Origin of the sequence: Amycolatopsis sp. NPDC051071 (assembly GCF_040682875.1) — a bacterium.
GTDB lineage: Bacteria > Actinomycetota > Actinomycetes > Mycobacteriales > Pseudonocardiaceae > Amycolatopsis.
The window spans coordinates 1-56,665 of sequence record NZ_JBFBBY010000034.1; the positions used below are offsets into that span (position 1 = coordinate 1).

Consider the following 56,665-nt stretch of genomic DNA (forward strand, 5'->3'; position numbering starts at 1 on the left):
CCTTCGTCCTCGTACTGGACGTACTCGGTCGAAGGGCCCACGCCGCCAGGGGCCACCTGGGCGCGAAGACCGCGAACGAGATTTGCCAGACACGCCCTAGGAGTCTGCTCAAAGGGCGTGTCCGTGAAAGATCGAGTTCCGAGGGAACCGACCGCCGTCCGGACGCGTCTCAGGGTGAGACGCCCCGGTCCGGCCCGGCGGCGCGACGAAGGGTGGCAGATGGATTTCCAGGTCGTGCCCGCCGAGATCGGCACGCACGCGGACCACGTCGACGGGATCGCCGACAGGCTGGGTACCGCGTTGGCGGCGGCGAAGACCGCGGCCATGTCAGACGAGGCTTATGGCCTGATCTGCGCGTTCGTACCGCCGTTCATCAATCCGGCGGAGGAGAAGACGGTCGACTCGATCACGGCGGCGATCGACGGCGTCCGCGCCACCGCCGCGAACCTGCGCAGCGCCCAGCGGTCCTATACCGAACAGGACACCGCGGGCGTCGATGCGCTCAAGCCGTATCTCGACGCGATCCCGGCGACGACGACGGGAGCGATCCAGCGATGACCAACCCTCTCGTCGCCGCACCGAAGGATTCCACCACCGCGGTGTCCGGCGTTCCGTTGCTCGAGTCCGCCGCCGACCTCAAGAAGGCAATCGAAAGCGGTGATTGGGCGTCCGTCGCGATCGGCGCTGTCGGCACCGCCATGGACGCGGTGTCCGCCGCGCTCGACCCGTTCGGCACCATTCTCGCCGCCGGGGTCGGCTGGCTGATGGAGCACGTCGGGCCGCTGAAGGAGGCGCTCGACGCCCTCGCCGGAGACCCGGACGAGATCACGGCGCACGCCGAAACCTGGAAGAACGTGGCAGGTGAACTGGGGTCGATCAGCACCGACTTCGACGCGATGGTCGTCGCCGAGACGGCGAACTGGACAGGTACCGCCGCCGACGCCTACCGCGTGCGTGGCGCCGACATCGCGGCGCTGGTCGGCGCCTGCCGGCAGGCCGCGGACGGCGCGTCCTCCGGCACCCGGATCGGCGGCGAGGTGGTCACGGCGGTCCGCACCCTGGTCCGCGACACCATCGCCGAGCTGATCGGCAGGCTGATCAGCTGGGCACTGCAGGTACTGGCGACGCTGGGCCTCGGGCTGACCTGGGTCCTCCCCCAGGTCACCGCCGCCGTCGCGAAGACCGCGGCCAAGATCGCCAACGTCACCACCAGGCTGGTCAAGGCGATGAGTGCGCTCGCCCCGCTGATGAAGAAGGCGAAGACCATCTTCGCCGACGCCGAGAAGGCCCTGCGCAAGATCGACGCCGGCAAGACCGGCTCCGCCGGGAAACCCCGCGGCCCCAAACCAGGCGGCGAATACAGCGGTACGCGTGGCGGCGGTGGCGGCAAGGGGAAGCAGCCCAAGCCCAAGCCGACACCCAAGCCCCCGCTTCCGCCGTCGCAGATCGGGAAGTTCGACGATCTCACCCCGGCGCAGCGGGAGGCCGCGCTCAAGATGAAACAGTGGATCCGCGACCACCAGGACAGCGGCCAGTTCGGCGCCTGGCACGACAAGGTGGACGACAACAAGCTGTCCTCGCTGGGACTGGGCAACAATCCCCAGGGCGGCGCCGGGTCCACCTGGGGCGGCAGGATCTACGGGAACCACGGCGCCGAGGGCAGCGTGGTCGGCAACGAGGGCAGGCTCCCGCACGGCGACAACAAGATCCCGCAGCCGGACGGGCCGGACGGGCGACCGGGGAAACCGTACGACGGCAAGTACTACGAGTTCGACGTCCACCCGACTCCGCAGTACGACAACAAACCCATCCGGGACCCCGACCAATACACGGACTTCAACGGGAAACCGCTGCCGGATTCGCAGAGGCCGAAGCCGGATCGCATCATCAAGGACGACAACGGCAAGTTCTACTATTCGCCGAACCACTACGGCGGGTTCTTCGAGATTCCGTGACGCCTGCCGGACTATCATCGTGCGCGAGGGCCGACGAGGGGGGCGCATGACGACATTGCTGGTACGGGTGGCGGGCGACGAGGAACTCGACGCGGAGACGCGGAAGCTCCGGAAAGCCTTGCTGGAGCTGGATGTCGAGGATGTCCGCCTACCCGAGGTCGCCGCCCCGGACGGGGCGAAGGGCGCCGGGACCGACATCGGCGCGATGGTCGTCAGCCTGGGTGGTTCCGCGGTACTGACCGCGGTGGTCACCGGTGTCTGCCAAGTGCTGCGCACGTGGGTGGCCCGTGACAAGGACAGGCGTGTGGTGATCGAAGTCGGCGACAACAAGCTGGAACTGACCGGCGGGAACGCCGAGCAGCAGGCGCGTGCGATCGACGCGTTCCGGAAGACGCTGGCACCGGAAGCGGACTGAGCGTGGGCGTCCGTGACGCGCTCCTGATCGCCACCGGCGCGTACGGCAGCGCGCGGCTCGCCGAATTGCGCTCGCCGGTGGCGGACGTCGCCGAACTCGACGGCGTGCTGTCCGATCCCACGATCGGCTGGTTCCAGACGACGCAGGTCGTCGACGCGCCCGCGCACCAGGCAACCCGCGCGATCGAGAAGTTCTTCCGCAACCGGAGCACTGACGACCTCCTGGTGCTGCACATCTCGTGCCACGGTGTGAAAGACGACGACGGCCAGCTGTACTTCGCTTGCGCGGACACGGATCCGGACCTGCTGGCGTCCACGTCGATCCCGGCGGGATTCCTGCACGCCCAGATGGGCCGTTGCCGGGCGAAGTCGATCGTGCTGCTGCTGGACTGCTGTTTCAGCGGAGCGTTCGTACCCGGTATGAAAGCGGCCATCGGCGTGGACGCGAAAGAACAACTGGCCGGCTACGGACGAGCCGTGCTGATGGCCACCGGACGGACGGAATACGCGTGGGAAGGGAGCCGGTTCCGCGAGCTGGAACCGGAACCGTCGCGGTTCACCGAAGCGATCATTCACGGTTTGCGCACCGGCGAAGCGGATCGTGACGGCGACGGCAGGGTGGCCGTGGACGAGCTTTATGAACATGTTTACGAGCGTCTTCGGGATTCCGGCGTCAAGCAGACGCCGCAATGGTCGTCCGAACTGGTGCATCGCGTGTTTCTGGCGAACCGCGCCATCTCCCTGCAGCCGGAGCGGCCGCCGCCGGCCGGTGTCAGGCCACGGCCACAACGTCGCGCGCGTCGCGGCGAAGACGTGCTGATCACGCTCGACCTCACGCTGGAAGAAGCGTTCGCGAGCACGGAAAAGACGCTCCGGGTCGAAACCATGGTGAGCTGCGGGGACTGTCAGGGGCTCGGCACCTCCGAGGACTCCGTCGTCGAACGGTGCTCCCGATGCGGCGGGGACGGCCTCGAGAACGGGCAGGACTGCGAAACCTGCAACGGCTTCGGGACGCTGATCGACAAACCCTGCCGTCGTTGCGACGGCGACGGCAGGGTCCACCAGCTGCGGAACCTGACCGCGAAGATCCCGTCGGGCATCGTAAGCGGCATGCGCATGCGGCTCTCGGAACAAGGTGAAACCGGGCTCGGCGGCGGGCCCGCCGGTGACCTCTACGTCGAGATCAACGTGCTGCCCGACGAGTGTTTCGTCCGGGACGGCGCGCACCTGTCCTGCACGACCACGGTCTCTCCCGCGATCGCACGCGAGGGCGGGATCGTCGAGCTAAAGACCTTCGACGGCCTGAAGAAGCTCCGGATACCGGCGGGGGTGAAGTCCGGCGGCAAGATCCGGGTCGCCGGATTCGGGATGCCGCGGCTCCGCTCGTCCGGCCTGGTCGAGGGCCGAGGTGACCTGATGGTCACCGTGGACGTCCGCGAGCCTTGAGAAACAAACTGGACCTCCAGTGAACTAGAGGTCGTACGTTTTCGGCATGACTTACGAACTGGTGGGAGCGAAGGAGTCCGGCTCCTGGCGCGAACTGCTGAGCGGTCGCTACGCCGCCGTGTCGGCGGTACTGGCCGGGGGTGTGCTGGTCGAGGCGAGCAATGTGTACCTGACGACCAGCCTGCTGCCGACGATCGTCGCGGACATCGGCGGCGCGGAGTTCTACGCCTGGACGATGACCTCGTTCCTGGTGGCCTCGGTGATCACGTCGATGCTGGTGAGCCGCCTGCTCACGACCCGCGGCGGGGTCACGTCCTACGTGCTCGCCTTCGTGCTTTTCGCGGCGGGAACGGTGATCTGCGCGGTCAGCCCCGGGATGACGACCCTGCTGGTGGGACGCGCCGTCCAGGGGCTCGGCGGTGGGCTGCTGGCCGGTCTGGGGTACGCGCTGATCCAGCGAGCGCTGCCCGAACGGCTCTGGGTTCGCGCCGCGGCGCTGGTCTCGGCGATGTGGGGTGTCGGCAACATCCTCGGACCGGCGGTCGGCGGGCTGTTCGGCCAGTTCGGGGCGTGGCGGCTGGCTTTCGTCGTGCTGGCGGCGGTGGCCATCGCACTCGTCGTCCTCGCGGTGCGGGCGATCCCGCGTACGGAGACCGGCCCGTCGAAGAGCGCGTTCCCGCTCGGCTCGCTGGTGCTGCTGACGGCTTCGGTCGCGGCGGTGAGCGTGGCGAGTGTCGTGTCCGGGATCGCCACGGTACTGGCGATCGCCGTCGGTGTGGTGCTGGTGGTGTGGTTCGTCGTATACGAGCGGTCGGCGACCGCCAGCGTGCTGCCGAAGGTGGTGTTCGGCCGGGGGTTGCCGCTGCGCTGGGTGTACCTCACGGTCGTGGCGCTGGCGTTCGGGATCGGCACCGAGTCGTTCATCCCGCTGTTCGGCCAGGAGATCGGCGCGCTTTCGCCGCTGGTGGCCGGTTTCCTCGGCTCGGCGCTGTCACTCGGCTGGTCACTGGCCCAGATCCTCAGCGCGACAGCGAAGACACCGCGCTCGGTGCGGATGCTGGTGACGGCCGGTCCGCTCGCACTGGCGGCCGGGCTCGTCGGCTACGGAGCCTTGCAGCACACGATGCCCACCGGCGTCGTCGTGGCCGCCTGGTTCGCGGTGCTGCTGGTGGCGGGCAGCGGTATCGGGATGGCGTTCCCGCACCTCACGGTCGCCGCCCTCGGCGCGACCGACGACGAGGAGGAGGCCGCGAAGGCCGCCGCGGGTATCAACACCGTGCTGCTCATCGCGACCGCGTTCAGCGCCGCGACCGCAGGCGTGCTGGTCAACCTGGGTGCCCCGGACACGGTGGCCTCGGCGCACCTGCTCGTCTTCGGTTTCGCGGTGGCGGCCGTGCTCGGCGTGTTCCCCGCGATGGCGTCCGTGCGCACCGGCCCGGCACGCGACGGCGGCTCGTGATCGGCGAGGTGGCGGCCAGGCCGGTGGTTTCCTCCGTACCGGTGGTTCTAGTGGCGGCCAGAGCGAAGGCGTGACTCGCGTGCTTGAGCACGTCACTCGCGTGCTTGAGCACGTAACTTGCGTGCTTGAGCACGTCACTCGCGTGCTTGAGCACGTCACTCGCGTGCTTGAGCACGTAACTCGGGTGTGCGGGGTCTGAGCACGCGAGTTACGGCTCTGAGCACGCGAGTGCGGTGCCAATAGAACCCTCTTTGCCACTCACGACCCCCCGGAACCGCCCGCCCGGCCGCCCGCGCCACGCCACCACCGGGAGACGGCGCCCCCGCTACGAGAGCTGCTCGTTGTAGTCCGGGAGTTTGAAGCCCTTTTCGTAGTTGCCACCGGTGAAGTCCCCGGGGCGGTTTCCGACGTTGGCGATGATGGTGTATCCGGCCGCCGCGTATTCCTTGCGGCAGCGTTGTTTGGTCTCGGTCGCGTGCTTTTCCGAGCTTTTCCGGACGCAGACCTTGTCCACCGGGTATCCGGCGTCGACGAGTGCTTCCTTGGCGCCGCTCGCGCTGCTGCGATAGCTCGCCACCAGTACGGTGACCCCGTTTTTCTTGGCGTGCTTGATAAAGGCGAGTACGTCGGCGGTCGGTTCGCCGGGGTGGTAGTAGGTTTCGAGTGCCGTGTTGTCGATGTCGGTGACCACCGCCAGTTTCGTTCCACCCTTGGCGACCCGGTCGTCGAGATAGCCCGTACCGCCGTTCATCGCCGTATGCACATCGGACTGCCAGGTCCGGTAATCCGGCACCTGGCTAGCGGAAACCGACGGAGCGACAAGGCAGGTCAGCGCACCGGCGAACGCGGTCACGGCCAAAGCGCGTGCGGTCCTGTTCTTCACAGCGGCCCTTCTTTCTTTGCGGCGGGACAATTCCCGGGAGAATGCTGCGCCATGAACCTAACCAGCCGGGTTCATCCGGGAAAGCCCCGGCGGAAACTTCTGTAAACAGAGAAACGCTATTCCCAGCTCCAGTGCAGACCGTGGATTCCGGGAGCCGCGTTCCGTCGCGAAACGTGGACGGTGTGCCGTTCGTCGGGCCGGGTCTCCTGCCATCCGGTGGTCCGGCCTTCGGGCGTGCGGGTTCGCCAGGTCCGGCAGGCGACCGGTTCCGCGTCGCGGGTGAAGACGAACCGGCCGTGATAGACGTCGACGGGTTCGGCGATCCTGCGGTGGTGACGGCGCGTGACGAGCGGGCGCGGGAACTCCTGCTCGTAGCCGATGACCAGTCGCTCCCCTCGCCGCAACGTCCTGGCCAGCACCAATTCCGTCATGGAGAAACCTTCGTCGGCGAGGGTGAGCACCGCGCCGGGGTGGCAATGACTACTGGAAGTCACCTGGGGTGGCGGGACACCGGGTTCGCTTCGGGCCGCGATGAGCATCGTGCGTGTCCGGTCCCGCCGGGCTTCGATCAGTTCCCGCACCACGATCCGCCGGACACAGTGGTCCGGCCCCACAGAGAACGATTCGCGCAAACCGATCTTGCGGACCGGATTCCCCACCGAGTCCCGGAATTCGGCGAGCAACGGCGGCAGGAAGGCCGGATGACCCCAAGCCCGGTGAAGCCGGTCGCCCGGTTTCACCGAACGGACACCGCGCCCCCGCGGCCGCGGAGAACCGAGCAATCGAAGCAGGGACCCCGGATCCAGCGCGAGCACCTGTTCGAGGATTCCCACGGCCTGAAGGGATTCCTCCCGTTCCGGCTTGCTCCGTCCACTTTGCCAGTAGCTCAAGGTCATGGCACTCAGCGAAGTGCCCTTGGCGCGGAGGCGGTACTGCAACTGCCGGAGACTCAGTCCGCGATCGCGTGCGGTCACCGTCAGCGCGTGGCAGAACGGCCCGGTTCGCAGTGCCTCGGCGACCTCGCCGGTTTCGGTCATGGCTCACCTCGCCGCGACAGTGTGCGACGAACCTCGTGGCCAAACCACCTTCCTTCGCGGGTTGACAGCCGGGTGTCGAACCCTGTTTTGGTGCACATCAGCACCACATGTCACTTCCGCGTCACTTTCGGCAACCACGCCCGGGCCGGGTTGCGTTTGTGTGGCACATCACACTCTCACTGCACGCAGGCGCTCCGTGGCCGTCTCCCTTTGTGAGAACCCTTTCGGTGAAAAGATCACCGGAAGCGTTGGAGGGAGACAACATGAACCGCACAAGCATCATCCGCACCGCCGCCATCACCGGCATCAGCGCCGCGTTGGGTCTCGTCGCCGTCGTTCCGGCGTTGGCCGCCTCGTCGGCCGATCCGGTCACCACGGTGGCCGACCTGAACGGTGACGGGGAGATCGAGACCGTCACCGCGCAACTGCTCGCGGACAACGATCAGCTGATCTCGGCGACGGTGAACGGGACGTTCACCTCGATCCACCTCGGCGCCGACGGCTCCCGTGGGTTCGAAGCGCCGCGCGTCGCGGACCTTAACGGTGACGGGCGGGCGGAACTGCTCGTGGCTCAGTCGGTGGGGGCCAACACCACGTTCTTCACCTCGCTGCACTTCGACGGCCGCAACCTCAGCCAGGTCGTCGACGAGAACGACAAGCCGCTCTCGGTCGCGGAAGGCGGCGGCATCGCCGCTCACCTCGGCTACCAGTGCACTCCGTTCGAGGGCGGTCGCAGCTTCGAGACCGTCGCCGCCGAAGCCGACGACCTCAGCGCCGAACCACTCACCTACAGCGGCACCCGCACCGTCTACACCCTCCGCGACGGTGCCCTGACCACCCAGAACACCGTGTCGTTCTCGGCAAGGCCCGTGACCGACCCGGTCCTCGCGGCCGACGCCACGACCTGCGACCAGACCGGCAGTTGACCACCGAACCACCGCGCGGTATCGATCGACCGCGTCGCGCGTGACCTGGAGGTCATAGACCGGTCGTCTACAACGCGTTCGAACAGCAGGAGCAGCGTGTCGTCGAGCAGCTGCTGACCACGGTCTCGACCGAAGTCGACCCGCGTGATCCAGCCGCGTACCTGAACCGGACGATCACCGCGCTGGTCGAGCCGGCGCGCCGCTCGACCCCTGCGTAAGTGGTCTTGGCGGCCTGACCTGCGGACCTGCGGCCTCAGACGCGGGAAACCGCCCCGGCGAGTCCGCCGGGGCGGCCTTCGCGTCAGATGGCGTGGACGCCCTGGGCCTGCGGCCCCTTCTGGCCCTGGCCGATCTCGAACTCCACCCGCTGTCCTTCATCCAGGGACTTGTAGCCGTTGCCCTGGATCTCCGAGTAGTGCACGAACACGTCCGGCCCGCCACCGTCCTGTTCGATGAAGCCGAAGCCCTTCTCGCTGTTGAACCACTTCACGCTGCCCTGAGCCATACTTTTCTTCCCTGCTCTTCGTAGTGAGTCCGAGCGCATCAGATGCCCGGATCTCGCGCCTCATTATCGCAGGTAACGGAATGGTGGTGGAGGGCCTTCACCGAACAATTTCGATCTCTTGGGCACACGCGCTCGGCGACGTGCCGCTGACCAGGGGCCGCGGTGGATCCCGGCGTCAGTGCGGGCGCCGGGTTCACCCGGATCGGTGTCAGCCGAGGCAGGACCGGACGGCCGCGGCCAGGCTCGCCGCCCGCGGGTCGTCGAGCGGGATGTCCAGGCCCGGCGGCAGGCCGTACATCCGGGTCTTGTCGGTCTGGACTTCCGTCATCCTCCTGACGGTCGACGGTCGCGGCCGGGAGCGCCGCGGCAGCCGGGCCCGGGTGGACCATGAACGAAAGCCCACTGTCCCGTGGCTGGTCAGGGAGGGGACCGCCGTGTGGATTCTGGATCGTCCAACGCGCCGAAATCCACACGGTCACCGTGCGTGGTCCGGAATCGAGGCAAGACACCGCGAATCGGCAAGTCCCGGGACCACTGCCTCCCTCAGGCGATGGCCGCGAGTGCGGAGAGCATCGTGTCCTTGAGTTCCGGGCGGCAGATCAGGAGATCGGGTAGTTCAGGGGTGGTGTTGCCGTAGCGCAACGGGCTTCCGTCGATCCGTGACGTATGCGCGCCCGCGGCGGCGAGGACCGCGACGGGGGCGGCGCTGTCCCATTCGTATTGGCCCCCGTCGTGGACGTACGCGTCCGCGGCGCCGATGAGGACGGCGATCGCTTTCACGCCGGCGGAACCCATCGGGATCAGGTCGACCGCCATCTCCCCCGCCAGGGCGTCGACGACGGCGGGGCGGTGACTGCGGCTGACGGCCACGCGCGGCCGGGGGCGCGAAGTGGCCGCTGCCAACGGTTCCGGCCGGTCTGTGGCGAACGTCCTGCCGGTGGCGGGTACCGCGACGGCACCGGCGACGAGGGTGCCGTTCTCGGCCAACGCCACATGCACGGCCCAGTCATGTCTGGTCCGATCGCAGTACTCGCGTGTGCCGTCCAGTGGGTCGATGATCCACAGGCGCCCGCTTCCGGGCGCGGCCGCCGTGTCCTCGCTTTCCTCCGAACGGACCGCGTCGTCCGGCCGGTGCTCGGCAAGAGCCTTGAGCAGCACCATATTCGCCTGGCGGTCGCCTTCCGCGCCGAGTTCGGCGCCGGTCAAGTCCGGATGCTCCCGGCGAAGTCCGAGCAGGAGGTCACCGGCGGCCGTCGCGAGTTCGCGGGCCAGCGCGTGATCGTCCACGGGTCAGCTCCCCACGGTGAGCGCGACTTTGTCGCCCACGACCTCGAAGCGGACATGGGAAAGGTCCGGGACGACGATGTCGGCGTCGAGGCGGTCGGCGTCGCCGATGCCGAGGGTCACGCAGCCGGCGGCGGTCCCCGACGCCAGCCCGGACGCGGTGTCCTCGACGGCGAGACAGCGTTCCGGGGCCACTCCGAGGAGTTCCGCCCCGAGCAGATAGGGCGCCGGTTCCGGTTTACCCCGTTCGACGTCGTCGGCGGTGACGAGGACGTCCGTCACGGGCAGGCCGGCGGCCGCGGTGCGGGCATCGGTGACGTCGCGGGTGCACGAGGTCACGATGGCCTTGCGTTCCCCGGTCGCCTCGGTCGCTTCCCGCGCGCCCGGGAGGACGACCACGCCTTGCAGATCGTGGGTGGCGATATGGGCGTAGCGGGCCAGGCCCGCTTCGAACCGGTCCGGCGGCAGAAGAGCGGCGACGATGTCCTTGGCGGGCTTCCCCGCCGTTCCGGCCAGCCGTTCCTTGTCCACGCCTTCCTCCTCCGCCCAGCGCTGCCAGGCCCGGCGGACCGCGGCCGTCGAGTCGATGAGGGTGCCGTCGAGATCGAACAGCACGGCGTCGAATTCGTGCCGGGCGGGCTCGGCTTCCTGTTTGCGGACTTGGCGGACGAGCAGGATCACCAGCACCAGTGCGATCACCCCCAGCGACGCGCCGAGTACGGCGACTCCTGGCAGTCCGGCGCGGGCCAAGGCGACCCCGCCGAAGCCGGCACCGGCGACGATACCGATGTTGAACGCCGAGACCGCGAACGAGACGGCCAGTTCGCCGCCCTTGCCCGCCGCCTGGAACAACGCGGCCTGCACGGTGGGCACGAAGGACCACGCGGCCAGCTGCCAGACGGTGATCAGGGCGATCGCCTGCACCGGGCCGGTCGACAACGGCAGCACCAGTAGCAGCGAAGCCGCCGTGACACCGGCGGTGACCAGGAGCGTCAGCCGGGAGTTCCGGTCGGCGCCCTTGCCCCCGATGATGTTGCCCAGCACGGCACACAGGCCCGCGATGAACAGGACGACGATGACGAGGATTCCGTGCACACCCGCCCGTTGTTCGAGCAGGGGCACCAAATACGTGTAGACGGTGAAGGAGGCACCCCAGAACAGCACGATCGCGCCGAGACCGATGACGACTGGTTTCGTGCCAAGAGCGCGGACGCGTTCACTGAGCGGCGGGCCGTCGTCCGCCCCTGTTGCCGGGACGACCATGGCGATGAAAGCCAGTGCCGCCAGCGCCATACCGCCGATGACCAGCATCGGGGCGCGCCAGCCGAGGTGTTGCCCCATCAGCGTGCTGACCGGGACACCGAGTGCGGTCGCGCTGCTGACACCGGCGACGATGAGCGCCATCGTCGAAGCCCGTTTCGCCGGTTCGCTCAATCGTGCGGCCGTCCCGATCGCGGTCGCCAGATAAAGACCCATCATGCCGCCGGAAAGCAACCGGGATCCCAGTAACACCGGATAGTTGGGCGCGAGTCCCGCGGTGGCGTGCCCTATCGCGAAAACGACAAGGCTGCCGAACAAGACCTTTCTCCGGTCCATTCGATGGAACGCCGCACCCAGTACGGGTGCTCCCACCGCGAAGGCCACCGCGTTGAGCGTGACCAGCTGTCCCGCCACCGCCTCGGACACCCCGAGGTCGGCCGCGATCTGGGGAAGCAGCCCGACGACGACGAACTCGGTGCAGGACACCGCGAACGCCCCGGCGAACAGGGCCCAGATCCAGATCTTCTTCACTCCACCCTCCAGCGGACTCGAATCGGATCGTGCCTGCCACTTGATCCGGTAGGTACCCGTTGGACGGAACCTCATTCACCGGATCGGCGAGCGCCGCCTGCCGGGGCTGTCGGCTCCCCGTCCGTATGCGGGGACGTCTCCCCTGTGCACGGCGGGTAAGGGTAATTCCGCCGTACCATCAGAGTGAAAAGTAGTTTTCACTCGAATAGCGTAGTTAGCCGATCAACGGTCCGTGGGGATACAACGGCGGACGAAAGGAGTCGCGATTCATTGGGGGCTGGAAGGACTGTTCGAGGGAAAGGCATGGGGGCCGGGCGATCGTCCTGTCGCCGGACGAGGGAGGGAGTTGGCCGTGTCCGATCAGGGGTGCCGACCGGCCGAGCGGTGTATTTCGCAATTCATGAGCACCGAGGCTGTCGCGAAGGTGGACGACGCGCTGGCCGCGGTGGAATCGGGCCGTGGCGCGGTGGTGATCGCCGAGCGGTCGGGGGTGATGGGACGGGGCGCGATCACCGAATACGCGGTCGCGGCGGCCGAGCGCCGCGGGATCACCGTCTCGCACGGGCGCGCGACCCGCGCCGATCGCGCCGCCCCGTTGTCGTCGCTGGTCGCCACCTTGAGCGACAGCGAACTGACGCGGCCGGCGACAGCGGATCTCGGTGACCTCAACGGCAACCGGCTGGCGTCGCTGGACCGGTTGCGGGAACGGCTGATCCGGCTCTCGGCGGAACGTCCTTTGGTGCTCTGTCTCGACGATTTCCACCACGCGGACGAACTCACCGCGTTGTCGCTCCGGGTTCTGGTGCCCGCACTGGCTTCCTGTCCCGTGTTCTGGCTGCTGGTCTCACGTCCTTCGCTGGCGTCGACGGCGGTTCGCGGCGTCGTCGACGCGCTCGCGGCTTCCGGTGCCCAGCGCGTCACGATCGGCAGGCTCACCGCCGCCGAACTGAAACGGCTCTGTGAAGCCATTTTGGGCGCCGTACCGGACGAAGGTGTGCTGGAGGTCGCCGCGGGCGGCGGCGGGGATCCGCTGCTCACCGAGGAACTGGTCCGCTGGTTGCGCACCGCGAGGCAGGTCGAGGTGACCGGCGGGCAGGCGAAACTGCGGCCCGACGCCGAACTGCTGCCGATGCCCGCCGGTGTCGCGCAGAAGATGCGGGCACGGCTTTCCGATCTGTCGGAGCCGGTTCTGTCGCTGCTGGAGACCGGTGCCGTACTGGGCAAGACGTTCACCGTGCACGAGGTCGCGGGGCTCACCCAGCGACCCGCGACCGAACTCGTCGGACCGGTGACCGAGGCGATCGAAGCCGGTGTGCTGACGCCGGAACCGGCGGGCCTGCGGTTTCGCAGTGAACTCGTCCAGAAGGCCCTCTACGCCGGTCTCGACGAACCGGTCCGGATGGCACTGCACCGGGAGGCCGCCACGGTGGTCCGCGCGGAGGGCCGGGATCCCGACGAGGTGCTGGACCATCTCGTGCGCAGCGGCCGCGGCAGCCTCGGCGAGTCGATCGACCTGCTGTGGGAGGAGGTCCGCCGAAACGCGGAGCGCAAGCCGAAGGTCGCTGCCCGGCTGGTGCTGCGCCTGCTGCATCTGCTCGGTGACGCCCATCCGATGGCCGAGGCGCTGACGGTCGAAGCGGTCCGGCTGCTGAGTGTCACCGGGGACGGCAGGCTGGCGTGGGAACTGGCCGAACGGGCGGTGCACCGCGCGGCCGACGCGGACACCGCCACCACGATGGTGCGCACCCTGGCCGAACTGGCCGAGCCCGCGCACGACTGGGGCGGCGACAACGCGGTGGCGGAGTACACCCGGCTCGCACTGGCCAGAGCGGATCTCACTCCCGTGCACCGCGCCGAACTGCGTGCCGTCCAGGCCTACAGCCTCGCCCGCTCGGACGGGAACATCGCGGCGGCCGAACAGGCAGCCGACGACAGCCTCGCCGCCGGCAGCGCCCTCGCCCTCGGTGAGGCGATCATGCTGGGCTCGGCGGCGAAAGGCCTGACCGCGTTGCGACGCGGCGAATTCAGCCGATCGCTGTCCTACACCCGTGCCGCCGTCCGCGCGGCGGACCGGATCGGCCCGCGCGCCCAGCAACGTCATCCCAGGTTGTGGTTGTGCCGTCCGCTGATGGCGCTCGACCGGTTCGACGAAGTGGCTTCCACGCTGACGTTGGCGAGACGGGAGGCGCGGCATCTCGGCACGTCGTGGTCCACCCCGACCTGGCACCACCATTGGGCGAGGATGTGGGCGGCGCGAGGCGCGTTCTCCGAAGCCGAGGCCGACGCCGAAGCCGGTGTCCGCGCGGCACGCGAGCAGCCCGCGGGCGCGTTGCTCAGCAGGTTGCTGTGCCTGCTCGGCGAGGTGCGCACCAGTCTCGGTCTGCTGGAGGAGGCCGACGCGAATCTGTGCGAAGCCGAGACCCTCGCCGAGGGCGGCACCGGCGCACACGTGGCCCATCTGACCTGGCGACGGATGCTCTGGCTGTGGGCGGCGGAGCGCGAGGACGAGGCCGCCGAGGTCGCCAGCGGGCTGCAGGCGGCGACCGATCCGGTCGCCTTCACCGCGACGGGTGGCCCGCTCATCGCGCCGGTGCTGGTGAAACTGGCCCTGCGCCGCGACGACCGTCCGCGTGCGGACGAAGTGGTACGGACGGCAAGGGAGCTGGCAGGCCGCAATCCCGGGGTGACCTCCACCGCTGCCGCCGCCGCACACGCGGCGGGACTCAACGAGAATGATCTCGGCGCGCTCACCTCCGCCGCCGAGATGCACCGGATCAGCGGACGGCGACCGGCCAGGGTCGTCGCCTTGCGGGACGCCGCGGACCTGGCGGAGCGCGTCGGTGAGCGTGACCGGGCTCGAAACCTGTACGAAGAGGCCGCGCGGATCCACAGGTCGTGGAGCGGTGGCCATGACGAACCCGCGCCGGTCGACGGCGGCGTGGAGATGATCCCGCCGGTGTCCCCCGCCCGCTGGTCGCATCTGACCGAGACCGAACTGCGGGTGGCCCGGCTCGTCGCGCAGGGCATGACCAACAAGGCCGTCGCCGCGCGGTTGTCCCTGTCCAGGCACACGGTCGACACCCATGTGCGGAACAGTTTCAGCAAATTACGGGTGTCGAACCGTGTGGAACTCGCACTGCGGGTGATCGCCCACGAACAGGGACGGCACGCACCGGACTGACCACACCACGGAATCCGTATCAGGGGCCGTTTCCTTTGCCGATAACGCAAAGGAAACGGCCCTTTTTCGACAGAATCACGCACTACGCCATCCGCACTCCCCGGTTTCAGTGACCGGGACACCGGATCCTCCGGTCGATCTCCGCGGCCCCGGCTCCCAGGTTCACGGGTTTACGCGAGTGGGAGGGGCCACCCCGGCGGGCATCCCTTCCTCGACGGAAGAAGAACCCTTGCCCGGATTCACTGGGGACGGAGCGAAATGGACATCAGGATCCAGAAGTACGGCGGCTCGTCGCTGGCCGACGCGGCCAAGGTCGCCTCCGTCGCCCGGCGGATCTCGCGGACCCACCGCGAGGGCACGCCACTGGTCGTCGTCGTCTCCGCACGCGGTGACACCACCGACGACCTCGTCCGCGCCGCCGTCGAAACCAGCGACACCCCGGATCCCCGGGAACTGGACAAACTGCTCGCCACCGGCGAGCTGGCGTCGGCCGCGATCCTGGCCATCGCCTTGGGAGAACTGGGAATTCCCGCGATCTCACTGTCCGGACCGGACGCCGGTCTCCGTGCGGTCGGCAAGCCGGGAGCGGGAGTGATCGCCTCCGTCGAAAAGGACCGGCTCCACGAGCGGCTCGCCAGTGGCCAGGTGGTGATCGTGGCGGGTTTCCAGGCCCTGGATCCCGCCGGCGCGGTCGTCACCCTCGGCCGCGGCGGGTCGGACACCTCCGCGGTGGCACTCGCCGTCGCGTTCGGGGCGCCGGTCTGCGAGATCTACACGGACGTCGAAGGCGTGCGGAGGGCCGATCCTCGCGTGGTGCCCCAAGCCGGGTTACTGCGCAGCCTGCCCGCGCCGGTGATGACGGAAATGGCGTTCTCCGGAGCGCGTGTCCTGCATCCGCGTTCGGTCGAACTGGCCGCCGCGCACGGGGTCGACATCGTCGTCCGCGACGCCTCCGGCCAAGGACAAGGCAGCACCATCATCGGAAAAGGAGCAACGATGCTCGACGCGGAAGTCCTCGAAGGACGAGCCGGCGTCATCGCCGTGACCCACGACGATCGGGTCTCGGTCGTGGCCATCGACGCCGACTGCGACCGGGCACGCGGCAGTGCCCGGGTACTGGACGCCTTGTCGCGGGTACAGATCCCGGTCGACTCGGTCGTCTGGTCCTCGCCACCGGGCACCCCGCTGCGCATGGAGTTCTGTGTGTCCGACGTCCTGCGGGACGCGGCGGTGAACGCGGTACGGGACGGACTCGACTGTTCGGTCGCCGTCCGCCGGGAACTCGGCCGGGTCTCGGTCGTGGGCACCGGGCTGCTCAGCAGGCCGGGGCTCACCGCACTCGGCCTGTCCGCGCTGGCCACCGCCGACATCGCGGCGGAATGCGTGTCCTGCGCCCAAGCCCGCACCACGTTCCTGGTTCCGCGTGACCGCGTCCACGAAGCGGTGACCGTGCTCTACGGGTGCTTCGGCCTCGACGACACGGACACCACCACGCCGGTGATCCCGGCTTGACCAGAAAGGAGTTCCGGTGAGTCAGCCCCAATCTTTCGGCGCACGGCTACGCCTGGACCGGATGGACGACAACCGCGACGGGCGGCTGATGATCGTCCCGCTGGACCATTCCGTGGCCAACGGCCCGGTCACCCCCGACGATTCGCTCGACCGCCTCGTCGGCGAACTCGTCGACGCCGACGTCGACGCGATCGTGCTGCACAAGGGAACCGCGCGTCATCTCGACCCGGCGCGCTTCGCCAGCACCTCGCTGATCGTGCATCTGAGCGCCAGCACGGCACACGCCCCGGACCCGGACGCGAAGTACCTCGTCACGAGCGTGGAAGCCGCGCTGCGGCTGGGCGCCGACGCGGTGAGCGTCCACGTGAACATGGGTTCCCAGGAGGAGGCGTCGCAGGTCACCGATCTCGCGCGCGTCGCCGAACACACCGACCGCTGGGGAATTCCCTTGCTGGCCATGATGTACGCGCGGGGACCGCAGATCACCGACTCCAGCGATCCCGCGCTGGTGACCCATTCGGCCACCCTCGCCGCCGATCTCGGCGCGGATCTGGTCAAGGTCAGTTATCCGGGCTCCGCCAAGGCGATGGCGGACGTCGTCCGCGCCTGCCCGATCCCGGTCGTCGTCGCAGGCGGGCCGCCGGTACCGGAAAAGAAGATGCTCCTGCACCGGGTGGCCTCCGCCATCCGCGCGGGTGCGTCCGGTGTCGCCATCGGCCGGAACATCTTCGAGGATCCACATCCCGGCAGGCTCGCCCGTCAGCTCGGCGACGTCGTGCACGGCCGGGCCGCCGTCGCGGCCTGACCCAACCCCGGCCCACCGGGCCGAGAAAGGCAGTAATGACCACAGCACCGACCAAGCAGAAGCGCCAGCTGCTCGCCGATCCCGCGATGACGGAAAGCACGCCGGGTTCGGAATTCGCGCAGGCGGCCAGCCTCGGGTCCGGCGGTGAAGACGTCACCGTCAGCTTCCGGGCCTACCTGCCCACCGCGTTCCCGCTGTTCGCCGACCGGCCCCGCTACACCGTGCGGCAGCTGATGAAGATGGCGACCATCCGCGACGGCAACGCGCGGTACGTCCACGAACCGCGTCCCGAGCGGGACCGCCGCGAGGTCTCCGGGACGACGTTCGCGACCTCGCCGGAAGCACAGTTCAAGCCGACACTCGGCGAAGCGGAATTGACCGACATCGGTGTCTCGCTGCCGGTTCCGCCGGGACTGCTGGAGCATCCGCGGTTGCTGGCCTCCTTCATCGACTACCGGCTGCTGGTCCGTTTCGGCACCACCGAGAACCAGGTGCTGTTGCACGGCAGTGACGACGGCAAGGTGCCGGGGCTGGTCGGCCTTCCGGGTTCGCGTGTCTCGCGCACCGAACGCGAACCGGTGGACCTGCTCACCGACGCGGCCGCGATGGTCGAAGAGACCGGCGGCTCGTGCGACGGCATCGTGGCGCACAACGCGGTGTACTGGCAGGCGGTGGAATCGGGTCTGCTCGGCAAGCTCGCCGAAGCCGGGATCCGGATCTCCCGTACCCGGATGATCGCGCGGAATCAGGTGCTGCTCGGCGATTTCCGCGCCGCCACGACGTTCCTCGACCCGGAGATCTCCACCCTGACCCTGCGGCGTGGTGCCGCCGAAGACGGTGGCGACCTGCTCGAAGCCAGCAGCCGGATGGGGCTGGCCGTGCACCTTCCGCAGCATCTGGTCCTGCTCTCGCAGGAAGGCGCCGGGGCATGAAGGTGCTCTACATCACCGGGATGCTGCGCTGCGGCAGCACCATGATCGGCAACGTGCTCGGCGAGGCCCAGCGCACCCTGCACGCGGGCGAGCTGTACTACCTGTGGCGCAACGGGATCCTCGGCACCGGGACCAACTCCAGCTGCGGCTGCGGGCAGCCGGTCACCGACTGTCCACTGTGGTCACAGGTGCTGACGGACGGCGTCGTCGCCGACAGGCACGCGGCGGCCGCCGCCGACGCCGTCCAATCGGCCCGGTTCCGGGCGAGGCATACGCCGGCGCGGCTTGCCGAAGCACTCGGCGTCCGCTCCGGCCCGCCGGACGTGGCGTGGCTGACCGGGCTGACCACCGGCCTGTACCGCGCCGCGGCGGAAGCGGCGGACGCCGACGTCGTCGTCGACGGTTCGAAGTACCCGGCGGAGGCCGCGGCGCTGCTCGGCCGCCGCGATCTCGACCTGCGGGTCCTGCATGTGGTCCGTGACGCCCGCGCGACGGCGTTCTCCTATCGCAAGGACAAGGACTACGTCACGCGGATGAGTGCCGCACGCAGCACCGGCTACTGGACGGCGGTCAACGCGGCGTCCGATCTGCTCGCCGCCGCCGGTCGTGACCGGTACCTCCGGATCCGGCACGAGGACTTCGCCGAGAGTCCCCGCGAGGTCATCGGCGAGGTGATGCGGTTCGCCGGTATCGGCGGGACGAACCCGGTGGACCCGGACGGGACCGTCGAACTGGGGGTCAACCACACCGTCACCGGCAATCCCGACCGGTTCCGCCACGGCCGGGTGCCCATCCGGGCCGACCGCCGGTGGCATCGAGAACTGGACTGGAAACCGAAGGCGCTGACCACGGTCGCCGCGGGGCCGCAACTGCTCCGCTACGGCTACGGCGTCCGCGCCGGAGAGGAGAACTGATGGAACTCGGACTGGACGGCAAGGTCGCGATGGTCGCCTGCGCGAGCAGCGGGCTGGGCTTCGGCGTGGCCGAAGCACTGGCCGCCGAGGGCGCGGACGTCTCGATCTGCGCCCGCGACGCCGGAAGGCTCGCCGAAGCACACGGGAAACTGGAGGCGATCGGCGGCGGCCGGGTGCACAGCCAGGTCGCGGACATGAGCGACGTCGCCGCCGTCGAACGCTGGGTCGCCGACACCGCGATCGAGTTCGGCGGGATCGACGTCGTCGTCGGCCACACCGGCGGGGTGGACCAGGGCCCGGTCGAAGGATTCGGCGTCGAGGACTTCCGGCGGGCGTTCGACACCGCGTTCATCCCGCATGTCACGCTGATCAACGCGGCCACCCCGCATCTCAAACGCGGCGGCTGGGGCCGGGTACTGATGATCACGTCCGAATCGGTCCGGCAGCCGATGCCGCACAACGCGCTCTCCGGTATCGCGCGGCTCGGCCTGCTCGGCTACGCGCGGAATCTGGTGCACGCCTTCGGTGACAGCGGGGTGACGGTCAACGTCCTCGCCCCCGGCTATCACGACACACCCGCCCTGCGCGGCCCGTCCGGCGCCGATCCGAGCGCCGCGGCCGCCGAGGTGCCGATGCACAAGGTCGGCGATCCCGGTGATTTCGGCGCGCTGGCGGCGTTCCTGGCCAGCAGGCAGGCCGCGTTCGTCACGGGCACGCTGCTGCTCGCCGACGGTGGCAACACCCGCGCGGTCGTCTGAAGGGAGGCATCATGTCCGAGCAGTACATCGCCGAAGGCTGGTGGCGTGCCGGGGAAACCCTCCTCGACGATCTGCGCCGCGCGGCCCGCGAACATCCCGATCGCCGCGCGGTCGTCATCCGGCACACCGACGGTGGCGCGACGGAAACCCTGACCTACGGCGAACTCGAGCGCCGCGTCGAGCGGATCGCCGCCGGGCTCGCGGGGCTGGGCGTCGGACACGGCGACGTCGTCACCATGCAGTTGCCCAATTCCTGGCAGCTGATCGCGACCACTTTGGCGTGCACCAGGATCGGTGCCGTCGCGGGTCCGGTGCTGCCGATCATGCGCCGCCGCGAACTGGCGTTCATGACCGGCCTCACCGAAAGCCCGGTCTACATTGGACCGGTGCGGCACCGGAACTTCTCGCACGCCAAGCTGAGCGCGGAAGTCGCCGAAACCACGCCGACGATCAAGCACCGTGTCCTCGTGGGTGCGCTCGGCGAGCCGCCGGATTCCGCCGGGCTCGAAGGCGCGCTGGACTTCGACACCGCGTTGCTGGGTGAGCCCGGGACCGCGGGCGCGATCACCGGCGACATCGAGGGCCGCGGTGCGGGGCCGGACGACATCGCCTACCTGATGTTCACCTCCGGCACCACCGGTGAGCCGAAAGGCGTGCTGCACAGCCACAACACGCTGCACGCCACCAACCGGATGCAGATCGACGCGCTGGGCCTGAGCGGTGACGAGGTCACCGCGATGGGCTCGCCCACCACGCACAACGCCGGATGGACGTGGAACTTCACCATGCCGCTGCTGCTGGGCGCCACCGGGGTGCAGATCGACAACTGGGACGCGGAGGAGATGCTGCGGATACTGGAGGAGGAGAAGGTCACCTTCTTCATGGGTGCTCCCCCGTTCCTGGTCGATCTGATCGATCGCCAGCGGGCGCGGCGGCGTGATCTGTCCGCGTTGAGGACCTTCGCCACCGGCAGCGCGCCGATCCCGCCGGTGCTCGTCGAGCAGGCCCGCGATGTACTGGGTTGCCGGCTGTACGCGTTGTGGGGGATGACCGAAAACGGGGCGCCCACGATCACCCGGCCTGAGGATCCACCCATGCGGGCAGCCGAAAGCGACGGCTCCGCGATGCCGGGGATGGAGATCCGCGTCGTCGACGACGAAGGCAAGGTGGTTCCCGACGGCGAGACCGGGCACCTGCAGGTCCGTGGCGCGACCCAGTGCCTCGGCTACTTCCGCCGTCCCGAGGTCTACGCCGAGAACGTGACCGATGACGGCTGGTTCGACACCGGTGACCTCGCCCGCGACGACGGGTACGGCGGGATCCGCATCGCCGGACGGGAAAAGGACGTCATCTCCCGCGGTGGGGAGAAGGTCCCGGTGGTCGAGGTGGAGGCGGCACTGCTGCGGCATCCGTCGATCAAGGACGTCGCCGTCGTCGGCTATCCCGACGACCGGCTTGGCGAGCGGGCGTGCGCGGTGATCGTGCCGTCCGACGGGATGCCCCGGCTGCCCGATCTGCGTGAGCACCTCGACGGCCTCGGCATGGCCAAACAGTACTGGCCCGAACGCCTCGAAGAGGCCGAGGCACTGCCGAAGACACCCAGCGGAAAGGTCCAGAAGTTCAAGCTGCGCGAGCGGCTGGCCACCGGCTGAAAGGCACGACATGGATTTCGCATTCACCGACGAACAACGGGCGCTTGCCGAGAAGGTGCGAGCGTTCGCCGCCGAACGCGTCGCCCCCGCCGCCGCCCGCAACGACCGGGAAGAGACGTTCCCGCCAGGGTTCTTCGAGGAACTCGGCCGGGCGGGCCTGACCGGGCTCGGCGTCCCGGAAGCCCACGGCGGCCGCGGACTCGGCGCCGTCGACGTGGGGATCGCCGTGGAGGAACTGGCCAAGGCCGAAGCGACCGCCTGCTATCCGGTGCTCAACGCGGCACTGATCGGCGGCATCATCGACCGCAACGGCACCGACGGGCAGAAGGCGAAATGGCTGCCACCGGTCGCGTCCGGTGAGTCGGTCGTCGCGCTGGTGCTCACCGAACCGGAGCATGGCACCGACGCCGCCGCGATCGGGCTGCGGGCCGAACCCGACGGCGACGGCTGGGCGCTCACCGGGACGAAGACGTCGATCATGCTCGGCGCGCACGCGACACACGGGCTGGTCTTCGCCAGGACGAGTGACGACGGTGCGCGCGGGGTCACCGCCTTCTACCTGGCCCTGGATCACCCGAAGGTGCGGCGGGAACGGCTTTCCGACCTCGGCGCCCGCGCCGGCGGCCGGGCGACGATCGAGTTCGACCACTATCCCGCGGGCAAGGACGACGTCGTCGGCGAGGTCGGTGAAGGATTCGTCGGTGTCATGCGTGGTTTCGACCATTCCCGCGCGCTCATCGCGATCCTCGCCGTCGCGTCGGCGGACGCCGCGCTGGCCGACGCCATGGTGTTCGCCCGCGAACGCACCTCGTTCGGCGTCCCCATCGGCAAGCACCAAGGAGTGGCGTTTCCCTTGGTGGAGCACGCCACCCGGGTACGCGCCGCCCGGCTGCTCGCGTACGAAGCCTTGTGGCGCAAGGACTCCGGGCTGGACCACCGCACCGAAGCCAATATGGCCAAATGGTGGGCGCCCCGGGTCGGCGTCGAAGCCGCGCATCAGGCACTGCTCACCTTCGGCCACCGCGGCTGGAACGAGGACAACCCGGCGGCCCGCCGCCTGCGTGACGCCGTCGGGCAGGAGATCGCCGACGGTACCGAGAACGCCACCAAACTCGTGGTCGCCCGGCAGTTGCTCGGCCGCGAGTACGCGCCCTGACCCTCGACCTTACGAGAAGGAAGGAGTCCCATGACCACCACGCTGTGGTTGACCGGACTACCCAGTTCCGGCAAGTCGACCCTCGGCGAGAAGCTCGCCGAACGCCATCGCGGCCATCGCCGGGTCGAACATCTCGACGGTGATGTCATCCGGCGGGAGTTGTTCCCCGAACTCGGTTTCGAACGGGAGGACCGGATGGAGAACATCCGGCGGATCGGCAAACTCGCCTCGATGCTCGCGTCCCAGGACGTGCTCGTCGTGGTCTCGGTGATCGCCCCGTTCCGGACCGCGCGGGCCGAGGTCCGTGCCGAACACGAGGGCCGGGGCCTGAACTTCGTCGAAGTCCATGTCCACGCCCCCATCGACGTCTGCGTGCAGCGTGACGTCAAGGGCTTGTACGCCAAGGCGGAACGCGGCGAGGTCGCCGGGCTCACCGGCTTCAGCGACATCTACGAAGCGCCGTCGAGCCCCGAAGTCCGCGTCGACACGTCCGACTGCGACGTCGAAGAGGGCCTGCGGATGATCGAGCGGGCCTTGGATCGATGCGAACGAGAGCAGCAGGAGGCGATTCTCCGATGAGCGCGCCCACCACGGACCGGGTCGGGGCCGGGATCGCCGCGCTGGAGGCCGAGGCGATCCACGTCCTGCGCGAGGTCGCCGGCGAATTCGACCGGCCCGCGCTGCTGTTCTCCGGCGGCAAGGATTCCACGGTGCTGGTCCACCTGGCGATCCGCGCCTTCGCCCCGATCACCCCGCCCTTCACCCTCGTCCACGTCGACACCGGGCACAACTTCCCCGAGGTACTGACCTTCCGCGACGAACTCGTCGAGCAGTACGGCCTGCGGTTACACGTCGCGGCTGTCCAGGACTGGATCGACTCGGACGCCGTCCAGGAACGCCCGGACGGGCTGCGCAACCCACTGCAGACCGTGCCGCTGCTGGACACCATCGCGGATCAGGGGTTCGACGCCGTGATCGGCGGAGGCCGCCGCGACGAGGAGCGGTCACGGGCGAAGGAGCGGGTCTTCAGCATCCGTGACTCCTTCGGCCGCTGGGACCCCAAACGCCAGCGTGTCGAACTGTGGAACCTCTACAACGGCAGGCACAAATCCGGTGAGCACGTCCGGGTCTTCCCCATCTCCAACTGGACCGAACTGGACGTCTGGCGCTACATCGAACAGCTGGGGATCGGGCTGCCCGGCCTGTACTTCGCCCATCGCCGCCAGGTGCACAAACGCGACGGCATGTGGCTGACGCCCGGCCCATGGGGCGGCCCGGCGGACGACGAGGAACTGGTCGAACGGCTGGTGCGCTACCGGACCGTCGGCGACGGTTCCTGCACCGGCGCGGTCGAATCCGAGGCGGACACCGTCGCCGGGATCATCGACGAGATCAAGGCCAGCAGGCTCACCGAACGCGGCGCCAGCCGCGCGGACGACCGGATTTCCGAAGCGGCCATGGAAGACCGCAAACGGGAGGGTTACTTCTGATGACTTCCGATCTGTTGCGGCTGGTGACCGCGGGCAGTGTCGACGACGGGAAATCGACGCTCGTCGGCAGGCTGCTCTACGACACCAAGTCCGTGCTCAGCGACCAGCTCGACGCGGTGCTGCGCAGCAGTGCCGAACGCGGCCTGACCGATCCCGACCTGTCGCTGCTGGTCGACGGTTTGCGGGCGGAACGCGAACAAGGCATCACCATCGACGTCGCGTACCGCTACTTCGCGACGCCAGGGCGGACCTTCGTGCTCGCCGACACACCGGGACACGTGCAGTACCTGCGCAACACCGTCACCGGCGCCTCGACGGCGGATCACGCGGTGCTGCTCACCGACGCGCGGATGGGTGTTCTGCCGCAGACTCGCCGGCATCTCGCGGTGATGGCGATGCTCGGCGTCCCCGGCATCACACTCGCGGTGAACAAACTGGACCTCGTCGGCTTCGACGAGGGTGTCCACGAGGCGATCCGCGCGGAGTTCCTCGCGCACGCGATCTCCTTGGGGTACAGCGAAGAGCAGATCACCACGATCCCCATTTCCGCGCTGGCCGGGGACAACGTCGTGACCGCGTCGGACCGGACGCCGTGGTACGACGGGCCCACGCTGCTGGCTCACCTCGAACAGGTCACCCCGGACCAGCGCGGCTGCGACGTCGGGTTCCGGATGCCCGTGCAGTACGTGCTGCGTGACGGCGACCAGGGTTACCGCGGTTACGCGGGCCAGGTGGCGGCGGGCCGGATCCGGCCAGGCGAGGAGGTGGTGGTCCTGCCCGAAGGCACGGTGACCAGCGTCGCCGCCGTCGACACCCCGGACGGGCGGGTCGACGAGGCCCCGGCCGGTACCCCGGTGACCCTGGTGCTGGCCGACGACCTCGACATCTCCCGCGGTGACCTCATCGCGGAAGCAGCCCGCCGTCCCGAGGTGACACAGGAGGTCGACGCGACGATCTGCTGGCTCGCGGGCACCCCGCTGCGGCCCGGCGCACGCGCCCTGCTCAAGCACGGCACGCGGACCACGTCCTGCGTCGTCCCCGAACTGCTCTCCCGGTTCGACGAACAAAAGCTGTCCACAGAGGACGCTCCGGAGGAGCTGGTGCTCAACGAGATGGGGCAGGTCCGGGTCCGGGTGGCGGATTCACTGCCCGCGGACGAGTACACCGACTGCGCGGCCACGGGTTCGTTCCTGCTGATCGATCCGCGGGACGGTGACACGCTGGCCGCCGGGATGCTCGGCGACGCACTCTCGGCGGTGACCACCGGGGCCGGGGATGACTGAACCGGTGCGAGTCGCGGTGATCGGGGTCGGCGCCAGCGGCGCGCTGGCCGCCGTGCACCTGCTCCGCGCGGTGATCGACCGCGGTCGCGGCCTGCACCTCGTCCTCGTCGACCGCGGCGGCGAGTTCGGACCCGGCTTGGCCTACCGGACCACCGATCCCGAGCATCTGCTCAACACGCCGGCGGGAAAGATGAGCGCCTTCCACGACGATCCCGGCCACTTCGTCCGCTGGAGCCGGGCACGGGGCCGCGAGGCCGAGGACGGCACCTTCCTGCCTCGCGGGGATTACGGGCGCTACCTGACCGAAACGCTGGTGGCCGAAGAGAAACGGGCCGACGGCGTCGCCACGGTCGAACGGATCACCGCGACCGCCGTCGGGCTGAAACCAGGCGAGGGAGTGACCGTCGAATTGGACGGGCCCGCGCCGATCCTGGCGGACACCGTCGTGCTGGCTCCCGGTGCCGGACACGGTGACCCGCTGGCGGCCCTGCTCCCCGCCGGGTCGGACCGCTACGTGGCCGACCCGTGGCGGGGCCCCGGCCCGGCAGCGGCCGCCGACGGGTCGCCGGTGCTGGTCCTCGGCACCGGACTGTCCATGATGGACATCGCCGTTTCGGTCACCCGCACGCATCCGGACACGGTGGTGCACGCCGTGTCGCGGCATGGCCTGCTGCCCCGGCCGCACCGGAGCGGGCCGCCGCCGGAGGTCGCGTCCGTACCGGAGCCGCCGGAACGCGCGGGTTCGGTACGCGACCTGCTCGGGTACGCCCGTCGTTGCCTGGCACAGGAGCCGGAGCACTGGCGCGAGTTCGTCGACAGGCTGCGCCCACACACCGCGCGCCTGTGGCGCCAGCTCGAACCCGGCGAACGGCGGCGGTTCCTGGACCGGGTCAACCGGTTCTGGGACGTGCACCGCCATCGCGCCGCCCCGGCGACCCACCACCGGACGCGGGAACTGCTGCGTTCCGGACGGCTTCGGCTCCATCGCGGCCGGGTCGAGCGGGTGCGGCCCACCGCGGCGGGATTCGACGTCGGTCTCGCGACCCCGGCGGGCCACCGGGAGATCCCGGTCGGCTGGCTGGTCAACGCCACCGGTTTCCGGACCGGCGACGGCGACCCGCTGCTGCGTCGGCTGTTCACCGACGGCACCGCCCGGCCCGATCAGGTCGGGCTGGGGATGGCCACCGGCCGGGACGGGCGTGTCCTCGGCGGGCACGACGGGCGTATCTACACCCTCGGCGCGCTTCGCCGGGGCGAAGAATTCGAAAGCACCGCGGTCCCCGAGATCCGAAGCCAGGCGGCGGCCATCGCCGAGGCGACGGTCGGGACCCGCGAGGAAGAGGTGACACGGCGATGAGCGAGATCCTGAGGTATCCGGCCTACATCGGCGGCGAGGACGTCGAACATCCCGAGGGCCGCTACGTGCACACCGTCACCGCCAGAGCCGTCCTGGAGGACACTTTCGGCGCGCTGGCACTGAAACGCGACCTCGACACCGGGCGGGCCGATCCGCGTTCGGCGGGCCCGTCCGTCGTGGGTGCCTGTGCGCTGGCGGACGACGCGATGGCGCACCGGGCCGTGGAAGCGGCGGCGCGGGCCGCGCCAGACTGGGCCCGCGTCCCACTGCGCGACCGGGTCGCGGTGGGTGTCCGGATCGGGGAGCGGCTGCGGGAAAAGCGTGACGACCTCGTCGATCTGCTGGTGGCCGAAGGGCAGCCGCGGGCACTCGCGGGTCCGACGCTCGACGAGTACTGGTACGCCGACTTCAGCGCGGAGACGCTGAACTGGTGTGCCGGGCAGATGGAGTCGTCGCGGCATACGGACAACCGGCACGCGACGGTCCGCCGCGTACCCGACGGCGTCGTCTGCGTGAACCCGCCGCAGAACGCGTCGACACCCAACGCGCTCTTCGGGGTCACCGCGTTGATCGCGGGAAACGCGGTCGTGGTCCGCGCGCCCCGCGGTGTCCCGCTGGCGACCACGCATACGCTCCGCGAGGTGGTCGTTCCCGTACTGGAAGAGGCGGGCGCGCCACCCGGCGTCCTCAATATCCTTTGTGGACCGCCGATGACCGGTCTCTGGCTGGACAGTCCGCACGTCGACGACATCGTCTACGTCGGCGGCAGCGCCAAGGGATTCGACTTCGAACGGGCCGCGGTCACGGCAGGCAAGAAGCCGATCCTCGAATTGGCGGGCAACGACTGCTGTGTGGTGTGGCGTGACGCCGACCTCGACAGTGCCGTGGCGTCCATCACCGAGAACTTCCGCCAATCCGGGCAGATCTGCAACATCCCCAACCAGGTCGTCGCCCATCCCGCCATCGCGGACGAACTGCTCGACCGGCTCACCGACGTGGCCGCGCGGACCAAACCCGGTTACCCCGACGACCCGGACACCGTGCTCACGCCGGTGCTGATGGCCGAGGCCCATTTCGCCGACATCGCCGACGCCGTCGGCAAGGGCGCCCGGCTCCTGCATGGCGGGCGACGGCTCGAAGTCGACGGCAAGCCGTCCGACACCGGGCTGTTCGTCGAACCGGCGGTACTTCGCGTGGACGGGCTCCGGACCGCCCGGGAAACCCGCGCCGTCCGCGAGGAGACCTTTTCGCCGTTGGTGCCCGTGGTCGTCCCGGAACCCGGCGACAACGACGACGCGATGCTCGACGACGTACTGCGGTTCGTCGGCGAAAACGCCTACGGGCTGCGGAATTCCTTCTGGGCGCGGGACGAGCGGGTGGTGCGGAAGATCGCCGCCGAGGTCACGAACTGCGGTGTCGTCAACATCAACGACTCGCATTCCGCGTTCCGGCCGTTCCTGCCGACCCACGGCGGCACCGGCCTGACCGGCGGCACGTTCGGCGAAGCCAACTACTTGATGCTGCGGACGACCAGGCTGCAAGGCGTCAACATCGTCGGAGGCCGGAAATGACGGAATACGCGATCACCCTGTCCACCACCCGGCCCCCGGACGAGGTCTTCGGACTCCTTCGCGAACAGGAGCGCTTCCCCGACTTCTCCGCGGACATCCTCGCCGTGGAAGCGGCCGGGAAAGACCTCCACAAGTACGTGCTCGCGTTTCGGGAGGGTGTCGCCCGCTGGACCCAGTCGGCCGAAATCGGCCCGCGCCACCTCGGCTTCGAACAGACCGACGGCGACTTCGTGTCCTTCGGCGGATCGTGGTCGGTCTCCGGTGAACCGGGCGGCAGCTCCGTGACCTACCGGGTGACGTTCCGGACCAGCGTTCCCCAGCTGGCGGGCGCGATCGACCCGATGATCGCCCGCGTCCTCCTGCGGGCCGCCGCCGACGTGGTGACCGGTCTCGCCGGGCCCGCGGAGATCCTCACTGGGGGCGAGGCGCTCCGCGACCCCGTGTGGCCCCAGTGAGGACGGCGGGTGTCACGCCCGCAGCGCGAGCGCGACCGCCAGGACCAGGTCGGCCTTATGGGTGATCGACACCTGGACCTCCACCACCCCGAGTGCGGCGGCACCCTCGGCCGCCGCACCGGTGAGCACCACCAGCGCCTCTCCGGAACCTGCCCGTTCGACGGCGATCTGGCGTGGCGCGACACCGCCGGCGAAACCGGTGCCGATCGCCTTCGCGACGGCTTCCTTCGCGGCGAACCGGCCGGCCAGGAACTCCCGGCGCCGATCGGGGCCGAATCCGGCCGCGGTGGCGAGTTCGGACTCGGCATAGACGTAGGCACGAAACCACGGCCGTGCCAGCAACCGGTCCAGCTCGCCGACATGCAGCAGGTCGGCCCCGATCCGCATCGGCCTACCCCGCCGGGAAGGTGAAGGCCGCGGTGTGACCGCGTCCGGTCAGCGGATCGGTGTCGCAGAGCACGACCTTCCGGTAGGTCTCCTGCCACACCTGCCAGTTCTCCGCCAGCGCCAGCCACACGCTGGTGCAGTACGAGCCCGGTCCGACCCGATGGTCGTCACCGGTCCCGGCGCCTTCCTCGACCCAGGGGCCGAGGACCACGAGCGTGCCGGGCTCCCGGTGAGGTTCGAGCAACCCGGCCACCGAACCGCCGGAAGACACCGACACCAGGCGTGGCCCCGGCCCGGCACCGAGCACCAGCGCGACGCCGGAATCGATCAGCCCGCCGTCGTCCACCAGCGGATGCGGGGTCGGGAGCGTCGTCTGCTCCAGTACCGCGACGACCGCCTCCCGCACTCGCCCCGACCGCTGATACGCCGACACGATGCGCAATGCGGTGAACGGCGCCGCCAATCCCTGCTGTGCCACGGAGAACGTGGTCGCCGTGGCATCGAGCCGGTCCGCCAGATACGGCGCCACCGCGGTGAACGGCAGGACGTCCGGCAGCGCGTGGGTCACGATGATCAGCTGAGGACGGCTCGCACGCACGTCTTCGGCTTCCAGCAGCCGGTCGGCCAGCGCCTTATGCGAGACGTGTGCACCGCGCTGCCAGCGTTCTTCGTCCACTTTGGACCCGAACGGTTCGACGAGATCCGCGAGGAACCGCGAGACCGCCGCGTCCTCCCGGTACCCGGGCCCCGGCGGTGAGATCACCGCGCTCGCGGCGCGCAGGGCCAGTTCGCCGTTCATGACACTCCTTCCCCGATGGCCTGCCTTGCCTCGACGTAGTCGGCGAACGACCGGACCGTGCGGAGATGATCGATGTCGAGATCGTCCGGATCCACCGTGATACCGACGGCCATCTCCACCAGCATCAGCAGTTCCAGCACCTTCGACGAGTCCAGCCGCAGGTCGTCGAACAGCCGGATGTCCTCGGTCAGCCCGGTGACCTCCCGCTCCAGGACGTCGCCGAGCGCGTCCCCGATCGCCGACACCACCTCGTCGCGGCCCGTCACGTCCCGCTCCCCCGCGTCCGATGGGTGATCACCATGGCGCCGAAGGTCGCGCCGAGGCCGACCGTGACGAGGACGTAGCGGGCGCCGTCGACGAGCCTGCCGGTCTCCCGCAAGGTCGTGTAGTTCAGGAACACGTCCGACGAGAAGCAGTGGCTGAGCTTGGGGATGTTCTCCAGGAAGAACTTCTCCGCCGGTGCGTCCAGTGCCTTCACCGTCTGCCGCCAGGCGAGGGCGTTGACGTTGTGCGGGATCACCAGATCGATGTCGTCGAACGCGTAGCCCGCCTCGGCCACCGCCTCCAGGATCACCTCGGCCAGCCGCGAGCCGTAGAGCCGGCCGAATTCGGTGTTCTGCTCCGGTGTCAGCGCCAGCCATTCGGCGTACTGCCCCAGTGTCTTCGTGACGAAGGAGTGCACGACGTCACCGTCGCCGTCCACCGTCAGCAGGCACGCCGAAGCCGCGTCCGCCATGATCGCGGTGTTGGGGATCAGCTGCACGATCGGTGAGAACGCCCGCTCGCCGGTCACCATCAGCGCATAACCGCCGGTTTCACCCTCCGCCCGCAACAGTTCCGCCGCGACGTCGATGGCGCCGAGACTGCTCACGCACGCCTGATGGGACAACGCGAACGCCTCGACGTCCACCAGGCCCAGCCGCTTGACGAGCTCCTGTGCGATGTCGACGTCGGCCGGCGCGAGCGCCTGGGTCGTATGCGCGAACACCAGCCGGTCGATCCGGCGACCGGCAGGCAACGCCGCCAGTGCCCGCTTCGCCGCGGGCAGCAACAGGTCGAACAGGTCCATCCCGGGATCGAACCGGAGCGTGTCGAGCCCGTAGAACTTCCGGAAGACGCCGAGTTCCGGACGACGCAGCCCGAGGTGCTCGCCGAGCTCTTCGATGCGGACGCTGCGCTCGGGTACGAACGATTCGACGCGTTCCAGCGTGGTCGCGCCCATCAGCCCTCCAAATACTCGGCCCGCAGCAGCCAGAGCCGGTTGGCACCGCGTCGTTCCGGTGGCTGGACCTCGTACGGCCAGCGACCCTCACCCGCGCCGGGCTGGCCTGGCTCCTTGATCTCGTCGACCTTCCAGCCGTGGGCCAGCAGGAACTCCTCCGGTTTGTCGGTGCCGAAGATCCACGGCGTCCCGTCGTCGGCCAGCCGGTCGAGGAACGGCTTCGAGAACGGGCTGCGCAGCAGGGCGCGGCCGAGGATGTCGAGCGCCAGTCGGCTTCCCGATGCCGACACCGAACCCAGCGTCTCCAGCAGGCCACCCGCCTGCTCCTCGGTCAGGAAGAAGGTCAGTGCCTCGGCAACCCACAACGTCGGGCGGGTCGGGTCGAAGCCCACCTTTTCCAGTTCCGGCAGCCATTCCCCGGTCAGATCGGCGGGGACCACCCGGCGATCGACCCGCGGCTCCGCACCCAGTTCGGTCAGCCGCCGCTGCTTCTCCACCAGCAACGGCTCGTGATCCACCTCGAAGACGACGGTGTCTTCCGGCCATTCCAGCCGGAACGCCCTGGTGTCCATCCCGGCCGCGATCAGCACGACCTGCCGGATACCGGGATCCGACCGCAGTTCGCCGATCGCGTCGTCGAGGAACCTGGTCCGGATACTGATGAAGGGCAGCAGCCCGCCACCGGCGTACCGCTCGATCAGCCGGAACCCGTCCGGTGCCGCGAGTGCGCTCGCCAGCGGGTCGGTGAACAACGCGTCGTCGCGTTCGGATTCGAGCGAGCGGGCCGCCGCCATCCACTGCGCGGTATAGGAAACGGCGTGCATCAGTGGACTCCCGCCCTGGCGAAGAACGCCTTCTCGATGGCCGACAGGGTCTTGAAGTCCGCGATGTCGATATTGTCGAAATCGACCTCGGCACCGCTCGCGTCCTCGATCACGTAGACCAGTTCGACGAACGACAGCGAGTCGACCAGCCTGCTCTCGATCAGATCCTCCTCGAACGTCAGCTCGCCGCGTTCCGGATGCCTGCCGAGAATCCAGTCACTGACCTTTTCGATACCAGGGGCGGGCATGTCTTCTCCTTCGGGGTGATCTTGGTGGGTTGGTTCCGTCTTAGTGGTTGGTTTCGGAAGTCCTTCGTGGGTATCGGCGGATCCAGGTTTCCGCTGGGCCGTCGAGACCCGAAGGACTTCCGAAACCGACCACTTAGTCCGCGGCGGACACCGCGACCGCGATGGCGTACGCGTCGTCGTGGGTGATGCTGATTTCGATCTCGCCGAGCCCGGCTTCCTCGGCGAGCCGCGCGGCCCGCCCGGTGAGCCGGACGATCGGCCAGCCGCCTTCGCTCTTGAGCACTTCGGTCGAAAGCCACGGCACGGGCTGCCCGCCGACATGGAAGAGTTTGAACACCGCTTCCTTGGCGGCCAGCCGTCCCGCGATCCCGGCAAGGTCCGGACCGTCCGGAGTGGACGAACTCAGCAGTTCGGCGGGTGAGAGCATGCGCCGCAGCGCGGGTTCCGTGTCCTGGCCGACGAGTTCACGTACCCGGCTGAGCGGGACGACGTCGATACCGATCCGTCTCGCGGGCACTCCTCACCCGGCCCGGCCGGTCGCCGACCGCACGGCGGCCAATGCCGCCTGGAGGTCACCGTGGTGTACCTCGGTCAGCACGGCGAGCCAGCGCTCCAGGCCGAACGCCACGCAACTGGTGTACGCGAACTCCTTGCCGTCGCCGAACCGGATGTCGCACCGTTCGCCGAAGAAGTTCCGGTGGGTGTTGACCGAAGCGATGGCGAGGGTTCCGTGCTGGAACTCGTATTTGACCGGGCTCAGCCGCTGCAGGAGGGCGCGGGCGCCGTCGTTCTGGAAGAACGGGTCGATCGCGGCCTCCTTCTCCAGTCCGAGTCCGAGCTCGCCGGAGAACGCGAGAATTCGTTCGGTGAAGCGGGAAACCACTTCCTGGGTATGCTCGAACGAGCCGAGCGCGACGATCTCCCGCATCTGGAAGCTCGCCAGCCGCCGCAGTCCGCTGTAGTGGTCTTCACTGCGGAAGCAGCGGTTGACGAGCGTCACCGTCTCCGCTTCGGAGACCCGCGTGCCCTCGTAGAAAAGGTAAGCCCCATAACAGGTCGCGTGCGGCAGACCGTAGCGGCCGTCCCGCAGGTCGCCGCCGGCGAACCGCCCGTCGACGGGCTTTCCCTCACCGGCGGACAGGTCCAGCGGCCCGGCCACGAACGCCAAATGCGGGAAGTTCGCGTAGACGTCGAACTTCTCCAGATCGGAGACAGGATACAGCGGCGGCGGGCTGATTTCCCGCGCCCCGGCGGCACCGGCCCAGTCGCGGAAGGTCCGGTCGAGTTCCTGGACGAGGGCCGTCTCGTCCGGTCCGAGGATCGCGAGCGCCTCCTCGCCGTCCACTCCGGTGGTGCGGGTCATCGCAGGATCCCCGTTCGCTCCAGGTACTTCAAGGTCTTGCGGAACACCTGTTTCTCGGTTTCCGGCCGGGTGGGCGCGTCGAGCAGCGCGCGCCGGAGTTCCAGTGGGTTCTCGATGCCGGCGTCGCGATAGGCCTGTGGGTTGTACAGCGACTCGAAACTGTAGGAGAGGTAGCGGCGGAGATAGGCCGAGACCTCGGCCAGTTCCTCTTCGGTCGCCGTCTTTTTGAGATCCCCGTACAGATGCTCCACCAGTTCCCGGCCGAACGCGATATGCCGCGACTCGTCCTGGTGGTGGATACGGTTGATGGCGCGGATCGTCTCGTGCAGCCGCTCGTCCCGCGCCATCTGCGAGTTGTAGTGGTCGACCAGTTCCTCGAAGATCAGGATCCTCGCGAACACCAGCAGACTCTCCACTTTGGCCGAGGACGCGGGTGGGATGGTGACGCCCGCGGCCGGCGCGCGGTAGATCTTCTTGCCGTACCGCAGGCAGAACTCGGCGAAGAACCACATATGCTCGTTCTCCTCACCGATGAAGTGGTGGAAGAACTCCGACGGCGTCTCGAAGCCCGCCGTATGGATACGCGCGACGACCTCGATGAGCAACTCGCGGATCCCGTGCACGTTGAGGCTGTAGAAGTTGATGCTTTCGAAGCGTGACAAGGCGAAGAGCTGATCCTCGCTCAGTGTCGCGGCGAACTCACTGCCGTGGGTGGTGGTGAGCTCGGGGCTCATCCACCACATCCGCTCGGGCAGGCTGTCCGGCCATTCGAACATTTGATAGGGGTTGTAGTAGTCGTCGATCGACTTCGACGAGAGGCGGTCGAGCAGACCGCGAAACCGTTCGTCCGCGTCGATGATGTCACTGATTTCGCTGACCACGACGGTGTTCTCCGTTCTTCCGGGCTGAATTCGACGCTACGGCAAGGAATCCACGCTGTTCAACCATCCACGGCGGTCTGGCCGACTCCGGCCAGCACCCTGGTTTCCCGGCGCGGTGGCGGCATAGGGTGCTCGAGAGTGGCGATTCGGTGCCTCGATACCGGACCGCATCCGGTGACCGTGTGGATTTTGACGCGTTGGATGATCCGAAATCCACCCAGTCCCGCACGACAGTCCCCCTCAAGAGAACACGACCCACTCGACCGGACGGCCGGAGCGAGTTGCGAAGGGACCGGGAACGTATGACCACGCTCGTCGGAGTGGACACGCTGCGCGTGGCCGAACTCGACCTGCTCGCACGGCGCGGCTGGTTCCTGAAGTTCCTTTTCTCGCAAGAGGAGATCGACGACCTCGCGACGGCGGACAGCGCGTGTCTCGCCTGCCGGTTCGCCGCGAAGGAGGCGGTGCTGAAGGTGCTCAGGACCTGCCTGTCCGGACCGGTTCCACCCGACCGGATCGTGATCCGGTGTCACGGCTCGGGCACGGCGTCGGTGGAGCTGCGCGGCGTCGCGGCCGAACGTGCCAAAGAACTCGGCATCGACCGGGTGGACGTCTCCATCTCCTGCGACCGGGGGCTCGTCATCGCGGTCGCGCTGGGAACGGCCTGACCTCAGTGGTCGGTTTCAGAAGTCCTTAACCAACCACTCAGGTGGCGAGCAGGTTCGCCACCCGGAACCGTTCGACCGAACCGCAGTCGGCGAGGATGGCGTGTGCCTTCCGCAGAAGTCCTTTTCCGGCAACGGGATCCCGTTTCACGGTGACCTCGCCGAGGACGGCGAGCGCGTGTCCCTCGCCGATCCGGTTGCCGGTGCCGCGATGCAGGGTCAGCGCCCGCTCGGCGCATTCGGCCGCCCGCGCCCGGTCACCGAGGCCCAGCCGGGCGCAGGCCAGCACCGTCTGCGCACGGGCCGCGAGCAGCCGGAAATCCCGCCGTGCGGCCAGTTCCGCGGCCGCGCCGGCGTGGGTGACGGCGTCGTCGAGCCGTCCGCCACGACGGCACACCTCGGCCAGTGCCAGCAGGCTGACTATCTCCGCGCGGGTGTAGTGGATCTCGTGGGCGAGTTCGACCGCCTGCCCGGCCAGTATTTCGGGGGTCGCGGACAGTTCGGTTCGCCCGCCGAGTTCGGCCAGCGCCGCGAGCGCGTTCGCCTCCGCCCGGCGATCACCCGTCTCCCGTGCCAGTTCCAGCATCGCCTCCGCGTGCTCGGCCGCTTCAGCGAATTCCCCGGTCTCGGCGCATAACGCGGCCAGTGTGCCCAGCGCGGTCGTCTCGCCGTAGCGACCGCCGTTCTCCCGGTGCAGGGAAACGCCTTTCGACAGCGACTCCCGCGCCTCGGTCAACCTGCCGAGGTCGAGGTACACCTCGCCGAGTGTCGTATGCACGTGTGCGGCGCCGGTGCGATTGCCGGTACGTTCGGCGAGTGCGAGGGCCTCGGCCAGCCGCTGGGCGGCTTCCCTCGGCTTGCCCAGTTCCCGCAGCAGCGTCCCGATGTTGTGCAGATTGGCCGAAAGCCCCGCCTCCCAGCCCATCCGGCTGTTCAGCTCGATCGCGCGGTCGAGTTCGGCGACAGCCTCGTCGAGGGCACCCAGCTCCCAGTGGACCCCGGCGAGATTGCCGCGTGCGGCGGCTTCCGCCTCCGGCCACCGTTCGGCGGCCGCCAGCTCCAGTGCCCTGGTGTAGTGCTTGATGGCGGCCGTGTAGTCGCCCAGAGCGCGCGACACCTGCGCGAGGCTCTGCAGGGCGGCGATCCTGCCGCGCGAGGCACCGTCCACGACGGCCGCGGCCAGTCCCGCTCTCGCGACGGCGATCCAGTCCACGGAATGCCTCCTGAGCCAGAAGAACCCGCGAAGGGCGTCCGCCAGCAGCCACACCACCCGGTGCGGGCCCTGCGCGGCGGCGTCGTGGACGATGGCCACGAGATCGGCACGTTCCGCTTCGAGCCACTCCAGTGCTTTGGCGTCGTCATCGAAGACGACGCCGGTCTCGCCGAATTCGGCGGCCTCCCGAAGCCGGAGGATCTGCGGCGTGATGCGCGCGGCCGCGGCGGTCACCGTCGCGAGATACCAGCCGAACAGCCGTCGCCGCGCCGCGTCACGTTCGCCCGCGTCGTCCTCGGCTCGCGCGCGTTCGGTCGCGTACAGCCGGAGCAGGTCATGGGTTTGGTACCGGCCGTCGGCACCCCGGGCGATCAGGTGGGCGCGCTCCAGTTCGGCGAGGGCCCGTGACGTGCTCGCCTGGTCACGCCCGCCGAGCACCTCGATCGTCCGCGTGGTGAAATCCGGCACCCGGACCACGCCGAGCGACCGGAACAAGCCGCGGGCGGCCGGGCTGAGCCGCCGGTACGAGAGCGCGAACGCGGCGCGGACCGCCGTCGACGGATCGCTGTCGATCCCGAGCCGGTCAAGGCGGTCGGCCCGCAGGAGGCCGTCGGCGACGGCGCCGATGGGCCGGTCCCGGCCGGTGCCGATGTCCGCGGCCGCGATCCGCAACGCGAGCGGCAGGCCGGCGCACAACCGGACCAGCTTCGCCGCCGCCGAGCGCTCCTCCTTGACCCGCTGCGTGCCGGCGATCCTGGCGAGCAGGGTGAGGCCCTCGTCCTCGCTCAACAGGTCCAGCCGGACGGCGCCGGCGTCGTGCAGGGCGACCAGCCCCGGCAGTTCCTGCCTGCCGGTCACCACGACGAGACTGCCGGGACGGCCGGGCAGCAGCGGCCGCACCTGCTCGGCCGTGCCGACGTTGTCGAGCACCACGAGCATCCGCTTGCCCGCGAGCTCGGAGCGGTAGAGCGCGGCCAGTTCGTCGGGATCCACCGGTATCCGTTCGGGTGGGACGCCGAGTGAGCGCAGCAGCCTGACCAGCGCTTCGGCCGCCGTCACCGCGGCCGACCGCGCGTAGCCGTACATGTTCAAGTAGAGCTGGCCGTCGGGGAACCGGTTGAGTGCGCCGTGCGCCCATTGCAGTGCCAGCGCGGTCTTCCCCACGCCCGCGGTACCGCTGAGCACCACCACCGGCGCGCCGCCGGCGACCAGTGCGTCGATCCGCCGCAGCTGCCCGGTACGGCCGGTGAACGTCGGCACCGCGGCGGGCAGCTGCCGCGGCCCGGTGGAGACCGGTGGTTCGGCGGCGGGCAGGTCGAGTGCCGGGTCGGTGCGCAGAATGGCCTGTGCGAGCGCGGTCAGCTCCACGCCCGGTTCGAGACCGAGTTCGCCGGTGAGCAGGGCCCGTGCCCGGCGGTAGACCTTGAGTGCCTCGGCCTGGCGCCGCGACCGGTAGAGCGCGAGCATGAGCTGGGCCTGGAAATGTTCCCGCAGCGGATGTTCCGCGACCAGTTCGGCGAGTTCCGCGACGACGTCGGCGTGCCTGCCGAGCGCCAGATCGGCGTCGAAGCGCTGGGCCAGCAGGACCAGCCGTCGTTCCGCCAAACGGTCCGCCTCGACCTGGAGTGCGCTGCTGCTGTCCGCCAGCCCGGCGAACGGCTGGCCCTGCCACATCGCGAGCGCCTGCCGCGCGAGACCGCCGGCGACGACCGCGTCCCCCCGTTCGTGCGCCACGCGGACCTGATCAGCGAGGTCTTCGAATCGCCGCACGTCCAATTCGCCAGGACGCACCACCAGCAGGTAGCCGGGGCTGCGGTGCACCACGCGCTCCGGATCCGCCAGCGCGCGGCGGAGCTGGAGCACGTAAAGCTGGAGGTTCTTCGTCGCGGTGCGTGGCGGGCGGCCCGCCCACAGGCCGTCGACCAGCGCACTCACCGAAACCACTTCACCCGCGCGATTGAGCAGCAGCGCGAGCAGACGACGGACTTTCGGCGCGCCCAGATCCAGTTCGACATTTTTGTCGCGGACGCCGAGCGACCCGAGAATCGTGAACTCCATAGACCCCCCGCTCACTTCTCCGGGAATAATCGCGAAGTGGCCGCGACTTCCCGATTCAGTGGTCCATACCAAATTTATACCGGCTCTCCGCATGCTTCGGAACAGCAATTCAACTGGCGGGAAAACAAAGCAAGACCGTCTACGACGAGCACGCCGGGGGGCAAGGTCAGTGTCTGCGTCATCCGCTCTGAACCCGACCGACGGGGCGAGCCTGTCCACCGTACTCGACCTGGTTTCCACCGCAAGGCGTGAAGTGCTGACCACCGCGACCGGTGGTTCGCCGTGGTTTGGCGGGACCGTCACCGAGGCCGCGCGCCGCGGTGCCTTCCCACCGCACGTCCGCGTGCGGCTACTGTGCACGACACCGGCGGAACACGCCCGCGGTGAGATCACCGAGGCGGTGCGGCACGGGCTCCGCGTCAAGGTTACCGATCGGGCGATCGAAGAATCCCTTTTGATAGACCGCAGACTGGCGCTGGTCCCTTCGGGTGGTGGCGGCGCCAAGGGCTTGCTCATGGTGACCACGCCGACGTTGATCTCCGCACTCGCCGACTCCTTCGATCCGCGCTGGGCGGAGGCGACCCCCTGGGAACTGACGTCGGCAAGGCCGGACGAGTTCGAACAGGCGATCCTGCGCTGCCTCGTCGACGGGTTGACCGACGACGCGGTCGCGAACCGGCTCGGCGTGTCCGCGAGAACCGTTCGGCGGTACGTGAACGTGCTCATGGCCAGGGTCGGGGCGCGAAGCCGGTTCGAACTCGGATTCCGGGCGGCGGAATGCGGCTGGCTTCCGGGCGACGCTGTCGGCTGAAGCGGCTGTCCGGTTCCGGCCGCATTCTTCTGTCCATTGTGGATTGATCATTCCGGGCATGGCCGATCAGGGCCCGTTTCGCCGCTCAGAGAGTCCGCTTTCGGCCAACTTCTGGTGGTGCCGGAGGGCGCGGACCTAGATTCCGTTCTGGACCGTCTCGAATTCATGTCCTGATTGGACCAGTCACGTGACCACTCCGATTTCACGCCACGACACAGTGCTCACCGGTGCCGTCATGACCCATCCCCGACGGCCGGGACTCGAGGGCCGCCTGCTGGCCGCCGCGCCTGCCGGAGCGCTGCGGCCGGTCACCGATCCGGATCCGGCCGGACCGCCGACCGCCCTGCGCACCGCGATCCGGGCCTGGTCCGCGATCGCCGAAGGCACCACCCATCACCTGGTACTCCAGGACGACGCCGTGCTCGCCGACGGCTTCTTCGACCACGCCCTGTCGGCCGTCGCGGCCGCGCCCCACGCCGGAATCGCCTTCTACACCAACTGGAACTCCCGCAACGGCGCCGCCGTCCGGCTCGCCGCGCTTGCCGGGGCGAGCTGGGTCACCGCGACGCAGGAGTACACCCCCACCGTCGCGCTGGCACTGCCCGCCCAGATCGCCGCCGGCTTCGCGGACTTCGCCAAAGCACACGGTTCGACCTGGCCCGACGACGTCGTCATGTCCCGGTACCTGCGCGCGGCCGGGGTACCGGTGCTGCTGGCCGCGCCGAATCTCGTCGAGCACGCGGACGAACCCAGCGTGCTGCGCAACGATTCCCACGGCTCGCGGCGCTCGGCGTGCTTCGCCGTCCCGCCCGGCGACGACTGGTCGCTCGGCTCTGGCCCGCTCGATCCCGCCGTGATCCCGTTCTTCAAACACGGGATCGCCCAGTGCGTCGTCCGTGAGGGCGGAAGACGGGTGACCATCGACGCCGAGCGGTATTTCGGCCGGGCGGGGCTGGATTTCGACGCCTGCCAGAAACAACGGTTCGAAGTCACCGGGTCGGCGTTCCAGCCGCTCGCCGCGTTGGACCGGCATCTCGGCGAAGACGCCATCGAAGGACTCTGGACCACGGCTTACCTTCTCGGCGCGCTCGGTCGCGGACGACGGCTCGACCGGGTCGGTTCCCTCGCACTGGGCACGATCGGCGCGGGCGGGGTGTGCACCACCGTCGGCGCTTCCACGCTCCGGACCCTGCGGCCCGCGCTGGCCGAATTAGCCCGGCTCGGCCACGAGGCCGGTACCCAGGCCCGGCGTTCGCCAACGCGACGGCGGGAACGCGTCCTCGTCACCGGCGCCCATCGCCCGCTCGGCCGGGAGATCGCACGTCATCTGGCCGATCGCGGCTACGACATCGTGGCCGGGTCCGACGTCGACGCCGTGGTCCACGTCGTCGAACCCGGTTCCGCCCTGCCGCCCGTGACGGCGCGGCACGTCGTCCAGGTCTGCCCTCCCGGCGCCCCCGTTCCCGCCGCCGCGCCGGGAACCAGCGTCCTGCGGACCGGCTCACCCTACGGTCCCGGTATCGAGGGCTATTCCGTGCTGGAGACGTTCACCCGGCAAGCCCTGCTGGCACAACCGATCGAGGCGGGCGTACCAGCGGAGGCGACTCACCGGCCCGCCTACATCCGTGACATCGCGCTGGCCGTGCACCACCTCCTGCACCAGCCCGTGCCGCGGCGGACCGTCGCGACGCCTTCACCGTTGACCAGCCAGGAACTGGCCGACGCGGTCGCCCGCACCGTCCGGCGGGTGCCGGTCAGCTGGCCGCCGCCGTCGCCCGGCCCGGCCGCCCCACCCCTGGTCGCCGACGAACCGGCGACGGAACTCGATCAAGGCATCCGCGCACTGGCCCAGTGGCTCGCCTACGAAAAGGAAGAAGCATGAAAGTCGATCGTCTTTCCCAGCCCGGTGACGGCCTGGTCAACGAGGATCTGGCGCTGTCGGGGAGCCGTCACGCGCTGGTCATCGACGGCGCGACAGCGGAACCGGGCGCGGAAACCGGCTGTGTGCACGACGTCCGCTGGCTGGTGGCGCGGCTCGGCACCGCCCTGGACCGGCTCCTCGTCGAACGTCCCGCCGAAGACCTGCGTGCCATCCTCCGCGAGGCCATCGAGTCGGTCCGCGACGCCCACGCCGCCACCTGCGATCTCGGCAATCCCTGTGGCCCGACCGCCACCGTGGCGATCCTGCGTGAACGCGACGGCCTGGCCGACTACCTGGTGCTCAGCGACGCGGCCGTGGTGCTCGAACGGCTCGACGGCACCGTCGAAGCCGTCATCGACGACCGGATCGACCGGCTCCTGCACCTGTCATGGCAGGAGGTCCGGCCGCTGCGCAACGCGCCGGGCGGGTTCTGGGTCGCGGGCAGTGATCCGGCCGCCGCCGACCAGGCTCGCACCGGCACCGTGGAACTCTCGCGGCTGCGTCGCGCGGCGCTCCTCACCGACGGCGCGTACCGGCTCGTCGAACGCTACGGGTGGACCTGGACCCAGCTGCTCGACGTCGCCGAACTCGACGGCCCGGCCGCCGTCGTCGGCGAGACCCGCCGCGCCGAACTCCGCACCACGCGCGGCCGCTTCGCCGGGAAGCACCACGACGACGCGACCGTCGCCTTCTGCCGGTTCGAAACCACCGCCGCCCCACTGACCCGCCCGACCCACGAGGTGACGAAATGACCCGGTTCCAGGTCCGTTTCACCGGCAAGACGGCACGCTCCGGTCCGCTGGCGTTCGGCCACGCGAACATCGTCCGCGCCATCACCCTCGACGACGATCCGACGCGGCTCAACCTCGCCATGGTGTTCGACGTGCCCGGCGCGTCACTGGAGCGGATCGCGGACTGGGTCCGGGTTCTGCTCGAACGCCACGAGTCGCTCCGGACGACGTACTCGTTCGGCGACCGCACACTCCAGCACGTGCTCGCGGAAGGCGAGCTGATGGCCGAGGTCGTCGAGAGCGGCGGCAACACGCTCGAAACGGCAGAAAGCACCGCGCGTGTCCTGCGGTCCCGGGTCTTCGACCTGACCGTGGAACCGCCGCTGCGGCTCGCCGTGGTGACCGAAAACGCCGTCCCGCGCCATCTTGTCTGGGTGGTGAGCCACGCGGCGATGGACGTCGCCACCTGCGAACTCCTGCTCGGCGAGTGGACCGAGCTGACCGCCGGGCGCGCACTGCCCGATGACGACTCACCGCAGCCTCTCGACGTCGTCGAACTCGAGAAGACGCCGGCCGTGCAGCGGCTGGGCCAGGCGGCCACGCGGTACTGGGAGACCAAACTCCGCACCGTTCCGCAGGCGATGTTCCCCTTGCGCGCCACCGGGACCGGCTTCCTCCGGCCGGGGCTGCGGATCCGTTCGCGGGCCGCGATGGGTCATATCGCGACGATCGCCGAACGGACCAGCGCGAGCCCGTCCGCCATCGCCCTCGCCGCGCTCAACGCGCTGATCGCACACTGGACCGCGCAATCCGCGTGCGTGACGACGTCGCTGTCCGGCAACCGGGTGCTCAAGCAGTTGCGCCGCTTCTTCGGTTCGATGGCGCAGGACGCGCTGCTCCCGGTCACCATCCCGGAGACGTTCGACGAACTGGTCCACGCGGTCCGCGCCGCCTCCATGCCCGCGTACCGGCACAGCTGGTTCGAAGCGAACGCCATCTGGGAAGTGATCACCCGGGTCACCGAGGAACGCGGTTTCTCCTTCGCCAGGGATCTGGTTTTTAACGACATGAGCGCGCTGGGCGACACCGCGGTCGGCGAGCCGCCTCGCGCCGCGTACAGCAGGCTGCCGTCGGTGTGGCTGCCGGGCGGGCCGGACGTCGAAGACGATCCCGAAATCGGTGGCAGGCTCGAAATCCTGCCGCAGGAGGACATCCCGACCCGCTTCTTCGGCTGCCTGTACCGCCTCGACACCGAACTGGATCTGACGCTGTGGGTCGACCCCGGCTGTCTCGACACCACCCAGGTGACCGAGTTCGGCCGCGGCCTGCTGGCGTTGCTGCGTGCGGCGGCCGAGACGGACCTTCCGTTGAAGGAACTGCATTCACTCACCACGCTCACACCCATCGAACGCGGAGAAGGCTGGTATCTCTCGGATTCCTGCTGGGTCGAACTGGACGCCGTCCGGGAACTGGTCTCCGGTGTGCTCGGTGACCGGCCCCATCTGGTGACCGCGGAGCCGGACGACGTACTCGGCCACCGGCTGGTGTGCCATCTGACCGGGCCCGCCCACCCCGCGGATTTGCACGCGAAGGTACTGGCCGCGTTGCCGGGACGGCCCACCGCGCTGGCACCGCACCACTACGTGATCTGTGCCGAGCCTCCCGCCGATCCACTTGACCCGGGAGCCTGGGCGGCCACCGCCATCGAAACCGCGAGCGGACGGGAAGTGCCGGCATGAGCCACGACACGGAAACCCTGACCGGAGAGGGAAAGCCGGCCGCCGGACGGCTCTGGTCCGGCAACTTCAAGCTCTACCTCACCGCGCGCAGCGGCTCGATGCTGGGTGACGCGATGCTGCCCGTCGCGCTCTCGATCGCCGTGCTGGCGGCGGGTTACGGCATCGACGGCGTCGGCTACGCCCTCGGCGCGTGGATGGGCGCGCTCGCGTTGTTCATGCTGTTCGGCGGTGTGCTCGCGGACCGGTTCACGCCACGCCGGATGATGATCATCGCGGACCTCGTCCGGCTGGTCGTCCAGGGCGGGATGGCGGTCGCCTTCGTCGTCGGGACACCGTCGCTGCCGACGATCGTCGTGCTGCAGTTCCTCAGCGGCGCGGCCACCGCACTGTTCCAGCCCGGCGTGGCGAGTATGGTCCCGCAGGTCGCGGGCGACGTCCAGGGCGCGAACGGCATCCTGCGGATCTCCGAAGCGATTTCCGGAGTGCTCGGCCCGGCACTCGCCGGGGTGCTGGTCGCCGTCGCCGGAACCGGGACCGTGTTCGGGATCTACGCCGCGACGTACGGCATCAGCGCGATCTGCCTGTTCGCGCTGCGGCTCACCCCGGTTGAGTCCACTGAGGACAGCGAACCGTCCTTCTGGCGTCAACTGGTCGAGGGCTGGCGGGAGTTCGCGGCGCGCCGGTGGCTCTGGGGGGTGATCGCGATCCACTTGGTGTACGGCTGTTTCGTGGCGGGCGTGTCCCTGCCGGTCGGCGCGGAACTGGTCGTCTCGGACTACGGTTCGACCGCGCTGGGCATCGGGATGGCGGCCTTCGGCGCGGGCGGTGTCGCGGGCGGCGCCATCGCGATGCGTGTCCGGCCGGGCCGTCCGCTGCTGTCCGGCGCGATCGGCTGGGCGTTGTTCGCGCTGTACCCGATCACGCCCGCCGTCGGGCTGCCGGTGGCCATGCTCATCGTCGGCTGGGCACTGGCCGGTTTCGGCCTTGCCTACTGGGGCGTCCTGTGGTCCACGACGGTCCAGACGCAGATCCCCGCGGAACTGCTGAACCGGGTCTACGCCTACGACGTCTCCGGTTCCCTGCTCGCGCTGGTGCTGGGCCGCTCGCTCGCCGGTCCGATGGCGAGCCTGCTCGGCGCGCGGCCGCTGATGATCCTCGCGACCATCCTCGGGCTCGTCTGTACCGTGCTGCTGCTCGCGGTCCGTTCGATCAGGGATCTGCGAAGCGCGCCGTGACCACCCCACCCCCGTCCAGACGAAAGGCCTTTCCCGTGCGACCGAAGAAACTCACGTCACGACTCGGCTTATGCCTGGCCGCGGTCTTGTTGCTGCTCCCCGTCTCCCCCGCTTCCGGGACACCGGAGACCGAGGCCGTCCCGGCACCGGGCCGGCCGGTACTGGAGGCGTTCTGGGGTGGCACGCCACCCGCGGATCAGGTGCCGTGGGAAATGCTGAACACCCTCACCTACTGGTTCGCCTCCCCGGCAGGCGGGCGGTGCAGCGTCCCGGATGCCAAGCAGCGCAAGGACATCGACAGTCTCGCGGCGGTGAAACGCGACCACCCCGGCCTGACCGTGCTGATTTCCATCGGCGGCTGGGCCGCGCCGGGATTCGGCGCCGGTGCCGCGACCGCGGAATCCCGGCGCGCCTTCGTCAAGTCCTGTGTGGACAACTGGCTGAGCGTGTTCCCGGCCGGGCTGGTCGACGGTTTCGACGTCGACTGGGAGTTCCCCGTCTCCGGCGGGCTGCCCAGTATCGGCAACTCACCCGCCGACCGCGCGAACTTCACCTTGCTGCTCAAGGAGTTCCGGACACAGCTTCGGCGCTATGCCCGTGCGCACGGCAGGCCCGCCCGCGCCATGAAGATCTCCGCGGACATCCCGGCGGGCCGGGTCCAGGACGACGGCACCGGCACCGGTGGCGCGCCCTACGACGCGGCGAGGAGTTTCGACCTGCGCGAGGTCGGCAGACTCGTCGACATCTTCAATTTGATGACGTACGACTTCTGCACGGGCTACTCGAAGTTCTCCTGTTTCAACGACCCGCTGGTCAAGCGGCCCGGCGATCCGAACGACGAGTACAACAACAACGCCGGCGCACTGAAGTACATGACCGAGCACGGCGTCCCGCGCGAGAAAATCGTCCTCGGCGTTCCCTTCTACGGCCGCGCGTTCACCGTCACGTCGACCGCGAACGACGGGCTGTACCAGCCGTATACGGCCATGCGGTTCGTCGACTACAAGGTCCTCATGAGCCCGGAGTGGGCCGGTGACGCCGGCTTCCGCAAGGGCTGGGACCCGGTCGTCCGGTCGCCGTACCTCTGGAACCCGGAGAAGAAGGTGTGGGTGAGCTACGAGAACCCGCGATCGATCCAGGACCGCTCGCTGTTCGCGAAACGCCAACGCTTGGCGGGCATGATGATGTGGGAGCTGGGCGCCGACGATCCGCAGCACAGCCTGCTCGCCGCGATGACCGGGCCCTGGCTCCGGTACTGAACGATCAGTCCACGATCGCGGCGATCTCCCACAACCCCAGCGACTTGTCGGCGTAGGCCCCGTTCTCCTCGGTACAGCCTTCGACCAGTACCTCCAGCGGTGCCGGGAACCCGAACGGTTCCCGGCACAGGTTCACCGGCCTCCAGTCGCCCGACACGATGTCCACGTTCGTTTCCAGTTCGGTGAAAGTCGTGGTGAGCAGATACCGCGCGCCACAACGGCGGAGGTTGCGCAACGCCCGCCCGATATCGGCGAAACTCAAATGCACCAGGCAGTCCCGGCACAGCACCAAATCGGCTTCCGGCAGCGGATCGCCGGTCAGGTCGAGCAGCAGGAACTCCCGCACCGGATCGCCGGCGAACCGCGCGGCGTTCCGCTCGACCAGGTCGGCGACGATGTCGGCCCCGATGTACCGGTCGAGATCGAGATCCACCTCGCTGAGCCAGCCAAAGTCCCCGCACGGCAGATCGAGCAGGGTCCGCACGCCGAAGCGATCGAGAAGCCCCGGCAACAGGTCACGCAGCCGCTGGGTCTGAGCCCACTCCGACCCCGGCCCGGAAACCGACGAGGAACTCCAGAGCCGCGATCTGAAGATATAGGTGAAACGATCCCGGTTTTCCATGCGTTCGAGCTCGTCGGCGACTCGCCGGAAGTTCAGCTGCGCTGTCGTGATCGGTCGTTCGTCCACACCTTCATCGTAGAGGCGACGGTGAACCGCCCACGTGTTGCGGAGGGCACCGCGCCCCTAACACACTTCAGCGAGCGGCGGCGCGACGCAGCACGCACCCGTGAAGCAGCCGAAAACCACGTCTGCCGCCTGGTTGCACCAGTTGTCGAACCGGTCGATGGTGAAATCGGCCTGCCCGGCTTCCGGGGCGGCGATCCCGGAAGCGGCGAACAGCGACCGGACATTGTCGACGACGGTGGTCTGCATCGAACTCCCCTTTATTCGGTGAACAACCAGTACCGGAATCGTGCCCAGTGCCACCGGGTCGCGACCAGTGCACGCGCCACCGGAGCCCTGTGCCTTTCGGCTAAGCCAAAAGGGTCAAGCGCCCGTTTCCTTACCGTGGTGGTCGGCGGGATCCAGCCCGCCTTGAGCTGGCAAACCGCCCCAAGTGATCCTTTTTCGCACCAGGACGGAAAACGGAATCATTATTTCCATCACCCGCGGGAGTATGGCGAAAAGCCCCGGCGTTCCGCCACGAACAAGGCCGGATGCGACGCTCACCCCCGAAGGTGATCTCTACCGAGTGCGGAATTGCGGAACACCGAGCCGGACAAGGCGGGAAATGACAAGGGCTCGCCTAGTTTCGAGTGAGTGCGGGTCGCCGGAAGCCTTGGCGGGACTTCGCAGATCGTCGAGCAATTCAAGTTGGCGGCCGTGGTCGCCGCGAGGCTCGACGGGAAGACCTGGGCGGAGATCGCGTACACACGCGACGGCGCGACAGCGCCGTCCGCGAGAGCCCAGTACTGGCCCGCCGTCGCGCGGTCACGAGCGGATCCCTTCCCTCGCAAGACTCCCGGCGCGAGGGCATGCCGGGACATACGGCGCAGACGTCCTTCCGCCTCCGCCCGCCGCAGGTCCCGGACTCGCAACCCGGCGATCCCGGCCCGCCCGCCGAGTCAAGGACACTTCCGCCGTCCGGGTACCTGGCGCTCGTCACCGGGCCCGCCGTGCACGCCCGGCTGAAGATCGCGGAACGGCTGGTCGCCGCCTACGAGCGGATCGCCGCCCTCGGCCACGTGGGTCAGACGGACTGTGTGGATTTTGGATCACCCAACGCGTCAAAATCCACACAGTCACCGGATGCCCTTCGGCCCGATAGACCGAATCACCACTCACAAAGGTGTCCGTGGCAGGACTGCACCTGCGCCCGAATGCCGTGAAGGCCCCCTTTCCTACCGTCAAAAGTAGAGAAGGGGGCCTTCACGGCAAGTCGGGATCCGTCAGCCGATGCTCTCGACGACGGCCTCGGCCACCGCCTTCATCGTGGTCCGGCGGTCCATCGCGGTGCGCTGTATCCAGCGGAAGGCGTCCGGCTCGGTGAGACCCTGGCGGCTCATCAGCAGGCCCTTGGCCCGGTCGATGACCTTGCGGGTCTCGAGCCGGTCAGTGAGGCCCGCGACCTCGGACTCGAGGGCCTGGAGCTCGGCGAACCGGCTCACGGCCAGCTCGATGGCGGGCACCAAATCACGTTTGGCGAAGGGTTTGACTAGGTACGCCATCGTGCCCGCGTCCCTGGCCCGTTCGACCAGGTCGCGCTGACTGAACGCGGTCAAGATGACCACTGGCGCGATCCGGTCGCCGGTGATCTTGGACGCGGCCTCGATCCCGTCGAGCTTGGGCATCTTGACATCGAGAATCACCAGGTCAGGCTTCAATTCGGTGGCCAGGTTGATGGCCTGCTCACCGTCTCCGGCCTCACCGACGACCTCGTAACCCTCTTCGCGGAGCATTTCGACGAGGTCGAGACGGATGAGCGCCTCGTCCTCGGCCACGAGCACCCGCCGCTGAGGTGCGGCGACGGCACCATTGGCCTCGGCAGCCTGCTCGGTCACCGGGGTCCTCCTGAAGGGTCGTCGGGCAGTTCGGCTCGCGGGTGATCCGCGAACTCGAAGCCTACCGGGAACGATCCAGTTGGCGAGATGGCGTTCACCACGTCAGACGGTCGTCACACTCCCGGGCCCGGCGGAAGCCGCGTACCCATGATCCCGTAAAGTTCATCCGGCACGCCCCCGTAGCCCAACTGGCAGAGGCAACGGATTCAAAACCCGTCCAGTGTGAGTTCGAATCTCACCGGGGGCACCAACAACTACCCCACAAGCAGTTCCAGCCCGCTGGGCTGGAACTTTCTGGGGATTCATGGGCTCGGTGATCCTCTCCGCCGCCTGAGCGATCTCGGGCAGCTGGTCTGCTGGGAGCTTGATCGTCATTGTCGCACGCTCACCGTCGTCGTGAACCACGATCGCGAGCTGGACCGCCTCGAAGAGGGCCTTGAGGTACTGCTCCGGCGCTTCGATCAGGTTCATCGCCAAGCGAGGTAGAGCGTCGATCAAGGACAGTTCACCACTGGTCGGTCCGCTCGTCTGATCCACCTGATCCGCTTCGTCCAGGGCCGCGTTCTTCGTTCGCAGACGCTTGTCCTCGACTGCCAGCTCGTTGTAGCCACCGCGCAAAGCCATCGTGAACGGGTCGTCCGGGTCTCCCTGCTGCGCCTGCTTGAGGATCGACGCCTGCTGTTTGGTGATCTCGACGAGTCTCCGCCGGATCCGCTGCCGCTCGGATGCCGCACGATCGTCGGTGCCGACCAAGTCGGCTTCCAGGATCAATCTCCGGTCAGATCCGAAGACTCGTTCGGCGAAGAACTTCGCGACGGCCTCGAGCAAGGCATCCTCACGCAGGTAGAGAGCCTTCTCATGCTCGATGAACCGATCGGACCGGCCCCGGTTGTTGTTGCTGGGCCTGCAGAGGTAGTACGGCCGTTCATGGCGTGACTCACCGACCATCCGCCGCCCACAGGAGTGGAACAGATGCCCACGGAGCCGGTACGTCTTGTTGACAACGGGGTTCTTGTTCGGGATCTCCGCGTCGCGAGAACCTTGCTTTCCCTTTCAGCCGGCGTTGATCGCGTCGTACATCCACTTCGGAATCAGCGGCTCGTGCGCGGGAGCCGACGACCAGACCCACTTGACGGGATCGTTGACCTTCCCGCTGCGTGATCGTGTCGCTCGCCGGTTGTAGACCTGGTAGCCCGTGTATTTGGGGTTCCGCAGGATGTCATAGACGCTGGAGCGACCCCAAGCTCCGCGCGCCCGCCGCCCTCCAGGAGGTATCGGAGGCGGATACTTGGCGAGATCCTCGTTCAGCCGGTCGCGATCGTGTCGCAGCCGACACCTTCGTAATACCGCCACAGAGCCATCTGTGTGACCGTCTCGCCGCGTAAGCCATCCGGTTCGAGTCGTGTCTTCGTGTAGCCCTTGGCCGCTTTGACCTGGTTCGGGTGTTTGAAGACCTTTGCCTTGTAGCCGTGGCTCGGTTTGCCGATGTTCCAGCCTTCCCGAACGTGGGTGCACAGTCCGCCCCACGACTGTTCGAGCGTGTTCAGCACTTCGTACTCGGCCACGGACTGGTTAATCCGGCGTTGCAGAATCCGCTGCGCACGGCTCCCGGAGACCGTGATGGGCTCGTTCGAGGCAAACAGCGGCACGTCGTTTCGCTCAAGCTCACGCTCGACCGACAAACCCTCGAAGGCCCGACGGGCGACCCGCGCGATATTCTCGCAGATCACGACATCGAACCTGCGCTTCGGGTCAGCCGACTCGGCCAGCAGGTCGGCGATGCCCCCGTCGCGCGCGATGGGGATGTCAAATCGGTCGTAGTTCTCGCCCTTCCCCCGAGCAGCAAGATCCATTCGTCCTGACTCGACGTCGTAGAAGTGGGCGACGATCACCCACGACTCGGGGATGGCGGCTTTCGAGTTGCCGAGCTGGCGCACGATGGACTGTCGGGGATCCTGCTGGTCCTCTGTGGATGTCCTCGCCAAGAACGCCACACGGACTCCGTCGCGCAACAAGACGGTCGGCATGCCGAGCGGGGACACCGCGTAGTCTGAAAGCCCTGACGGGCCGGACACCGGAATCTGCGTCCCTCTGCCCAGTAGAGCCGGACCAAGGTTGCCGGCAGTCAACTCGTCGGGCGACATCATGGGTTCTCGTGATCCTCTTCGAATTCGTTGGACATATTTTCGCGGGCCCACCGCAAAAGATGAGTGACGGCCGACGCCAGTCGCGTTCGAATCCGCTCGGCTTCGAAGCCATGAGTTCGTTCGACGTGACCGGAAAACCTGCGGCTGTTACCGCTGATGAGCCCCGAGGCTTCCGGACAGTGATTCAGGGTGAATCTATGCTGCCTGCATCCCGTTCAAGCACTCGATGTGAATCTCGCGCGGGGTTTTGTATTTATGGCCTGAGTGGAGACGTCGTGTATTATAGCGAAATTCAATATAGTCCGCAATGTCTCGGCGCGCATGCTCCAGATTGGGGTATTCGGTGCGGTGCACCCGCTCGTTCTTTAAAGCCGCGAAGAATGACTCGGCCATGGCGTTGTCGTAACAGATCCCGGTCCGGCCGACCGATTGCCTGATACTGAGCGATTTGAGAGTCTTAGCAAACTCGGTGGAGGTATAGTTGCTGCCGCGGTCGGAGTGGAAGATCGCATCATTGGCAATGACCTGAGTTCGCGCCGCCATGTCGATCGCCTCAGAAATGAGAGGCGTTCTGTAGTTGTCGTCCATGGCCCAGCCGACAACCGCCTTGGTGTGACAATCAATAACGGTCGCCAGATAGAGCCACCCCTCCCAGGTTGGGATATACGTGATATCCCCGACCATCTTGACGCCTGGCGCGTCAGCGGTGAAATCCCGGTCGACGAGGTCAGGGATGAGACCGCTGGCACCGGACTCGGTTAGACTGAAACGCCACGGTTTCGGCTGGCAGGCCACCAGATCCAGCTCCCGCATCACCGACCGCACCAGCTCCGGACCAGCTCGGACACCCCACCGCCCGAGCTGGGCGTGAACGCGTCGATAGCCATAGGTTTCATCCGAGTCGTCGAATGCCTTCTGAATGAGAAGTTTCAGATGTTCACGCCGCTCAGCCGTGGCTGACTCCGGTCGGGATCGCCACTCGTAGAACCCGGATTTGGACACGCCGAGATGGCCGCACATGAATGTGACTGGGTAGGCGCACTTCTTCTCTTCAACCTTGTGCGACTCGATGAACTCGTACTTATCGGTCACTGTTGATTCTGAGCAAAGTACGCCGCACATTTTTTTAGGAACTCATTCTCCATCTTGAGTTCCCGGGTCTGACGCTTCAACTCTTCCAGTTGAGCTCGCTCGTCAAGATCCAACGCCGGCTCATCGTCCGCGTGATCCTGCCGATACTTGTTAACCCAATTCCCTAGGGTCTGCTCACCGATGCCGAGCTCCCGGGCGACCTGAGCCGTCGGGCGTGACGTCTCGATCACCATCTTCGCGGCCTGCTCCCGATACTCAGGAGAGAACCTTCTACGTTTCGACGACACCAGCATCCTCGCTCCCAGAAGTGGACCTTAGTTGATCCACTGTCCGGAAGCTTCGGGGCGGCTCAATCAAGCGTGCCCGCAGACGTGGAGACCAAGTCGCGCTGCGTCAGCTACGTAGGCAGCGGCACAGCCTGCCAAGCAAGGATCCCCCCCCCCGAGATCCCGGTTACCGGCGACTGCGCTACTGCCGCTACGCAGACGACCACCTGCTCGGGTTCACCGGGCCAAAAGGCCGAAGCCGAGGAGATCAAACAGCGCCTCGCCCAGTTCCTCCGTGACGACCTCAAGCTGGAGCTGTCCGAGGACAAGACGCTGATCACCCACGCCCGAACGGGCGCGGCGAGATTCCTCGGTTACGAGATCACAGTCCTGCACAACGACCGTAAGATCACACGAGGAAAACGGTCAATCAACGGGGTCATCGCACTGCGCGTGCCCCGGGATGTGATCAAAGCCAAGTGTACCCCGTTCCTCGTCCGCGGATCACCCGATCTGCGGTCCCGGCTGGTGAACGATGACGTCCACACGATCATCCGAACCTACGGGGACGAGTACCGGGGGCTGGTGGAGTACTACCTGATGGCCGGCGATGTCCACCGACTGAGCCGGGTGCGGTGGGTCATGGAGACCTCGCTGCTCAAGACGCTGGCCTGTAAGCACGGTTCGACGGTGTCGAAGATGGCGGCTCGGTTCAAGACCACCATCAAGACGCCCTACGGGCCGCGCATCTGTTTCCAGGCCAGTGTCGAACGTGACGGTAGAAGTCCACTGGTGGCACGGTTCGGTGGTATTCCATTGCGGCGCAAGAAGAACGCGGTCCTCACCGACCGCTATCCTCTCCCGGTCACCGCCCGTCGCAAAGAGCTGATTACCCGGCTCTTGGCGGGCAAGTGCGAGATATGCGGGCTGACCGGCACGGTGGATGTTCACCACGTCCGCAAGCTCGCCGACCTCGACAGACCGGGACGGCCACAGCCCGCGTGGGCGCAACTCATGGCGAAACGGCGACGCAAGACCCTCGTGGTCTGCCCGCTCTGCCACGACACCATCCACGCGCGGCAACCAACCACGACACCCACGCAGTAGTCACTGGAAAGCCGGATGATCGGGAAACCATCAAGTCCGGTTTGGGAGGGGGTCGTCGGGAAAAGGGCCAGCTCTGCTGGCACCTCGCCCGACGGCCTACCTTGCCCAGTCGGCGACCCCGATTTGCTGCGATGGTGGTGGTTCCGGGCCCGCCAGTGGGAGACTTGGAGTCGGGTGCGGACCGTCGCTACGGTCCGGACGGCCGCCGCATCCGCCCGCCTCGGCACGTGATTCACCGATGCGCCAGTGGTTCGGCTCCTCGGCACGTCCGGCACGTCGGCGGGAACAGGTCACCCGAGATGAGGTCACATGGGCAACGCCGAGGCCAACCCGAACCCGTCGCTTCCGATATCCCGCCGGACCCTGTTGCAGGGAACCGGGCTCGCCCTCGGCGGCACGGCCCTGGTCAACGGGACCGCCGACGCGCACCCACCGGGCGTTCCGGTCCCAGGCCCCGGCAGCCCGGTGCGCCCGATCCCGGTGCCCGAGCAGGTTCCGGCTACCCAGGGCTGGTTCCAGGTGCCCGGGGCGCGGCTGTGGTACTGGGACACCGGCGGGCCCGGTGAGCCGGTGGTTCTGCTGCACGCTCTGAGCGGCAGTGGCGAAAGCTGGCCGTACCAGCAGCCGTACCTCGCCCGTGCGGGGTACCGGGTCATCGGCTACTCGCGTCGGGGGTACGCCAACTCGCCGGTGCAGGACCCGAACAATCCGAGGAGCGGCATCGAGGATCTGCACGACCTCGTGGAGTTCCTGGGGGTCGGGAAGTTTCACGTCGTCGGCGTTGCCGGTGGCGGCTGGTACGCGATGGACTACGCGCTCAACCACCCGGACCGGTTGCACAGCCTGGTGATCGGCGCGTGCGTGCTTCAGGTCCGGGAGCGGGACTACCAGGACATGGTGGAGCGGTTGCGGTCGCCCGAGGTCGACGCGCTGCCCATCCACTTTCGGGAGTTGGGCCCGTCCTACCGCGCGATCGACCCGGACGGTGTCGCCAGGTGGCTGGACATCCATCACCGGGCCGGGCCCAACGGGATCGTCCAGCCCAGGGCGACCTCGCTGAACTGGGCCGTGATCGAACGGCTCACCGTGTCCACCCTGCTGCTTTGGGGGGACGCCGACCCGCACACGTCACCGCCGGTGCAGCGTCTGCTGGCCGGGCACTTCCGCAGGGTGAGCACGATGGTGGCCAACGAGTGCGGGCACAACGTCCACTGGGAACGGTCGGACGTGGTCAACCCCGTGCTGCTGAACTTCTTCCGGGCCAACCGGCACTGACCATCCGGGCCACGGGGCGATCCATTGGGCCCGCCGAACGTGTCGTGGGATCGCTCGCGCACCTCTCAAGCCCATCGGATGGGGGGTGAGGCCAGGGGCAGCGGAACAGGAACAAGGGACGGGCGGCGGAGGGGTTCGGCGGGTGGCCGAACTACTTTGACGGCGCGCACCGCCCACCAGTAGGGCGATCCGGCCGCCCGGCGTTCAGCGGGACAACATGAACACCGCCACCAACCCGAACTCCCGCTGGCTGTTCCCGGCCGACGCGCAGGACAACCGATGCACCCCAGATCACTCGGCCCGCTGCTGACCGGGCTCGGCATCCCCATCACCACCGGACGCACCGCGGCCATCGAACACCACGTCCTGACCATGCCGGCCCCCGTGGTCGCTGACGCCCTCGGCTACCACCCCGTCACCACCGCCAAAATCGACACGAGAGCCGGAACCACCTGGAACCGCTACGCCCCCTGACCGCAGCATGGCGACACCGGAAAACGCGCGCCGGGCAAGGTCAGCGCCGCGTAGACGGCCTCCGACGAAGGCGGGGTCCTCTACGAATTCACCTGCCGAGCGGTCGCTTCGCCATCCGCTGCCGGGGATCTCCGCGTCGGCCTGGTGCCGCACGGCCGGGTTGCCGGCGGCCGAGCAGTACTAGTCGGACGGGGACGAGCGCCTGTTCCGCCGCGGAAACAACGTCGGCTTTGACGCCTTCGTCCGAGCTCTGCCACCCGAGCACAGGCCCGCAAGGTCTTGCTCCGGCTGCACGCTCGCGTCCAGGACGGCCGGTGCGCGGCCTGCGGCACCGTGCCGCCACGGCTGATACTCGGTCATGACCACGACCCGCGCTCTGCCGCGGCGCGCTCTGCGACCGTTACGATGGCTCCGCAGGTGGCAGGCGGTCCGGTTCGGCGAAGCCAGCGCCTGACCACGATCAGGTCCTCGATGTCACCCGTACGTGGGCTACCCGGCTCGCGTTCGCACCATCGCGGCCGGGATCGGAGCACGATGAACAACCGTGACCGAGAGCCCGACATCTGGTCTTGCCCGTACGCTCGCAGAAGCCCAGCGACGGTGGCAGAACGCGCCACCGACCAGCCTTACTTTGTCGCGCGGGGACGCGTGGCTGCTGCTGACCACCGCACAACTGCGGTGCCGGGACACCAACCTCACCCTCGACCTGGCGCGCGACCTCCACCGCGTCGGCCGCGCCATTCAGAACGCCGTGTGCGCCCCTGATGACCAGAATTTGCACCAGATCGCCGAGAGCGGGTGGGACCCCGCCTCGGAGACCGCGCTGGCCAGCGGCGAGCACACCTAGCCCGCCCGCCTTCGGCGTGGACGTGGCGGGCGTGCGCGAGCAGCGCCAGCTCAGCGGCGTCCGGACCGGGCAGCACCCGCAACGGCGCGATCCGCAGCTCGGCCAATAACTATAATGGAGCGGATCGCTCAACGTTATGGGCGACCCATCCTAACAGTTGGGAATGACGCATTCGAGAAAGTAGTTGACCTGCGCATGGCGTTCGTTGTTTCCCTGGGCAGTCATCTTGAACAGCCCGCCAGCTGTGCCATCGAAGGAATTGGAGCCGGAAAAGGGAACGTTCCAGTGCGCGTAGGCGTAGCCTTGACCTCCTGACCTTTCGATGGTGTAGGTCACCCAGCCTTCGGTGCCGGTGAGGACCCCGCAGCTGTCGGACTGCCAGTAAACCGCGGTATGAGGTTGGATCTGGCTGGGCGGATAGGTGTTCCAGCACCCATGGTCAAGGCCGGACGCCCTGAAAGTCAGGACGTGATTGGTCTGGTTGAACAAGGTCACGTAGGCCGCGAACGCCGACGCCGGTCTCCTGTGGGAGACCTCGGCCGATGCCCCGGTGGACAGCAGTGCTGTCAGCAAAAAGGCGGCAGGCAGCGCCAGGAACACACTCATCTTTTTCATAACACTCCTTGTGACAGATAGTTGACCGGCTACGCATGTTTGGCCAGTTCGCGAACCCGCTTCGATGATCAGCTTCGTTCGCTTCACACACTTCAGACACTCCAGCATTGCGCCGATGGCAATATCTGTCCATACCTCCCACTAACCCCGCCGAATAT

Annotated in this window: 55 protein-coding genes and 1 tRNA gene; 34 read left to right on the forward strand and 22 right to left on the reverse strand. The window is 68.3% G+C overall.

Features of this window, described 5'->3' with window-relative positions:
• Positions 1-219: 219 nt before the first annotated feature.
• The 5 genes from AB0M65_RS14175 to AB0M65_RS14195 are packed head-to-tail and all read left to right on the forward strand — an operon-like array spanning position 220 to position 5,274.
• The gene (locus AB0M65_RS14175) at positions 220-558 is read left to right on the forward strand and encodes a type VII secretion target (protein WP_364026620.1); all 339 of its coding nucleotides are present in this window, start codon (positions 220-222) and stop codon (positions 556-558) included.
• Positions 555-1,955: a hypothetical protein gene (locus AB0M65_RS14180; RefSeq protein ID WP_364026623.1), complete on the forward strand. Its 1,401-nt coding sequence runs from the start codon at positions 555-557 to the stop codon at positions 1,953-1,955. The genes AB0M65_RS14175 and AB0M65_RS14180 overlap by 4 nt, the downstream gene beginning before the upstream one ends.
• Before the next feature lie 46 nt (positions 1,956-2,001).
• Positions 2,002-2,370 (forward strand): hypothetical protein, encoded by a 369-nt coding sequence (locus AB0M65_RS14185; RefSeq protein WP_364026626.1) that lies wholly within the window; start codon positions 2,002-2,004, stop codon positions 2,368-2,370.
• A gap of 2 nt (positions 2,371-2,372) precedes the next feature.
• Positions 2,373-3,815 (forward strand): DnaJ C-terminal domain-containing protein, encoded by a 1,443-nt coding sequence (locus AB0M65_RS14190; RefSeq protein ID WP_364026629.1) that lies wholly within the window; start codon positions 2,373-2,375, stop codon positions 3,813-3,815.
• A 46-nt stretch (positions 3,816-3,861) separates the two neighbouring features.
• Positions 3,862-5,274, forward strand: coding sequence for an MFS transporter (locus AB0M65_RS14195; RefSeq protein ID WP_364026632.1), 1,413 nt, complete (start codon positions 3,862-3,864; stop codon positions 5,272-5,274).
• Positions 5,275-5,599: 325 nt separating this feature from the next.
• Here the strand turns inward: AB0M65_RS14195 and AB0M65_RS14200 are convergent, their stop codons facing one another.
• A complete protein-coding gene (locus tag AB0M65_RS14200; protein WP_364026635.1) occupies positions 5,600-6,157 on the reverse strand; it encodes an HAD family acid phosphatase in 558 nt (185 codons plus the stop codon).
• A gap of 116 nt (positions 6,158-6,273) precedes the next feature.
• A complete protein-coding gene (locus AB0M65_RS14205) occupies positions 6,274-7,194 on the reverse strand; it encodes a hypothetical protein (RefSeq protein ID WP_364026638.1) in 921 nt (306 codons plus the stop codon).
• Positions 7,195-7,457: 263 nt separating this feature from the next.
• On the opposite strand from AB0M65_RS14205, the gene AB0M65_RS14210 reads away from it, so the two are divergent.
• Positions 7,458-8,120 carry an FG-GAP-like repeat-containing protein gene (locus AB0M65_RS14210; protein WP_364026641.1) on the forward strand — a complete coding sequence of 221 codons (663 nt, stop codon included), beginning with the start codon at positions 7,458-7,460 and terminating at the stop codon, positions 8,118-8,120.
• 301 nt (positions 8,121-8,421) lie between these two features.
• Here AB0M65_RS14210 and AB0M65_RS14215 read toward each other — a convergent pair whose 3' ends face one another.
• The 3 genes from AB0M65_RS14215 to AB0M65_RS14225 all read right to left on the reverse strand — a co-directional run bounded on the left by AB0M65_RS14215 (position 8,422) and on the right by AB0M65_RS14225 (position 11,700).
• Positions 8,422-8,625, reverse strand: coding sequence for a cold-shock protein (locus AB0M65_RS14215; protein ID WP_364026644.1), 204 nt, complete (start codon positions 8,623-8,625; stop codon positions 8,422-8,424).
• Between the two features lie 543 nt (positions 8,626-9,168).
• Complete coding sequence (locus AB0M65_RS14220; protein WP_364026646.1) at positions 9,169-9,912, reverse strand: 3'(2'),5'-bisphosphate nucleotidase CysQ; 744 nt, start codon at positions 9,910-9,912, stop codon at positions 9,169-9,171.
• A gap of 3 nt (positions 9,913-9,915) precedes the next feature.
• Complete coding sequence (locus AB0M65_RS14225) at positions 9,916-11,700, reverse strand: MFS transporter (protein WP_364026648.1); 1,785 nt, start codon at positions 11,698-11,700, stop codon at positions 9,916-9,918.
• 400 nt (positions 11,701-12,100) lie between these two features.
• Between AB0M65_RS14225 and AB0M65_RS14230 the strand changes: the two genes are divergently transcribed.
• The 14 genes from AB0M65_RS14230 (at position 12,101) to AB0M65_RS14295 (ending at position 28,766) form a co-directional block, all read left to right on the forward strand.
• The gene (locus AB0M65_RS14230; protein WP_364026650.1) at positions 12,101-14,881 is read left to right on the forward strand and encodes a LuxR C-terminal-related transcriptional regulator; all 2,781 of its coding nucleotides are present in this window, start codon (positions 12,101-12,103) and stop codon (positions 14,879-14,881) included.
• 258 nt (positions 14,882-15,139) lie between these two features.
• Complete coding sequence (locus tag AB0M65_RS14235; RefSeq protein WP_364026653.1) at positions 15,140-16,393, forward strand: aspartate kinase; 1,254 nt, start codon at positions 15,140-15,142, stop codon at positions 16,391-16,393.
• A 16-nt stretch (positions 16,394-16,409) separates the two neighbouring features.
• On the forward strand, positions 16,410-17,198 hold the full coding sequence (locus AB0M65_RS14240; RefSeq protein WP_364026656.1) for a 2-amino-3,7-dideoxy-D-threo-hept-6-ulosonate synthase: 789 nt from the start codon (positions 16,410-16,412) through the stop codon (positions 17,196-17,198).
• Between the two features lie 35 nt (positions 17,199-17,233).
• Complete coding sequence (locus tag AB0M65_RS14245; protein ID WP_364026659.1) at positions 17,234-18,130, forward strand: family 3 encapsulin nanocompartment shell protein; 897 nt, start codon at positions 17,234-17,236, stop codon at positions 18,128-18,130.
• A complete protein-coding gene (locus tag AB0M65_RS14250) occupies positions 18,127-19,044 on the forward strand; it encodes a sulfotransferase (RefSeq protein ID WP_364026662.1) in 918 nt (305 codons plus the stop codon). The genes AB0M65_RS14245 and AB0M65_RS14250 overlap by 4 nt, the downstream gene beginning before the upstream one ends.
• Positions 19,044-19,802: an SDR family oxidoreductase gene (locus tag AB0M65_RS14255; protein WP_364026665.1), complete on the forward strand. Its 759-nt coding sequence runs from the start codon at positions 19,044-19,046 to the stop codon at positions 19,800-19,802. Before AB0M65_RS14250 ends, AB0M65_RS14255 begins: the two co-directional genes overlap by 1 nt.
• Positions 19,803-19,813: 11 nt before the next feature.
• Positions 19,814-21,454, forward strand: a complete 1,641-nt coding sequence (locus AB0M65_RS14260; RefSeq protein WP_364026668.1) for an AMP-binding protein — start codon at positions 19,814-19,816, stop codon at positions 21,452-21,454.
• 10 nt (positions 21,455-21,464) lie between these two features.
• Positions 21,465-22,610, forward strand: coding sequence for an acyl-CoA dehydrogenase family protein (locus AB0M65_RS14265; RefSeq protein WP_364026671.1), 1,146 nt, complete (start codon positions 21,465-21,467; stop codon positions 22,608-22,610).
• Positions 22,611-22,640: 30 nt separating this feature from the next.
• Positions 22,641-23,189 carry an adenylyl-sulfate kinase gene (gene cysC / locus AB0M65_RS14270; protein WP_364026674.1) on the forward strand — a complete coding sequence of 183 codons (549 nt, stop codon included), beginning with the start codon at positions 22,641-22,643 and terminating at the stop codon, positions 23,187-23,189.
• Positions 23,186-24,100, forward strand: coding sequence for a sulfate adenylyltransferase subunit CysD (gene cysD, locus AB0M65_RS14275; RefSeq protein WP_364026677.1), 915 nt, complete (start codon positions 23,186-23,188; stop codon positions 24,098-24,100). Before cysC ends, cysD begins: the two co-directional genes overlap by 4 nt.
• Entirely contained in the window at positions 24,100-25,383 is a 1,284-nt protein-coding gene (locus AB0M65_RS14280) for a GTP-binding protein (RefSeq protein ID WP_364026680.1), read from the forward strand. The genes cysD and AB0M65_RS14280 overlap by 1 nt, the downstream gene beginning before the upstream one ends.
• Positions 25,376-26,740, forward strand: coding sequence for an FAD/NAD(P)-binding protein (locus AB0M65_RS14285; RefSeq protein ID WP_364026682.1), 1,365 nt, complete (start codon positions 25,376-25,378; stop codon positions 26,738-26,740). Before AB0M65_RS14280 ends, AB0M65_RS14285 begins: the two co-directional genes overlap by 8 nt.
• Complete coding sequence (locus tag AB0M65_RS14290; protein ID WP_364026685.1) at positions 26,737-28,311, forward strand: aldehyde dehydrogenase family protein; 1,575 nt, start codon at positions 26,737-26,739, stop codon at positions 28,309-28,311. The genes AB0M65_RS14285 and AB0M65_RS14290 overlap by 4 nt, the downstream gene beginning before the upstream one ends.
• Entirely contained in the window at positions 28,308-28,766 is a 459-nt protein-coding gene (locus tag AB0M65_RS14295) for an SRPBCC family protein (RefSeq protein WP_364026688.1), read from the forward strand. The genes AB0M65_RS14290 and AB0M65_RS14295 overlap by 4 nt, the downstream gene beginning before the upstream one ends.
• 12 nt (positions 28,767-28,778) lie before the next feature.
• Here AB0M65_RS14295 and AB0M65_RS14300 read toward each other — a convergent pair whose 3' ends face one another.
• The 9 genes from AB0M65_RS14300 to AB0M65_RS14340 all read right to left on the reverse strand — a co-directional run bounded on the left by AB0M65_RS14300 (position 28,779) and on the right by AB0M65_RS14340 (position 34,490).
• The gene (locus tag AB0M65_RS14300; RefSeq protein ID WP_364026691.1) at positions 28,779-29,153 is read right to left on the reverse strand and encodes a 4'-phosphopantetheinyl transferase superfamily protein; all 375 of its coding nucleotides are present in this window, start codon (positions 29,151-29,153) and stop codon (positions 28,779-28,781) included.
• A gap of 4 nt (positions 29,154-29,157) precedes the next feature.
• Positions 29,158-29,952 (reverse strand): hypothetical protein, encoded by a 795-nt coding sequence (locus AB0M65_RS14305; protein ID WP_364026694.1) that lies wholly within the window; start codon positions 29,950-29,952, stop codon positions 29,158-29,160.
• Complete coding sequence (locus tag AB0M65_RS14310; protein ID WP_364026697.1) at positions 29,949-30,218, reverse strand: phosphopantetheine-binding protein; 270 nt, start codon at positions 30,216-30,218, stop codon at positions 29,949-29,951. The genes AB0M65_RS14305 and AB0M65_RS14310 overlap by 4 nt, the downstream gene beginning before the upstream one ends.
• On the reverse strand, positions 30,215-31,174 hold the full coding sequence (locus AB0M65_RS14315; RefSeq protein ID WP_364026700.1) for a ketoacyl-ACP synthase III family protein: 960 nt from the start codon (positions 31,172-31,174) through the stop codon (positions 30,215-30,217). Before AB0M65_RS14315 ends, AB0M65_RS14310 begins: the two co-directional genes overlap by 4 nt.
• On the reverse strand, positions 31,174-31,998 hold the full coding sequence (locus AB0M65_RS14320) for an SAM-dependent methyltransferase (protein WP_364026703.1): 825 nt from the start codon (positions 31,996-31,998) through the stop codon (positions 31,174-31,176). Before AB0M65_RS14320 ends, AB0M65_RS14315 begins: the two co-directional genes overlap by 1 nt.
• A complete protein-coding gene (locus AB0M65_RS14325) occupies positions 31,998-32,246 on the reverse strand; it encodes an acyl carrier protein (protein WP_364026706.1) in 249 nt (82 codons plus the stop codon). The genes AB0M65_RS14320 and AB0M65_RS14325 overlap by 1 nt, the downstream gene beginning before the upstream one ends.
• A 133-nt stretch (positions 32,247-32,379) precedes the next feature.
• Entirely contained in the window at positions 32,380-32,763 is a 384-nt protein-coding gene (acpS, locus tag AB0M65_RS14330) for a holo-ACP synthase (RefSeq protein ID WP_364026709.1), read from the reverse strand.
• A gap of 3 nt (positions 32,764-32,766) precedes the next feature.
• Positions 32,767-33,609, reverse strand: coding sequence for a hypothetical protein (locus tag AB0M65_RS14335; RefSeq protein ID WP_364026712.1), 843 nt, complete (start codon positions 33,607-33,609; stop codon positions 32,767-32,769).
• The gene (locus AB0M65_RS14340) at positions 33,606-34,490 is read right to left on the reverse strand and encodes a diiron oxygenase (RefSeq protein ID WP_364026714.1); all 885 of its coding nucleotides are present in this window, start codon (positions 34,488-34,490) and stop codon (positions 33,606-33,608) included. Before AB0M65_RS14340 ends, AB0M65_RS14335 begins: the two co-directional genes overlap by 4 nt.
• 302 nt (positions 34,491-34,792) lie before the next feature.
• Here AB0M65_RS14340 and AB0M65_RS14345 point away from each other — a divergent pair, with 302 nt between their 5' ends.
• Positions 34,793-35,158, forward strand: a complete 366-nt coding sequence (locus AB0M65_RS14345; protein ID WP_364026717.1) for a 4'-phosphopantetheinyl transferase superfamily protein — start codon at positions 34,793-34,795, stop codon at positions 35,156-35,158.
• 37 nt (positions 35,159-35,195) lie between these two features.
• On the opposite strand, the gene AB0M65_RS14350 is transcribed toward AB0M65_RS14345, so the two are convergent.
• A complete protein-coding gene (locus AB0M65_RS14350) occupies positions 35,196-38,426 on the reverse strand; it encodes a BTAD domain-containing putative transcriptional regulator (protein WP_364026720.1) in 3,231 nt (1,076 codons plus the stop codon).
• A 169-nt stretch (positions 38,427-38,595) separates the two neighbouring features.
• Here AB0M65_RS14350 and AB0M65_RS14355 point away from each other — a divergent pair, with 169 nt between their 5' ends.
• The 6 genes from AB0M65_RS14355 (at position 38,596) to AB0M65_RS14380 (ending at position 46,122) form a co-directional block, all read left to right on the forward strand.
• On the forward strand, positions 38,596-39,237 hold the full coding sequence (locus AB0M65_RS14355) for a LuxR C-terminal-related transcriptional regulator (RefSeq protein WP_364026723.1): 642 nt from the start codon (positions 38,596-38,598) through the stop codon (positions 39,235-39,237).
• A gap of 187 nt (positions 39,238-39,424) precedes the next feature.
• Entirely contained in the window at positions 39,425-41,119 is a 1,695-nt protein-coding gene (locus tag AB0M65_RS14360; RefSeq protein WP_364026726.1) for a hypothetical protein, read from the forward strand.
• Positions 41,116-41,910 carry a protein phosphatase 2C domain-containing protein gene (locus AB0M65_RS14365; RefSeq protein ID WP_364026729.1) on the forward strand — a complete coding sequence of 265 codons (795 nt, stop codon included), beginning with the start codon at positions 41,116-41,118 and terminating at the stop codon, positions 41,908-41,910. Before AB0M65_RS14360 ends, AB0M65_RS14365 begins: the two co-directional genes overlap by 4 nt.
• Positions 41,907-43,628, forward strand: a complete 1,722-nt coding sequence (locus AB0M65_RS14370; RefSeq protein ID WP_364026732.1) for a condensation domain-containing protein — start codon at positions 41,907-41,909, stop codon at positions 43,626-43,628. Before AB0M65_RS14365 ends, AB0M65_RS14370 begins: the two co-directional genes overlap by 4 nt.
• Complete coding sequence (locus tag AB0M65_RS14375; protein WP_364026735.1) at positions 43,625-44,863, forward strand: MFS transporter; 1,239 nt, start codon at positions 43,625-43,627, stop codon at positions 44,861-44,863. The genes AB0M65_RS14370 and AB0M65_RS14375 overlap by 4 nt, the downstream gene beginning before the upstream one ends.
• A gap of 35 nt (positions 44,864-44,898) precedes the next feature.
• Positions 44,899-46,122: a glycoside hydrolase family 18 protein gene (locus AB0M65_RS14380; RefSeq protein WP_364026738.1), complete on the forward strand. Its 1,224-nt coding sequence runs from the start codon at positions 44,899-44,901 to the stop codon at positions 46,120-46,122.
• A 4-nt stretch (positions 46,123-46,126) separates the two neighbouring features.
• Here the strand turns inward: AB0M65_RS14380 and AB0M65_RS14385 are convergent, their stop codons facing one another.
• The gene (locus AB0M65_RS14385) at positions 46,127-46,810 is read right to left on the reverse strand and encodes a class I SAM-dependent methyltransferase (RefSeq protein ID WP_364026741.1); all 684 of its coding nucleotides are present in this window, start codon (positions 46,808-46,810) and stop codon (positions 46,127-46,129) included.
• Between the two features lie 57 nt (positions 46,811-46,867).
• Positions 46,868-47,056, reverse strand: coding sequence for a hypothetical protein (locus tag AB0M65_RS14390; RefSeq protein ID WP_364026744.1), 189 nt, complete (start codon positions 47,054-47,056; stop codon positions 46,868-46,870).
• 387 nt (positions 47,057-47,443) lie between these two features.
• Between AB0M65_RS14390 and AB0M65_RS14395 the strand changes: the two genes are divergently transcribed.
• Positions 47,444-47,815, forward strand: coding sequence for a hypothetical protein (locus AB0M65_RS14395; RefSeq protein ID WP_364026747.1), 372 nt, complete (start codon positions 47,444-47,446; stop codon positions 47,813-47,815).
• Positions 47,816-48,072: 257 nt separating this feature from the next.
• On the opposite strand, the gene AB0M65_RS14400 is transcribed toward AB0M65_RS14395, so the two are convergent.
• Complete coding sequence (locus AB0M65_RS14400; RefSeq protein ID WP_005157321.1) at positions 48,073-48,684, reverse strand: response regulator; 612 nt, start codon at positions 48,682-48,684, stop codon at positions 48,073-48,075.
• 173 nt (positions 48,685-48,857) lie between these two features.
• Here AB0M65_RS14400 and AB0M65_RS14405 point away from each other — a divergent pair.
• Together AB0M65_RS14405 and AB0M65_RS14410 are read left to right on the forward strand one after the other, a co-directional pair.
• A tRNA-Leu gene (locus AB0M65_RS14405) sits at positions 48,858-48,934 on the forward strand.
• A complete protein-coding gene (locus AB0M65_RS14410; RefSeq protein ID WP_364026752.1) occupies positions 48,907-49,170 on the forward strand; it encodes a hypothetical protein in 264 nt (87 codons plus the stop codon). Before AB0M65_RS14405 ends, AB0M65_RS14410 begins: the two co-directional genes overlap by 28 nt.
• Before the next feature lie 567 nt (positions 49,171-49,737).
• On the opposite strand, the gene AB0M65_RS14415 is transcribed toward AB0M65_RS14410, so the two are convergent.
• The 3 genes from AB0M65_RS14415 to AB0M65_RS14425 form a co-directional block, all read right to left on the reverse strand.
• Entirely contained in the window at positions 49,738-50,037 is a 300-nt protein-coding gene (locus AB0M65_RS14415) for a recombinase family protein (RefSeq protein WP_364026755.1), read from the reverse strand.
• Positions 49,989-50,831, reverse strand: a complete 843-nt coding sequence (locus AB0M65_RS14420) for a recombinase family protein (protein ID WP_364026758.1) — start codon at positions 50,829-50,831, stop codon at positions 49,989-49,991. Before AB0M65_RS14420 ends, AB0M65_RS14415 begins: the two co-directional genes overlap by 49 nt.
• A 195-nt stretch (positions 50,832-51,026) precedes the next feature.
• A protein-coding gene (locus AB0M65_RS14425) for an IS3 family transposase (protein WP_364026791.1) occupies positions 51,027-52,210 on the reverse strand; the annotation gives its coding sequence in 2 pieces (ribosomal slippage) (positions 51,027-51,946 and positions 51,946-52,210; 1,185 coding nt in all).
• An 84-nt stretch (positions 52,211-52,294) separates the two neighbouring features.
• Between AB0M65_RS14425 and AB0M65_RS14430 the strand changes: the two genes are divergently transcribed.
• The 4 genes from AB0M65_RS14430 (at position 52,295) to AB0M65_RS14445 (ending at position 55,892) form a co-directional block, all read left to right on the forward strand.
• Entirely contained in the window at positions 52,295-53,296 is a 1,002-nt protein-coding gene (locus AB0M65_RS14430; protein WP_364026761.1) for a group II intron reverse transcriptase/maturase, read from the forward strand.
• 309 nt (positions 53,297-53,605) lie between these two features.
• Entirely contained in the window at positions 53,606-54,571 is a 966-nt protein-coding gene (locus tag AB0M65_RS14435; RefSeq protein WP_364026764.1) for an alpha/beta hydrolase, read from the forward strand.
• 279 nt (positions 54,572-54,850) lie between these two features.
• On the forward strand, positions 54,851-55,045 hold the full coding sequence (locus AB0M65_RS14440) for a hypothetical protein (RefSeq protein ID WP_364026767.1): 195 nt from the start codon (positions 54,851-54,853) through the stop codon (positions 55,043-55,045).
• Between the two features lie 631 nt (positions 55,046-55,676).
• Complete coding sequence (locus tag AB0M65_RS14445) at positions 55,677-55,892, forward strand: hypothetical protein (RefSeq protein WP_364026770.1); 216 nt, start codon at positions 55,677-55,679, stop codon at positions 55,890-55,892.
• A gap of 150 nt (positions 55,893-56,042) precedes the next feature.
• On the opposite strand, the gene AB0M65_RS14450 is transcribed toward AB0M65_RS14445, so the two are convergent.
• Positions 56,043-56,507 carry a hypothetical protein gene (locus AB0M65_RS14450; RefSeq protein WP_364026773.1) on the reverse strand — a complete coding sequence of 155 codons (465 nt, stop codon included), beginning with the start codon at positions 56,505-56,507 and terminating at the stop codon, positions 56,043-56,045.
• Positions 56,508-56,665 lie beyond the last annotated feature (158 nt).

Bases quoted from the DNA above. Each gene is read 5' to 3' on its own strand.
- AB0M65_RS14315 (WP_364026700.1), bottom strand. From the start codon at position 31,174: ATGGGCGCGACCACGCTGGAACGCGTCGAATCGTTCGTACCCGAGCGC.
- AB0M65_RS14365 (WP_364026729.1), top strand. From the start codon at position 41,116: ATGAAAGTCGATCGTCTTTCCCAGCCCGGTGACGGCCTGGTCAACGAG.
- AB0M65_RS14305 (WP_364026694.1), bottom strand. From the start codon at position 29,952: ATGAACGGCGAACTGGCCCTGCGCGCCGCGAGCGCGGTGATCTCACCG.
- AB0M65_RS14265 (WP_364026671.1), top strand. From the start codon at position 21,465: ATGGATTTCGCATTCACCGACGAACAACGGGCGCTTGCCGAGAAGGTG.
- AB0M65_RS14290 (WP_364026685.1), top strand. From the start codon at position 26,737: ATGAGCGAGATCCTGAGGTATCCGGCCTACATCGGCGGCGAGGACGTC.
- AB0M65_RS14255 (WP_364026665.1), top strand. From the start codon at position 19,044: ATGGAACTCGGACTGGACGGCAAGGTCGCGATGGTCGCCTGCGCGAGC.
- AB0M65_RS14260 (WP_364026668.1), top strand. From the start codon at position 19,814: ATGTCCGAGCAGTACATCGCCGAAGGCTGGTGGCGTGCCGGGGAAACC.
- AB0M65_RS14350 (WP_364026720.1), bottom strand. From the start codon at position 38,426: ATGGAGTTCACGATTCTCGGGTCGCTCGGCGTCCGCGACAAAAATGTC.
- AB0M65_RS14205 (WP_364026638.1), bottom strand. From the start codon at position 7,194: ATGACCGAAACCGGCGAGGTCGCCGAGGCACTGCGAACCGGGCCGTTC.
- AB0M65_RS14450 (WP_364026773.1), bottom strand. From the start codon at position 56,507: ATGAAAAAGATGAGTGTGTTCCTGGCGCTGCCTGCCGCCTTTTTGCTG.
- AB0M65_RS14210 (WP_364026641.1), top strand. From the start codon at position 7,458: ATGAACCGCACAAGCATCATCCGCACCGCCGCCATCACCGGCATCAGC.
- AB0M65_RS14235 (WP_364026653.1), top strand. From the start codon at position 15,140: ATGGACATCAGGATCCAGAAGTACGGCGGCTCGTCGCTGGCCGACGCG.
- AB0M65_RS14285 (WP_364026682.1), top strand. From the start codon at position 25,376: ATGACTGAACCGGTGCGAGTCGCGGTGATCGGGGTCGGCGCCAGCGGC.
- AB0M65_RS14320 (WP_364026703.1), bottom strand. From the start codon at position 31,998: ATGCACGCCGTTTCCTATACCGCGCAGTGGATGGCGGCGGCCCGCTCG.
- AB0M65_RS14375 (WP_364026735.1), top strand. From the start codon at position 43,625: ATGAGCCACGACACGGAAACCCTGACCGGAGAGGGAAAGCCGGCCGCC.
- AB0M65_RS14250 (WP_364026662.1), top strand. From the start codon at position 18,127: ATGAAGGTGCTCTACATCACCGGGATGCTGCGCTGCGGCAGCACCATG.
- cysD (WP_364026677.1), top strand. From the start codon at position 23,186: ATGAGCGCGCCCACCACGGACCGGGTCGGGGCCGGGATCGCCGCGCTG.
- AB0M65_RS14390 (WP_364026744.1), bottom strand. From the start codon at position 47,056: ATGCAGACCACCGTCGTCGACAATGTCCGGTCGCTGTTCGCCGCTTCC.
- AB0M65_RS14300 (WP_364026691.1), bottom strand. From the start codon at position 29,153: ATGCGGATCGGGGCCGACCTGCTGCATGTCGGCGAGCTGGACCGGTTG.
- AB0M65_RS14185 (WP_364026626.1), top strand. From the start codon at position 2,002: ATGACGACATTGCTGGTACGGGTGGCGGGCGACGAGGAACTCGACGCG.
- AB0M65_RS14370 (WP_364026732.1), top strand. From the start codon at position 41,907: ATGACCCGGTTCCAGGTCCGTTTCACCGGCAAGACGGCACGCTCCGGT.
- AB0M65_RS14175 (WP_364026620.1), top strand. From the start codon at position 220: ATGGATTTCCAGGTCGTGCCCGCCGAGATCGGCACGCACGCGGACCAC.
- AB0M65_RS14345 (WP_364026717.1), top strand. From the start codon at position 34,793: ATGACCACGCTCGTCGGAGTGGACACGCTGCGCGTGGCCGAACTCGAC.
- AB0M65_RS14215 (WP_364026644.1), bottom strand. From the start codon at position 8,625: ATGGCTCAGGGCAGCGTGAAGTGGTTCAACAGCGAGAAGGGCTTCGGC.
- AB0M65_RS14280 (WP_364026680.1), top strand. From the start codon at position 24,100: ATGACTTCCGATCTGTTGCGGCTGGTGACCGCGGGCAGTGTCGACGAC.
- AB0M65_RS14440 (WP_364026767.1), top strand. From the start codon at position 54,851: ATGCACCCCAGATCACTCGGCCCGCTGCTGACCGGGCTCGGCATCCCC.
- AB0M65_RS14180 (WP_364026623.1), top strand. From the start codon at position 555: ATGACCAACCCTCTCGTCGCCGCACCGAAGGATTCCACCACCGCGGTG.
- AB0M65_RS14335 (WP_364026712.1), bottom strand. From the start codon at position 33,609: ATGACCCGCACCACCGGAGTGGACGGCGAGGAGGCGCTCGCGATCCTC.
- AB0M65_RS14230 (WP_364026650.1), top strand. From the start codon at position 12,101: ATGAGCACCGAGGCTGTCGCGAAGGTGGACGACGCGCTGGCCGCGGTG.
- AB0M65_RS14420 (WP_364026758.1), bottom strand. From the start codon at position 50,831: ATGATGTCGCCCGACGAGTTGACTGCCGGCAACCTTGGTCCGGCTCTA.
- AB0M65_RS14295 (WP_364026688.1), top strand. From the start codon at position 28,308: ATGACGGAATACGCGATCACCCTGTCCACCACCCGGCCCCCGGACGAG.
- AB0M65_RS14435 (WP_364026764.1), top strand. From the start codon at position 53,606: ATGGGCAACGCCGAGGCCAACCCGAACCCGTCGCTTCCGATATCCCGC.
- AB0M65_RS14325 (WP_364026706.1), bottom strand. From the start codon at position 32,246: ATGCCCGCCCCTGGTATCGAAAAGGTCAGTGACTGGATTCTCGGCAGG.
- AB0M65_RS14245 (WP_364026659.1), top strand. From the start codon at position 17,234: ATGACCACAGCACCGACCAAGCAGAAGCGCCAGCTGCTCGCCGATCCC.
- AB0M65_RS14195 (WP_364026632.1), top strand. From the start codon at position 3,862: ATGACTTACGAACTGGTGGGAGCGAAGGAGTCCGGCTCCTGGCGCGAA.
- cysC (WP_364026674.1), top strand. From the start codon at position 22,641: ATGACCACCACGCTGTGGTTGACCGGACTACCCAGTTCCGGCAAGTCG.